Genomic DNA, 57,671 nt, shown 5'->3' with positions numbered 1-57,671 from the left:
AGTCTTCGGCATGCCGTACCACCATCACGAACAACGGAGGCAACAGATGACCATGACGAACGACGCCGGCAGCTGGGTCCGGAGCTGGGGCGCCTCGCCCCAGGCGGCCCACGACGGGCTCGGCTCGCTCGACGACCACCCGCCCCTCGCCGACGTGACCCTGCGCCAGGTGGTGCGCATCAGCGGTGGCGGGCGCCGGGTGCGCATCCGCTTCACCAACGAGTTCGGGACCGCGCCCGTCACCATCGGCGCGGCGCAGGTGGGCCTCGCGGTGCCCGGCGGCGGGGTGCGGCCGGGCAGCGAGCGCGTGCTGACCTTCTCCGGCGCGTCGGCCGTCACCGTCCCGGCGGGGGCGCCGATCCTCAGCGATCCGGTCGACCTGCCCCTGCCCGCCCTCGCCAAGCTGTCCATCAGCCTCTACCTCCCTGGGCGTGTGGAGACCTGCACCTGCCACGACCCCGCCCTGGAGACCGGCTGGACGATCCCGGGCGACACCGTCGCCGCCCCGACCCTGCCGGAGAACGCCGAGGTTCTGCCGGTGCGGGCCCTGATCTCCGCCGTCGAGCTGCTCACCGACGCCCCGGCCAAGGCCATCGTCGTGGTGGGCGACTCCCGCACCGACGGCGCCGGCTCGACCCCGGACACCAACCACAGCTGGCCGGAGCTGCTGGCCGAGCGTCTCACCGAGCGGGGCGTGGCCGCCGGCTACGTCTCCAACCAGGGAATCAGCGGCAACCGGATGCTCAACGACGGCATCGGTGTCGCCGCCCTGGCCCGCTTCGACCGTGACGTGCTGGCGACGCCCGGCCTCGGCTACGTGGTGCTCTCCGTGGGCGGCAATGACCTCGGCATCTCCTTCGCCCCACAGGACGGTCCGCTGGCGGATTTCCTGAAGATGTTCCCTGGCGCGCCGGTGACGACGGACGACGTCATCGCGGGCTACCGGCAGCTGATCGCCCGGGCGCGCGAACGCGGCGTGAGGGTCTACGCCACGACGATCCCGCCCTACGAGGGTGCGGAAGTCTACACGCCGGCGGGCGAGAGCGCACGCCAGACGGTCAACGAATGGATCCGCACCGGCGGCGCCTTCGACGCCGTGCTGGACTTCGACGCCGTCTGGCGTGACCCGGACCGCCCCAGCCGGATCAGGGCGGACTTCCACGCCGGTGACCATCTGCACGGCAACGATGCGGGCTACCGGGCCCTGGCCGACTCCATAGACCCGTCGCTGTTCAGTTGAGTCAGCCGGCCTGCCGCTGAGAACACCACCTCGCGCACTGGGTGGCAGAGGCAGATCCTGACAAGTACCAGCGGAAGCCGGCGTCGGGTCCTCCAGCGGGGGCGCGCCCCACCGTGGCGAGGGCTGGCCGGGCGGCTCCGGGAGGGCTCAAGCGGGCTCACGCCAAGGTCATGCGGCGGCTGATGCCGCCGCTGACCACCATCCGGTTCCGCGCGGTCCGAGATGTCAGATCTGCCGGCGAAGCCACTCCAGGCCCTCTTCGGCGCGGTTGACAATGGTGAAGTGGCTGTCGCCCGCGCAGAGCCGCAGCTCGGCGGTCGGGCAATGGGCCGCCAGCCATGACCCGTGAGCAGCGGGGATGATCCGGTCCGCGGTGCCGTGCAGGAGCAGGACGGGGGCGCTGATGGTGCCGGGATCACAGCCCCACGCAAGGGTGTAGGAGACGTCGTCGTCGATCTGGCCGTACGGGCCGGCGGCGAGAGCCGGTTCGCCGACCTTTCCCAGCCACCCCCACGGCCCCTCGAACAAGGCCAGATCGGCCGCGGTGAACTGGCAATCGTAGGCGAAGCCCGACGCCTGCAGCGCCGCCCTCACTTCGCGGCCCGCCGCCGCCGTCCCCAGCGCGGCCACGCCGGACGGGACCATCCCGGCGAACCAGTCCAGTCCATCCGCGCCGTACGGGGCGATGCCGGCCAGACTCAGCACCCCCTGGACGCGATCACCCAGAACCGCCGCGCATCCCAGAGCATAAGACCCGCCGCCGGAGTACCCCGCGACGGCGAACCGATCGATGCCGAGCGCGTCCGCGACGGCTGCCGCGTCAGCGGCGACCGACGCGATGGTGCGCCCCGGTGCGACGCTGGAGCCACCGTAGCCCGGCCGGTCGAAGGACACCCAGCGCAACCCCAGCCTGTCGGCCGCGGCGAAGAGCGGCTCCGGAGGCGCCCCCACGTTGGGCGTACCGTGATGCCACAAAACAGGCAGCCGCCCGCTCCCCTTCGAAGCGGTGTCGTAGACGTGCAGCGTGCGGCCCACACCTACCTGGACGTCCAGCTCGATCATCTCATCCTCCTGTCCGCGGTCAACGCTCGCCGCCCTCCCTCAGCCCTGCGGGCGGTAGTACGGAGGGTCGCCCAGGATGATCGGATTGACCATCAGGTTCGCGAGCAACAAGGTACCGGTGAGGGTGGGACCGCCGAGGATCGCGACGCGTCGAACGAGCTTGGCCAGGCCGTTCATCCGGTCGACGTTCGCACCCCTGTTACACGAGAACTCGTGCTCAGTGATCGTCGCAGCAGGCAGTTCGGGCTCCCTCGAGCTGGGCGGGGTCGTTCCACCAGTGGCTCGCCGTGCTCTGGTGGACGGGGACGCGCTCCTTGACCTTGCCGGCAGGCGCGGAGGCCGCGGGTGTCGCCTGGCCGGTGGTGGTGGAGGACGGGTAAGGCGCGAGGAGCTGCTCGACGGTGTGGTGTCTCCCGCCGACGACGACGGCGGTGACGTTGGCGGCGTCCTCGATGCGGGACAGCGGGTCGCCGTCGATGATGGCCAGGTCGGCGTACATACCCTTGGCGATCCTGCCCAGCGGGAGGCCGAGGTAGGCCCCGGACGTGCTGGTCGCGGCGGTGAGCGTTTCGCGCGGGGTCAGGCCGTACTTGACCATGGCGCGCAGGTTCATGTGCAGGCTGATCCCGAGGTGATCGATCGGTGCGTCGGTGCCGGCGGTGACCACGCCGCCGCCGCGGATCATCGCCGTGAGCTGCGCGACCTGGTTGGCGAGGTTCGTCCGGATCACCTGGACCGCCGTCGGGTCGGCGGTCTGCGCCGTGGTGACCGTCGTCCGGAGCTGCGCCATCCGCCAGTTCGGGTAGAGCCGGCGAACCCGTTCGTCGGTGACCAGCGAGGTGTCGTCCCTGTAGAGGGTCGAGGAGTTGAACAGGGTGGGGGTTCTGGCCATCTTCGAGGCGTTGAACATGGAGATGACGTCCGAGTAGGCGGAGCCGACATTCGTGACGGTGCGTGAGTAGCCGAACCGGTTGGTGGCGCCGACGTGCTCGGTCTGGTCGCCGCCCATGGCGATCGCCGGATAGTGGTAATGCGAGCTGACCGGCTTGCCCTGGCGGTGGGCCCAGTCGATGACCTCCCTGTGCCAGGCGACCGGCAGTCGCACGTAGCACTTCATCATGTCGTAGTCGAGGGCGGCGGCCCGCTGCAGTTCGAGCCGCAGTTGATCGTGGGAGTACGTCGGGCGCATGAAGTTGTAGTAGATGCGCGCCCCGTCGATGGCCTCGCCGGTGCCCAGGTAGCGCGGTGCGAGCCGGGAACCGGACTGCACCGACTCGCGCTCCTCGACCATGTGGTACGCAGGTGAGCCAGGCGAGCGCGTCGTGGTGACGCCCAGGGCGAGCCACAGCGGACCCTGCCGCGATCCGTAGGCGTAGCCCTGCATCTCACGGTGATGGTGGATGTCGATCAGGCCGGGCATGACGAACCTGTCGCGGGCGTCGATCCGGGTGCCGGGCCTTCCGTCCCGGTGCGGCTCGATCGCGGTGATGCGCTGGCCTCGTACGATGATGTCGACGTCACGGACGACGCTGTTGGAGAGGCCGTCCCACATGCGGCCGGCGTGAATGACGACCTGATCGGGGCCGGTGTCGTTGCGCCAGGTCAGCCGCATCGGAATCGACCGGGCGGGCTTGCCGTCGAGGCGCACACTCTTGAGACGTCCCTCGTTCAGGTAGAGGAGGGTGGCCGAGTCGCCTGCCCAAACGGGGGCGTCGGTGACCTCCCGGGTGACCTGACGGGCGCTGCCGGTGGGCCGTCCGGTCTTGTCGACGGGCAGGACCCACAGGAGCGATTCCATGGCGAAGGCGAGCATGGTGCCGTCAGGGGACCAGACGGGGCCGTCGTCACCACGCGTCTGCAGGGATCGGTGCGGCGCGGGGTCGATGTACGTGCCGGCACCCGTGGCCCGGTCGACGAGCAGGATTTTGGACAGTCCCTCACGGTAGCGTCGTGAGTACGGCACCACCGCGGCCAGCGCAAGGGTCCTGCCGTCGGGTGACCAGGTCGGGCGGCCTGGTTCGAAGGTGGCGTCGAAGACCTTCTGGATGTCGCCGGTGGCGACTTCCACGACCCACAGGGCGCCGTCCTGGTCCAGGTAGGCGATCTCCCTCCCGTCGGGCGACCACCGGACCGACAGGGCGGCGGAGTCGGTCAGATGGGTCACCTGCCGGTCGGCGCCGGTGTTCAGGTCGCGGACCCAGATATTGAGGGTGCCGGTACGGTCGGTGACGAACGCCAGTTGCCGCCCGTCCGGGGAGAAATCCGGGTCGGCTTTCCACCAGCGGTCACGGAAAAGCGGTTCCGGCGTGCCACCGATGCGCATCAGATAGATGTCGTTGAGCGCGCGGAAGGCGACGGCGGACCCGTCCGGGGACACGGCCGGGCTGCCGATTCCGACGACGGGGAACGACCCGGGCTCGTCGAATACGCGGACCCTCTTCTTGTACTTCGGCGTCGTCGTCGTCAGCGCGGCGGTGAAGCCGATGGTGCCGACGGACGCGGAGTTGAGGCGGCGGACCTTGATGGTGCCCGCGGAGGTGTAGTAGTAGCGTCCGTCCGGGGCGAACCGGGCACGGAACGGGAAGACTTCCTCGCCGGTGACGAGGGCGCCCGCCGTGCCGGCCAGATCATTGGCGCCCGAGTGGAAGAGGTGGTAGGCGAGGTCGGTGCCGTTCGGCAGCCAGGACGGCTGGTGGATGACCTGACCTGTGGGCACCGTGACCGCGGTGGTGCGCGTGCCGGTGGCGACCTCGATGACGTCGATCCTGGTGTCGGCCACGACGAACGCGACCTTCCTCCCGTCGGGTGACCAGGCCGGCTCGTACTCCTCGGCAGAGCTGTCGGTCAGGACGCGGCTCGCTCCGGTGGCGACGTCGAGCAGGTGGATCCCGTAGCTGCCCCCCGCATCGGAGGAGTAGGCGATGGTGCGCCCGTCCGGGCTGTAGCGGGGCTCTCGATGATCGAACGGGCCGGTGGTCAACTGCGTGATCGCGGACCCGTCGGGCCGGATCGTCCACAGGTTGAAGACACCGTCGCGATACGACTGGAACACGATGGTGGATCCGTCCGGGGACCAGTCGGGCTGGGCGACGTCGTACAGATCGCTGGTGAGCCTCCGGGCGGTGCCCCCGGAGGCGGAGCAGACCCACAGCACACCGAGCAGGTCGATGGCGAGCAGGCGGCCGTCGGGCGAGGGCGCGACGCCGAAGTCGGTGCCGGCGGCGACGGATGTCTTACCGGCGTCCCCCGCTACGCCGGCCCTCGCCGGTGAGGCCGGGGCGAGCACGGCGGCGAGGACGGCACCGCCACCCGCCAGGACGGCCCGGCGGGACGGGCGTGACATCGATCCGGAGGTGGAGGTGCTGGGGGGAACCGGTGAGTGAGACATCGGGGCTTTTCACTCCACTTTTCACACATGGTCAGATAGTCATCGAGCTGACACCCTCCTTCGGAGAAGGCGTCAGTGATCGGCTGAACGTGATGACGAGCTATTCCTGGTCCGCGGCGAAACGCGCTATCTGCCTGGCGTTCGTCCGGTTGATCATCGCCACCACCCGCCAACTCATCGAGCAGAGGCGGGCTGATGTGCTCATTGAGGGCAGTGGGACCTGCTTGACTAAAGTATGTGCATAGGAATGTACATACGTCGGTCAACAGAATTGGTCAAGAGGGGCGGGTGGGACGGGATCGCGTCGTGGGTCCGCGTCAGACCGGACAGCCGGGCGTGAACTCGATCGGGGCTGCGCACCTTGGATCGACGACCGCCACTGCTACAACCATCACGGCGGAATCGGGCGGTGGTGACGGTGCGCCCCGCCTCGTCGGCGTGCTCGATGCGCTGTCGCAGCAGCCGCATGGCGATGCGGCGGTTGAGGCTGAACTGTCGCTCGGTATCGACCACGACGACGATCCCCGTGGACCGGTGGGTCGCCCGTACGGCCGTGCCGGCCTTGTTCCGATGTTGACCGCCGGGGCCGCCGGTGCGGCAGGCGACGATGTCGACGTCCGCTTCCGCGAACGTCGTACGCGGGGTGTCGACCTGGCACGGCTCGGCGATGACGTACCAGTTCTTCCGGCCGGTGCCGGCCCGGTACGGGCTGGAGGCCTGCCAGCACAGAATTCCGGTCCACGAGGCGGCGAACGCCTCGGCGCCGTCACCTCACGGCCGCCCCCGCTTGCGGCGCCGCGATCAACGCGATCAGCAGGGACGGCCGCTACGGTTACGCGGTCAAGGGCACGAGGGCGGAGCTGTGGGACCTTCGCAGCGGCAAGAGGACGCGCAGCGGCGCTCCGGCTTCACCACGGCGTACCAGCGGGCCATGCCCGACTTCGTCGCCCAGCTCCGCTTCGACCTCGCCGGCCGGGCCGTCCGCTATTTGAGCGACCGCGGCGTCGTCTACACCGAGGACGTTGCAATGGTGTCCGACCGGCCGTGGGCGCAACTCGAACTCGTCCACGAACAGTGGCTGCCCGCTCCACTCGCTGTGGCCGAACGACAGCTCATCCAGCGACCGCAGGAATCGAGCGCCCTGGGGCGACGGCAGGGTACGGCTGTTCCAGCGGGGATAGGGGCCGCCCACGATCAGCATGGTCAAGAGGCGCTGGCAGTATTCCTCGACTCTCACGTTTTCAGGCAGATGCCCGCTCTGCACGGGTTCGCCAGCAAGTGATGACGGTTCGTGATGGTCGACCTTGCGACCAAAGATCGCTACTCCATTGAGGGAATGGGCGGCCGGTAAATGGATGGCGGACCATCACGGCCTGTCCCTACACTCGGCCTCATGTCTACGCCCCGAATTTCCTAGCCAGGACACCCGCTTCCACGCCACCCGTGTGTCCTCTAGCAAATCCGGAGTGCAGTCCTATGCTCACCCTACGTGGCGTCGACGTGCGTGCGGGCGCCCACCTCCTGCTGTCCGGCGTCACCGCCCACGTCGCCCCCGGCGACCGCGTCGGCCTGGTCGGCCGTAACGGCGCCGGCAAAACGACCCTCATGAAGACCCTTGCCGGAGCGCTCCCGCCTGCGGCCGGCGAGATCGTCCGCACCGGCCCCGTCGGCTACCTGCCGCAGGACCCGGCCGCCGCCGACCCGGCTGTCACCGTCCTCGACCGCGTCCTGTCCGTCCGCGGCCTCGACCAGGTGGTCCGCGACCTGCGGGCCGCCGGGGCCGCCCTGGCCGAGCGCGGCGACGAGCGGGCCATGGCCCGCTACGTCCGGGTTGAGGCCGAGTTCCAGGCCCGCGGCGGGTATGCGGCTGAGGGCGAGGCCGCCCACGTCGCCGCCGGGCTCGGCCTGCCCGACCGGGTGCTGAACCGGCCGGTGGGCGACCTGTCAGGCGGATGGCGCCGCCGCGTGGAGCTGGCCCGGGTGCTGTTCGCCGAGCCCGGCGTCCTGCTGCTCGACGAGCCGACGAACCATCTCGACGGCGACTCCATAGCCTGGCTGCGCTCTTTCCTGGCCGGCCATTCCGGAGGCCTGGTCCTCATCACCCATGACACCGGGCTGCTGGCCGACGTGGTCAACCGCGTCTGGCACGTTGAGCACGGCGCACTGGAGGCGCGCAACACCGGCTGGCACGCTTACCTCGCCGACCGCGAGGCCGACGACCGTCGCAGGACGCGCCTGCGGTTCGCCGCCGAGCGCAAGGCCGCAGCGCTTCACGCCCAGGCCGGCCGCATGCGCTCCAACGTGGCCACCGCGACCCGGGCCAGAGACATGGCCCGGCGCGCGGAACGCATGCTCGCCGAGACTCCCCCGCCCCGCGTCGCCGAGAAGGTCGCCCGCATCCGGCTGCCCGAGCCCGCGCCCAGCGGCCGCACGCCGCTCAGCGCGATCAGCCTGGCCAAGTCGTACGGCGGGCGGCCGGTGCTGGCAGGGGTGGACCTGGCCGTTGACCGGGGCAGCCGGCTCGTGGTTCTGGGGCTCAACGGCGCGGGCAAGACCACGCTGCTCAGGCTGCTGGCCGGGTACGAACGGCCCGACTCGGGACGGGTCGTGCACGGGCACGGGCTGCGTCTGGGCTACTTCGCCCAGGAGCACGACACGCTCGACCCGGCGCACACGGTCGGGCGGCACCTGGCCGGCGCAGCCCCGCACCTGAGCGACGGCGAGGCCCGGACGGTGCTGGGGTCGTTCTTGTTCGGCGGCGACGACGTGGACAAGCCCGTCCGGGTGCTGTCGGGCGGGGAGAAGACCCGGCTGGCGCTGGCCGGGCTGGTCAGCTCCCAGGCCAACGTGCTGCTGCTGGACGAGCCGACCAACAACCTCGACCCGGCCTCCAAGGCCGAAGTGCTGGCGGCCGTGGCCGCGTATCGGGGCGCCGTGGTGATGGTCACGCACGACCAGGAGGCCGTCGCAGCGCTTCGGCCGGACCGGGTGCTGCTGCTGCCCGACGGGGTCGAAGACCTGTGGAACGACGGCTACGCCGATCTGATCGCCCTGGCCTGATCACGCCGGCTCCTCGGTCACGGTTTCGATCGCCATCCTGGGCACCTCGGCTGTGAAGGCGCCGTCCCGCCAGTACACGATCGGGCGGGGCGGCGGTTGCCACCTTGGCAGGAGGAGTGGCCGAAGTGGCGCTCCAGGAGCACGCCAGGGGTCGCCGACGTGCTCTCGGAGTGCGACTGTACCGCTTGGCTTCTCGATCGCGGATGAGGAAGCGGAAGGAGGCGAGCCGCTCGCCGAGGTCCATGAGCAGGTTACGGGCCTGCTGGGCCGTCCAAGCGCCGGTCGGGTTCGCGGTCATGCCCAGGACGTGCGCGCGCCGCGTCGCCATCTCGATGACGAGCAGCACGTACAGGCGCTTCAAGGAGATCGTGTCGGTCGGCAGCCCTTTCGCCTGGACGCGCAAGAACGTCCGCCAGGAGGTGTGGACGCTTCGGGGAGTCGGGCAGGCCCGCTGGCGTCACCAGTCGATGAGCCCGCCCGCGAGGTTTTCCACGATCCCGTCGGGGTCGGTCAGGAGCAACTGGTCGCGTGGGTCATAGACCAGCCGCAGCCGGCGGCGTGCATGGATCTCGCACGGAAGCAAATTGCCCCTGTCGGAGGGGTGGACTAGCCTCGAACTCGTGATCTTGTCCGGTGTCCGATTCCTCCTCCTCGGCCCTCTGGAGATCATCGTCGAGGGCCGGCCCGTCCACCTGACCGGCAGGCAGCGGGCGCTGCTGTCGGCCCTGCTCCTGGACGCCGGGGGTGTGGTGTCCGTGGAACGGCTGGCCGACCGCCTCTGGGGGGAGGACCTGCCGCCCTCCGCCCCGGCACGGCTGCGCGCGCTGATCACGGAGCTCCGCCGGGCGCTCAGCCCCCACGGACGCGACGTCGTCCTCACCCGGAGCCCGGGATACATGATCCCCGCCAAAGCGGCCGCGGTGGACGCCGAGGAGTTCGCCTCGCTGGTGGAGAACGCACGGCACGCGTCCGGGGACGACCGGCACCAGGCCGCGCTGGATCTGTACGATCAGGCTCTCGCGCTGTGGCGCGGCGACCCCTTCGCCGATCTGGCCGACCCGGTCGCCCAGGCCGAGCGGCACCGGCTCGAGGAGCTCAGATGCGAGGCGGCCGAGGGCCACGCCGCCGCGCTGCTCGGGATGGGGCGAAGCCGGGCGGCCATCGCCGGCCTGACGCGGCTCCTCGCCGAACAGCCGCTCCGTGAGCGGCCCCACGCGCTGCTCATGCGGGCACTGCGCGACGACGGCCGGCTCCCCGACGCGCTCGAGGTCTACCGGGACTTCCGGACGAGGCTCGTACACGAGGTCGGGGTGGAACCGAGCGGAGAGCTGCAGCGGCTTCACCAGCGCCTGCTCGAGGAGCAGGAGCCGACGGCCGAGACGGTCACGCGGGCGCCCGTGCCGCGCCAGCTGCCGCCCGTCACCAGCCGCTTCGTGGGCCGTTCCGCGGAGCTGCGGCGCATGGACGCCGGCCGGGTGACGCTCGTGGTCGGCCCCGCCGGTGTGGGGAAGAGCGCGCTGGCGATCCGGTGGGCACACCGCGCGAGCGATCGCTTCCCCGACGGGCAGTTGTTCCTCGACCTGCGGGGCTTCGACCAGCGGGAGCCGATGCCTCTCCCCGAGGCGCTGCAGCTGCTGTTACAGGGGCTCGGCGCGGCGGTGAAGGACATACCGGTCGAGCTGGACGCTCAGATCGCGCTCTACCGCTCGCTTCTGGCGGGACGGCGGGTGCTGGTGGTCCTGGACGACGTGGCCGACCCGGAGCAGGTACGCGCGTTGCTGCCCGCGGACCCCGGATGCCGGGCCGTCATCACGAGCCGCAACCGGCTGGGCGGCCTGGTGGCCATGGACGGGATCGAGCGCCTCACACTGGACGTGCTGGACCACGAGGAGGCGCACCAACTGCTCGCCCACGGCATCGGCGAGGACCGCCTGCTGCGGGAGCCGGACGCCGCCGAAGAGCTCGTGGCGCTCTGCGGCCGGCTGCCGCTGGCGCTGTCCATAGCCGTGTCCTGGATCGGCGACCACGGGCACCGGATGATCGGCCATTACGTCCATCAGCTCGCGGACCGGGGGCGGCTGGTGAGGTTGCGCGTGGAGGGCGACGAGAGCGTGGCCGTCCAGGCGGCCCTCGACCTGTCGCACAACGCGTTGCCGCCGGCGGCGCAGCGGATGTTCCGCCTGCTCGGACTGGCGCGGGGGAGCGGTATCTCTCCTGCGGCGGCGGCCGCCCTGACGAGGACCAGCCGCGAGCGCGCGGAGGACCTGCTCGCCACGGTGGCGCGGATCCACCTGATCAAGGAAACGGGGCCGCACCGTTTCGCCGCCCATGACCTGGTGCTGGAGTACGCCGCACAGCGCAGCCGCGCCGAGGACAGCGCGAGCGAGCGGCGGGCCGCCGTCCAGCGGCTGCTCGACTACTACCTGACCACGGTCATCGGCGCCACCGCGGCGGCCGGCTTCGAAGTCGCGGAGCTCGCCTACGACGGGGCTCAGCCGGAGGTCACGCCGACGACCTTCGACGCCGCGGCCGACGCCCTCGACTGGCTCGACACCGAGTGGGACAACCTCGTGGCCGCCGTGTCGTACGCCGCCGCGCACGGGCCGCGGCCGTACGCGTGGTTGCTGGTCGAGGTCCTGACGGACATCCTGCACCACCGGCGGACCCGTGGAGAGTGGCTGCGTCTCGCGCAGATCGCGCTGGCCGCCGCCGAGGACGAGCGGAACTTCAGAGGGCAGGCGGCGATGCACCATTCGCTCGGACTCGCCCGATGGCGCATGGCCGACCTCAAGGACGCCATGGATCACTACGAGCGCGCGCTGGCACTGTCGCGCCGGGCGGGCTGGCCGCTGGGCAAGGCCAGGGCGCTCCAAGGCTGCGGCGTGGTGCTCAAACAGCAGGGTGAGCCGCACCAGGCCATCCCGCGTTATCGGCGGTCGGTGGAGATCCATCACGCGCTCGGGTCGGTGCGCGGCGAGGCGGGCGGACTGAACAACCTGGCCTCGGCCTACCTCATCCTCGCGCGGCTGGATCGCGCCGAGGAATGCCTGCGGGCTTCCCTTCCCTTGACCAGGGAGTCCGGCGACCGGCATCTCCAGACGCTGACACTGGTCAATCTGGCTCTGGTGCGCAAGAGGCAGGCCCGGTTCCCCGAGGCGCTGGAATCCCTGGAGGAAGCGCTGGCCCTGGCCGAGGCCGACGGGTTGAGGTACGCCGAGGCGGTGACGTACGAGACGTTCGGCTTGGTGCACCGCGATGCCGGCCACTACGAGCGGGCGATCGATGTCTTCGGCCGGAGCCTGGCCATCGCCGGGGAAGTCGGGAATCGGCGGTGCCAGATCGCCTCTCTGACCGGCATGGCGGGAGCGGAGCTGGAGCTCGGCAGCCCGGACAGCGCGGACAGCGCGGACAGCGCGCTCGCCCGCCTCGACGCCGCGCTGGACCTCGCCGAGCACACGGGCATCGACCTGGACGAGGTGTTGCTCGGCCGCGCGGAGTTCCATTACCGCCAGGGCAGGTACGCGACCGCATGGGACGAGGCGGACCGGTCGCTGCAGCTGGCGCTCACGTCTAATCTGCTGAACGTGCCGCGGCTGCACGGCCTGCTCGCCGCCATCCACCTGGCGGTGGGTGACGTGGAGCAGTGCGTCGAGGCGTGCGAGCAGGCCCTGCAGGAGGCGCGGCGATCCGGACAGCGGCTGGACTACGCCCGCGCCCTGATGACACTCGGCCATGCCGTGAAAGGCACGGAGCGCGAGGAGTCCCGACGCCTTTGGGGGCAGGCCCATGCCTTGTTCACGGACATCGGCGCACCGGAGCGGTCCACGTCCGCGGCACTGCTGGGTCAAGCGCCCGAGGCCCTCTGAAACAGCCTCATCGCGCCGGGCTGTCGTTCAAGAACGCTGATCTGGTGGCGCACGGCAAGGATCTCGACGTCCTTGCGTTCGTTATGGTCAGGTAGGCCAGGCGAAGGAGCACGGCCGATCATCATGCCGCACCTGCCTCCCTCTCCTGAGAGGAGGAGCTCGCGTACGCCACTCGAAGCCCTCACAGAGGCATGACCTGGACGGATGCAATTATCGGCAGGCACAAGGTCCCGTCCATCGTCGTGGAATGTCCCCCGGATCATGCTCCCGATCTGCATGTAAGCCCTTTTCGGTCCATGCAAATAACATTGCTTTGTGTCTGAAATGTCAGAAACCTGGCTCCTCTTATCGTTGGGTGGGAATTTAATTTCGACCGTTGCGCCGTAATTCGGAAGACCAGATCATCGTGATCATCATCGTTTCGGCCGCAGGGCTGGAGAGGAGACATCATGATGGGTCTCGTAGATCGTCTGCTTGCACGCGTCGCCCACAAGGTGACCGTGGAAGCCGCCTGCACCAACACCTACTACTGCAAGGACGGGGTCAAGTACCTCCGTTCTTGCTGCCTCGACCAGGGGTGCCAGACGGTCAGGGTCGGCACCTGCTGACGCGGTCGGCATAGCATCCGCGGGCGGCGGCCGGCCGCCGCCCGCGCACCGGTTGAGGCGCGCGGACCGCCTCGCTTGGCCTGCTGGTGCCCGGTGGCTCGCCCGCGCTCGACGGGACGGCCGCGGCAGCCGCCACGGGACAGATCCGGGCGAACCTGATCGCGTCCTTCGACGACATCGTCGATCTCTTCGTGAGGAACCCCTGATGCCCTACCTGACCGCCGCTGTCGTGCTCATCGGCGTGCTGTGCTTGTTGAACCTGCTGCTCACCCTGGGCCTCGTCCGCCGGATACGACAGCTGAGCGAGGGAAACGTCCAGCATGCCGGACCTCCCCTCGCGCTGGGTCCCGGCTCACCCATCGGAGAGTTCGCCGCCGTCACCGTCGACGGCGAACCGGTGTCCCACGACTCGATCGCCGGGCTGGTCGGGTTCTTCTCCGCCGGATGCGAACCCTGCCACAAGCTCCTTCCCCAGTTCGTGACGCACGCCCGCGCCCTCGGACGGCAGAACGTGCTGGCGGTGGTCGCCGGGGACGACGCCGAAATGGTGGCAGCGCTCACGCCGGTGGCCCGGGTGCTCGAGGAGGACTTCGACGGCCCGGTGGCCGGCGCGTTCCAGAACACATGGACGCCGGCGGTCTACCTTCTCGGCTCCGATCATCGCGTCGTCGCCGCAGGCGGTCGCCTGGAGGACCTCCCCGTCGCGTCGTCGGCATGAGCGGCGGCCAGATCGGGGTGCCCGGGGCGCGCAGCCCGGTCGGACTGCGGGAACTGGTCTCGGCCGCGGTGGAGGCCGTGTCTCTGACCTGGCGGTCAGCCTCAGGAGGGGTGACCGGCTATGTCTTCGTGACGTTCGCTGGGGCGGCGGCCCCGATTGTCACCGCATGGCTGACCAAATCGGTCATCGACCGGCTGGCCACCTCTGAAGGCACGGTCGCGGGGCTCGCGCTCGGGCTCGCGGCGGCGGGGCTGTCCGCCGCCGCGCTTCCGGGGATCAGCCGCTACCTGCGCGCTCAGACCGGCCGCCGCGCGGGAGCCGTCGCGACCGACCGGCTCTTCGCGGCGGCCGAGCGGCAGGTCGGTCTCCGGCGTTTCGAGGATCCGGTGTTCCTCGACCGGCTGCGCCTGGCGCAAGAGGGCGCCGGGATCACGGCCGATCTCGTCAGCGGATTGTGTGGAAGCCTGCACGGCGTCTTGTCCCTCATCGGGTTCGTGGGGTCCCTGCTGATCCTCAGCCCCGTCATGACCGCGCTGGTGCTGCTGGCCGCCATCCCGGCGCTTGTCGCCGAACTGCTCCTGTCGCGCAGGCGCGCCGCCATGCAGTGGGACACCGAGCAGATCCACCGCCGCGAGTTCTTCTACAGTCGGCTGCTCACCGGCGTGCAGGCCGCCGTGGAGATCCGGCTGTTCGGCATCGGCGCGTTCCTTCGCGCACGGATGATGACCGAGCGGCGCGAGGCCGACGCCGCCGAGAGCCGGATGGACCGCCGGGAACTGCTCACTCAGGGCGGACTGACGATACTGAGCGCGGCCGTCGCGGGCGCCGGGCTGTGGTGGGCGATCATGGCCGCCCGTCAGGGCTCGCTCAGCGTCGGCGACGTCGCCATGTTCGTCGCGGCCGTCGGTGGTGTGCAGGCCGCGCTGGACACGCTGGTCTCCTCGATCGCGTCCTTTCACCGGCAGCTCCTCACCTTCTCTCATTACGTCGCGGTGACCAGGGCCGAGCCTGATCTGCCGAGCGTGTCGGAGGGGACGGCTCCCGTGCTGCGCCGGGGCCTGGAGCTGCGAGACGTCTGGTTCCGCTACGACGACGATCATCCGTGGGTGCTGCGCGGCGTCGATCTGGCGATTCCACACGGCCGTTCGGTCGCCCTCGTCGGGTTGAACGGCGCGGGCAAGAGCACCCTCATCAAGCTTCTGTGCAGGATGTACGATCCGACGCGCGGCCAGATCCTGTGGGACGGCGTGGATCTGCGGGACATCCCGCCTCCCGCGCTCCGCGAGCGGATCAGCGCCGTGTTCCAGGACCACATGAACTTCGACATGTCCGCCGCCGAGAACATCGGGCTCGGCGACCTGTCCGCCCTGGACGAGCCGGCCCGAATCCGAGAGGCAGCCGTCCGCGCAGGAGTGCACGACACGCTCTCGGGGCTGCCGCGCGGCTACGACACGCTGCTCACGCGCATGTTCTTCTCCGAGGCGGACAAGGGCGATCCCGAAACGGGGGTGGTGCTTTCGGGCGGGCAGTGGCAGCGTCTGGCAGTGGCCAGGGCCCTTGTCCGCGATGGCAGGGATCTGATGATCCTCGACGAGCCCAGCTCCGGCCTCGACCCGGAGGCCGAGCACGAGGTCCACACCAGTATTCGGGAGTACCGGCAGGGTCGTACGAGCCTGCTGATCTCCCACCGGCTCAGCGCCGTTCGGGATGCCGACCTCATCGCCGTACTCCACGATGGGCGGATCGCCGAGTTGGGGCCGCACGAGGCACTGCTCTCCGCGGACGGCCACTACGCCCGCCTGTTCCGGCTCCAAGCCGCGGGATATCAGGAGGCGCGATGACCTGGAGCAGGCTGTTCCTTTTGGCAGGCGGCGTGCTGGCGCTGGGAGCCTCGCTGTGGTGGATCCGCCGACGCTACCTGGTCGCCACCGTCGACGGGCCGAGCATGGAACCCACCCTGCGCTCCGGGGACACGCTGCTCGTCCGCAGGACGAAGCTGGTCCACGCGGGTCAGATCGTGGTCGTCCGGATCGAGGATCCACCGCCCATCGACGGACTGCCACCGGGTCTCGAACCGGGTGGCGAGGACGAGTTGCCGGAGAAGCCGGATCATCCCGGTTGGCGGTTGCTCGTAAAACGGGCGGTCGCGGTTCCCGGAGACCCCGTACCGAGACAGGGCTTTCCGGCGTTTCGCGACGCACCCGAGACCGTCGTGCCCCGGCATGCCCTGGTCGTGCTGGGCGACAATCCGGACGCCAGCTGGGACTCCCGGGACTTCGGTTTCGTGCGAGGTGACGAGTTCGTCGGCGTGATGGTGCGCCGCCTGGCACCGCCCTGACCGCCTCGGTCACGGCACGGGAAGTGGTCAGCTTGTAGCTGCCGGTGCGATGGTCCACGGAGCCGTTATCGGGGTGACGATCGGAACGCTGGACGCGCCGCGGAAGGCCACCGATGCCTCGGCGAATCTCCAGCCCTAGGTGATTGCGAGGAATGCGGCGTTTGCAAAGGAGTCATCGAGTGATGCGATGCCATGCGTGATGGTCGATCGCGGCAGAATCCTTGATCGCCTGGACTGCCTGGTACAGATGACGAGCTTGGCCGTGCCGAGCTTCCGCTGGCCGAGGAAGTTGAACCCGTCGTCGATGTAACTGCGGTCGGCTTGGGAGGTGTGGTGTCCGTGGCGGCGGCGCCAACTATGTGCAGTGCCGCCAACGCTTGATTTATCGAAAGCAGCGCGTCGCCAATGATTTGCTGAACATGTACAGAATGCCTTGTCTCAAACTTCGGTAGGGCTCGCGCACGAATTCTGGGGACTTCGACTGCCTAAGAGGTCGCACAGATAGGCACGGTGATACCCAAGCAGCGAGGCAGGTACGGAGCCCTGACGATCATGGAGTTGCGACGCTCCGTGATCATGGATGGTGCCTTTCTTAAGTACACCCCCTTACTCGGCGGCCACCGTCGCCTGCCACGCGCCCGGGCGCATGCCTGTCGCCTTCCGGAAGAACACCGAGAAGTTGGACGCGTCGGGGAAGCCGAGCGTGTTGGCGCAGGCGGCCGCGGTGAGGCGGTCGTGTGCGAGGAGCCGTTTGGCTTCCAGGACGATCCGATCGACGATGTACGCCTTCGCGCTGCGGCCGGTGACCTGCTGCACCGCTCTTGTGAGGGTGCGGGGCGCGTATCCCAGTGTCCGGGCGTAGTAGCCGGCGTCGTGATGTTCCCGGAAGTGCGCTTCGACGCTGGACCGGAACAGTCGGAAGACCGGATTGATCGACCGTGCTTCGGCGTGGGGGGGCCGGAGCCGGGCGATGAGCGCGGAGAGCAGGATCTCGGGCAGCTGCGTCGAGATATCCCCGGGTGGGGCGGATGCTTCGAGGAGGAGATGGTTGCGCGCGGCGTCGACGTACGGCCAGTCGGCGTCGGGAATGCTCCAGTGTGCGACCAGGTCCGGGGACGCGACGAGCTCCCGGGTGGCGTGGGTGACCGGCGCGGTCGGCACGAACAGCACGACGTGCCCAGCCACGCCGGCGATGTCATCCCATCGGTGCACAGCTCCAGGAGCGACCCACACCGCGGACCGCTCCTGGAGCGGGTGTCGGAGGAAGTCCACGGTGACGGATCCGTGCCCGGCATCGACGACGGCGAGGACGTGGAAGTCGGCACGCTGTGTCCCGCCGTCGTTCAGCTCGCGAAGGCGGTCGAACGTCATGGTTTCGACAGTGGCGGCACGGCGCCCGACGGGCTGGTAGGTCATCTGCCGGATCACGGTCATCTGTCCAGTTTCCACCATCAGGCGACCAGTCATGCCGATGCCCCGGCACAGCGGAAGAGATTCGATGAACACACAGAACAACCGCCCCAGAACACTGATCGAGAGAGTCACGATGAACACGACGCAGCAGCCGCTACTGCCCGCTTATGACCACCGGCCGGGGACCGGACCGACCCTGGTGTTTTTGCACTACTGGGGTGGATCCGCCCGCACCTGGGACCTCGTCGTCGATGGCCTCGCGGGACGCGACATGCTCACTGTCGACTTCCGCGGGTGGAGCCGCTCGAGCAACCTGGCCGGCCCCTACACCCTCGGCCAACTCGCCGACGACACGCTCGCCGTGATCGCCGAGGCGGGTGTCACCGACTACGTCCTCGTCGGACATTCCATGGGTGGCAAGGTCGCGCAGCTCATAGCGGCGACCCGGCCCGCTGGCCTCCGCGGGATAGTCCTCGTTGGTTCCGCTCCGGCGAAGCCCGCCGCAGGGATCACTCCTGAGTACCGGGAAGGCCTTTCCCATGCCTACGACTCCGACGAGTCCGTCGCTGGCGCACGGGATCACATCCTCACTGCGACCGAGTTGCCCGAATCGATCAAGTCGCAGATCGCGACCGACTCGCGGGCCAGCACCGCCGCCGCCCGCACGGAGTGGCCGCTGCGCGGCATCGCGGAGGACGTCTGCGAGCACACCCGCATGATCAGCGTCCCCGTCCTCGTCGTCGCCGGAGAGAACGACCGTGTCGAGCCCGTCGACGTGCTCGTCAACAACCTGGTGCCCTACCTCTCCGGAGCCGACTTCGCGGTGATTCCGAACACTGGTCACCTGATTCCGCTGGAAGCTCCGGCCGACCTCGTTGACGCAATCACGGCCTTCGCACCCGAAGCCTGACCATCTGCACGGCCTGAAAATCGACTTCGTCCACGATCACCCGCCAGACGCCCCGCCGCGTAACAGCGCGAGGCTGAGGCCCGACCCTCCCGCGTTGATACGCACCCCGCCAGACCTGCTTGCCGCGGCCGACCGGGGCGACAAGCAGGTCGGCCTCACCGCCCGACGCCGTGCCGAGACACCTCAGCAGGTGGGGCCCTTGTTCATGGACTACCTGCAGGCCGGTGACGTCGAGGACCTGCTGTCGCTCTACGAGCCGACAGCGACGGCCCAGCCGCCTCGTGGCCAGGGGACGTCTGCGGACCAAGGGCGAGCCCGCGGCATGGCCACATGGTCTCTGACCTGATCGTCGTGGGCACCAGCCGACGGCCGGCGCGAGTTGTTCTCCTGCCCCTCACACCAGAGCCGTGACCAGCAACTTCACGATGCACACCACTCATTGGGGAGACCTGAGCCTGTGCTGCCATCATGGCGGACCGAACCGCTTTGGGACCAATTCGCGTCCCTGCTGCCCGAGCGGCCGCAGTACCACCCGGACCATCCGCTCGGCTGCCACCGCCCGCGCATCAGCGACCGGATCATCTTCGACAAAATGCTGCAACTCCTGCGCTTCGGCTGCTCCTACCAGGCGATCGCCGACACGACCTGCTCGGCCACCACGATCCGCAACCGCCGCAACGAGTGGATCCGTCTCGGCGTCTTCGCCAGGTTCAAGCAGATCGCGCTGGAGTCCTACGACCGGATCGTCGGCCTCGTCCTCGACCAGATCGCCGTCGACGGCTCCATCACCAAGGCGCCCGGAGGCGGCGAGGCGGCCGGACGCTCACCGGTCGACCGCGGCAAACAGGGCCTGAAACGCTCAGGCATGACGGACGGATACGGCATTCCACTGGGCCGTGTCCTGGCCGGAGCCAACCGCCACGACTCCCCGCTGCTCGCACCGACCCTGGACCGCTTGGACGACCTGGGGCCGTTACCCGACGACATCACCGTGCACCTGGACGCCGGCTACGACTCGGACAAGACCTGCACTCTGCTCAGCGAACGCGGCCTGCACGGACGCATCGCACACAAGGGCGAGAAGGCGCCCGTCCAAGCCGGCCGGCGTTGGCATGTCGAACGTACCCACGCCTGGCAGAACGCCTTCCACCGGCTCGCTCGCTGCTACGAACGCCGTACCACCGTCATCAGCGCCTTCTTCGATCTCGCCGACACGATCATCACCGTCCGTAGCCTGATCCGCCGAGCCTGGACCACCCACCGCTGGGACGCACGCCCACATCGCCGCCCATGAGTACACGCCTATCTGCGCGACTTCGAATCCGACGGTCGCAGGTTGGAATCCTGCAGGGCGCGCTTTGATCGTGGTCTGACCTGCGGGATCGGACGCGTTCTAGAATTTTCGTCTAGCGCTTGCGCCCTCCGTGCGTGCTCGCGCGCACCAACCCCGCACACACCATGATCAACGTCCGCGTTCTGCGGCTACCTTGGCAAAGGAACCGGCCCCGTCCCGCCGTGCAAGCGCGGCGATCACGGGGCCGGTCTCCTGATGCAGCGGGTCAGGCCCGCAGCGGGATCACCTCTCCCGGCTCCTCCTGGTCCTCCTCCTCGGCGAGTAGCAGGGATGCGGTCTTCTCCGCCGCAGTCATCGCCACTTCGGGGAGGACCGAGGCGTAGGTGTCGGTGGTGAAGGAACTGGAGGTGTGCCCCAGCGTCTCCTGCACGACCTTCATCTCTACCCGGCGGCCAGCCCCAGCGAGGCGGCGCCGTGGCAGGCGTCGCTGGGAGAAGAATCCCGACACCGGAAATATCGGCAGGTCGTCGACCGGTGGCATGTCGGCTTCACCACGTGCAGGCGGCGTCGTACAAGAAGCCGAGGGACGTGGCGTTCGTGGACGAGGCCCCCAAGCGCGGGTTCACCCCCGGCTGCGACGCGCTGGCCGCCACCCACGGTGGGGGGAACTATCCCGGCATGTGGGTGTACGGGGCCCGCGTGATGCGCGCCCCGATACCAGCCGCGCCTGGTGATGGCAGGTGCGGCTGGGCATGACGGCACCCGGTGGCGCCGTATCGAGGCCAGGCGCCGGTAAGCGGTGAGCGGTCGCGATGAGCCGGCGCCGTTTGGGCGCGGCAGGCGACCCCCGGGCGGCCGGCGCCGATGCGCACGGTGACGCGGCCGGGCGGCGGCCGGGCGGCGGGCGGCGGCGTAGCCGGACCTTCGGCGCGAAATACATCCGACCTCCGTCCCGCGTGCATGTGATTCACCACCATCCAGGGCCGCCAGATCTTGACCTACATCCGATGTTTCCTCTACGTTACCGGGCATCTCGAAGTTGCGAAAGCTTTCGCAATTCCCTTCGCTTGAGGTATGGAGTGCCGTATGCCCTCCCCCCGCCGTTCGCTCGCCACCCTCGCACTGACCACCGGTCTCATCGCCTCGACATCAGCCTGCGGAGGTTCCTCATCGGCCGCCGACGACGATCTGCTCGAGGTCTGGAACCGGGCCTCGCCCGCGTCCGCCGAGGTGACCAAGAAGGTGCTGGCCGCGTTCACCGCCAAGACCGGCGTCAAGACCAAGTACGTGCCGGTCCTCGACAACTGGGACGGCAAAGTGCAGGAGGCCGTCGCCGCGCGCAACCTGCCCGACATCATCATCAACGACTCAGGCATGCTCGGGACGAACGTCAGCCAAGGGCTGATCGGCCCGGTGGACCGTAACCAGGTCGCGGGCCAGGGCGAGCTGCACGAACGCGCGTGGGAGCAGGCCAAGGGGTACGACGGCAAGTACTACGCGGTGCCGTACACCGTGCAGACCGTCGCCACGCTCATCAGGAAGGACTGGCGGGAGAAGGTCGGCGCCGAGGTCCCGAAGACGTGGGAGGACCTGGTCGCCCTGGCCAAGGCGTTCCAGGAGAAGGACCCGGACGGAAACGGCAAGGCCGACACGTACGGGATGGTCGTCCCGGCCTCCACCGAGCGCGGGTACGCGTCCTGGTGGGCCTCCACCTACATCTGGCAGGGCGGCGGGGAGTTCCTGACCGAGTCGGGCGGCAAGTTCACCCCTGCCATCGACCAGCCGAAGTCCGTCGAAGCCGTCAAGTGGCTGCAGAACCTCTTCTGCAAGGACAAGCTCGTCATCCCCGGCGCGCTCACCCTGGTCACCAAGGACGCCCACCCGTTCTTCGAGACCGGCAAGGCCGGCATCTACCTGACCGGCCCGTACATGTTCGGCCGGTTCGACAAGAGCCTGGGCAAGGACAAGTACGAGGTGATCCCCTCGCCGGCCGGCCCGGCAGGGGCGACCTCGATGGCCGAGGGCGAGAACGTCTACCTGATGGCCGGCTCCAAGCTTCAGGACCAGCAGAAGAAGCTGGCCGAGTACCTCATTACGCCTGAGGCGCAGAAGATCGGCATGGCGGGCAACTCCGACGGCGCGATCGTCAAGCTGCCCGTGAACAAGAGCGTGGACGTGTTCACCGAACGCCAGGACGACCGTTGGACGGCCATCAAAGAGATCTACGAGAAGGACGGCAAGTACTTCCCGAACGTGCCGAACTGGCAGCCGTTCCGGCAGAAGTCGGCCGAGACGCTCAACAAGGTCTTCGCCGACTGCGGCACCGACGTGCAGGCGGCGCTGACCGAGCTGGCCGGGGGCTTCAAGACCGAGTTGGCCACACAGAAGGTCGGCTGATGACACTCACCACGGAGCGCGCCGCCATCGCCCCGGCGAGCCGGACCGGAACAGCGCGCAGGCGGAACGCGGCCCTGGTGCCGTGGCTCTTCCTGGCGCCCGCGCTGATCCTCTTCCTCTACTTCAAGTACATCCCGATGGCCGAGGGCATGTGGCTGAGCTTCTTCAAGGTGCAGCCGTTCCTCGGCAATGAGTGGCTGGGGCTGGAGAACTATCGCCGGGTCTTCGCCGAGGAGGCCTTCCGCGACGCGACCGCCCACACCCTGGTGTACGCGGTGGGCCAGACCGGCGGCTCGATCCTCCTCGGGTTCGTGCTCGCGCTGCTGCTGGAGGGCAAGGCCAGGACGTTGTGGTTCGTCCGTACGGCGGCCTTCCTGCCGGTCGTCACGGCGACCGCGGTGGTGGCGGAAGTGTGGCGGTTGCTGTACTTCCCCGGCGAGGAGGGCATGCTCAACACCCTGCTCGGCTGGTTCGGCAGCGACACCCAGAAGTTCCTGGACGACCCGAACGGCGCTCTGGGCTGGGTGATCCTGGTCGGGATCTGGAAGGGCGCGCCGTACGACATGATGATCATCCTGGCCGGGCTGGCGGGGATCGACCGGCAGCTCTACCAGGCGGCCGCGATCGACGGCGCGGGCCTGCTGCAGCGGATCAGGTACGTCACGATCCCCGCGCTCCGGCCGGTCGTGACGATCCTCATCATCCTGGCCTGCGTCCGCAGCCTGCGCGTGTTCACCGAGATCTACGTGCTCACCGGCGGCGGTCCGGCGGGCGCCACCGACGTGATCATGACGCGGATCTTCGCCACCGGCTTCCGTACGGGCGACATGGGCTTCGCCACCGCCGCCTCGGTGGTGCTGTTCGTGGCGACGCTGCTGCTCACGGCCGCGGTCACGCTCTACCGCAGGCGGAAGGAGCTCAATGTCTGAGACCACGCTCGCCCAGGTGAGGGAGCTCGATGTTTGACACCACGCTCGGCTGGGCCTGGGGGCGCAAGCACCCTCTGGCGTCCGCGGCCCGGATCCTCATCTACGCCGTCGTGCTCGTCGTCTTCTGCGGGCCGCTGCTGGCGATCTTCACTGGGGCGTTCGACCGGAGCAACGACCCCAGCCGGATGTCGTTGTTCCCGTCGAACCCCACGCTGGTGAACTTCGAGGTGGCGGCTGATCAGGGTCTGTGGCGGTTCTTCATGAACTCGCTGTTCATCACCGGTGGCGGGCTGCTGCTACAGGTGACGGTGAGCGTTTTCGCCGGGTACGCGCTGGCTCGGAAGAGGTTTCGCGGGCAGGCGTTCGTGCTGGTGGCCATCCTGGCCACGATGATGATCTCCGATGAGGTCATCGCGATCCCGCTGTCGCTGGTGCTGAACGATCTGCCGCTGCTGAGCGTCTCGCTCAGGGGGTCGCTGCTGGGCATGATCGTGCCGCTGGGTGCGTGGGGGTTCTCGATCTTCGTGATCAGCGAGTTCATGAAGGAGATCCCGGCCGAACTTGAGGAGGCCGCCCGCGTTGACGGCGCCGGTGAGCTGCGTATCTTCCTGCAGGTCATCCTGCCGTTGTGCCGTCCGGCGCTCGGCGTGATCACGATCTTCGGCTTCAACATGGTCTGGGACCAGTACCTGCTGCCGCTGATCGTGGCCGAGACCCCGGACAACTACCCGATCGGGGTGGGGTTGTCGATGTTGCGCACCAATCCGGAGATCGGGCCCGGCCCGCTGCTCGCCGGGGCGCTCGTCGCCATGTTGCCCAGCTTGATCGTCTATCTGGCCTTCCAACGTACGTTCCTGTCCGGCCTGGTGGCCGGGGCTGTGAAGGGATAGCTCATGACTCACGATCTCAGCCGCCGCACCCTGCTGGCGGCAGGCGGCGCACTCGCGCTGACCGGCATGGCCGGGGCGCCGTCCGCCTACGCCGAGGCCGGCTCCTGGCCCTCGACGCTCGTGTACCGCAGGCACGGCAGGCTCGTCTACGCCGAGGACGCCGAGCGCAACCGCGTCCCCGACTTCAGCCACGCCGGTTACCGCAACGGTGAGCGGCCGCTCCCGCGCCTGCCTGTGGTCAAGACGATCAGGCCGATCGAGGGCGACAACACCGCCCACATCCAGGCCGCGCTGGACGAGATCGCGGCGCTGCCTGAGCACCGGCGCGGGGCGCTGCTGCTCCTGCCGGGCCGCTACCCGGTGTCCGGGACGATCTACGTGCGCTCCAGCAGGACCGTGTTGCGTGGTTCGGGAGACGGCGAGGATCCGGCGGAGAACTCGGTCATCATGGCCACCGCCGCGGGAGCGGCGAACCGCACCGTGATCGTCGCGGGTGGCGAGGGGCCGGTGAACTGGTCGGCCTGGCGGGGCGAGGTGCCGGGCACCCGTACCGATATCGTCTCCGGCTTCGTCCAGGTGGGCGAGCGTTCGTTCGAGGTCGCCGACGCCCGCGGGCTGCGGCCCGGCGACAACGTCATCATCTTCCATCCCTGCTCGGAGGGGTGGCTGAAGGCCATCGATTACGGCGGGCACGACACCGGCCGGCCGTGGAACGTGGATGAGGAGCCCATCCTCTACAACCGCTACATCACCGACATCCGGGGCAATCAGGTGACCGTCGACGCGCCGGTCTACAACCACCTGGACCGGTCGTTGTCTCAGTCGTACCTCTACAAGACCGACCGGGCCGGCGTGGTCACCCAGGTAGGCGTCGAGCGGCTGCGGGTGGACGTCGAGTTCACCGGCGACCCGTTCGTGGACAAGTCGGCGGTGCAGAACGCCATCCGCGTCTTCCGCGCCGAGGACGCCTGGATCCGCGACTGCACGGCACTGCGGTTCTGGCAGGTCGGGATGGAGGCGTGGGAAGCCACCCGGGTCACGGTCGACAACTGCCGCGCGCTGGAGCCGACCGGCGCGACCTCCGCGGGCGGGAACCGCTACAACTTCTGTGCCCACCCGTTCGCCCAGCTTGTGCTCTTCAAGGACTGCCACGCCACGAAGGCCAGGCACGCGTTCATCTGCAACGGCGCCGCCTCGAACTCGGGGATCGTCTTCCTGCGGGGGACCTCCGAGGAGACCTACAACACCAGCGAGGGTCATCGGCGCTGGAACACGGGCCTGCTCTTCGACGGCCACCGCGAGGTCAACCCGCATCGCACGCTGACGCTCGGCCTGTACAACCGGGGCTGGTGGGGTACGTCGCACGGCTGGTCGGCGGCCCATTCCGTGGCCTGGGGGTGCGACATGTCCGGCACCCAGATCGTCGTGCAGAAGCCGCCCACCGCACAGAACTACGTCGTCGGCGCGAGGAACGCCGTGGTGAACGCCGACGGTCCGTTCGCGCAGCAGATCGGCCACGTCGAGGGCGTCGGCGAGGCCGACCTGCAGATCCCGTCGCTGTACGCGGCCCAACTCCACGAAAGAGGTTTCCGCCATGTCTAGGACCGACACCTTCAGGGAGCGGCGTTTCGGGTTGTTCGTCCATTGGGGGTTGTACGCGCTGGCCGCCCGGCACGAATGGGTCAAGCAGCGCGAGCGGCTCTCCGACGAGCATTACCAGCGCTATTTCGAGCACTTCGACCCCGACCTGTACGACCCGGAGGCCTGGGCGGAGGCGGCCGACCGGGCCGGGATGCGGTACACGGTGCTGACCGCCAAGCACCATGACGGGTTCTGCCTGTGGGACTCCGAGCTGACCGACTACTGCGTCAGCGGCACGCCGTACGGCGAGGATCTGATCGGGCCGTTCGTGGAGGCGTTCCGGAGGAGGGGGCTGGGCGTCGGGTTCTACTACTCGCTGCTGGACTGGCATCACCCGGACTTCCCCATCGACGGGCTGCACCCCGCGTACGTCGAGGGCGGGAACCTCCCCGAACGCGATGTCACGAAATATGCCGACTACCTGCACGGTCAGGTCGACGAACTGCTGACCCGCTACGGCCCCATCGACACGCTGTGGTTCGACTTCTCCTACAGCAAGCGGATCAGGCAGGGCAAGCCGGTGTACGGCGGCAAGGGCAAGGCCGAGTGGCGCTCGGCGGAGCTCATCGAGAAGATCCGCGGACTCCAGCCGGACATCCTGCTCAACGACCGGCTGGAACTGCCGGGCGACTTCACCACACCCGAGGCATACCAGCCGACCGGCCCCATCGGGGCGGTCTGGGAGGCGTGCCAGACCCTCAACGGGAGCTGGGGCTACTACCGGGACAACCACACCTGGAAGTCACCGGACATGCTGATCAAGATGCTGGTCGACTCGGTGTCCAAGGACGGCAACCTGCTGCTCAACGTGGGACCGAACGGCCGCGGCGAGTTCGAGCCGCGGGCGCTGGAGACGCTGCGCGAGATCGGCGACTGGATGCGGTCGCACAGCCGGTCGATCTACGGGGCGGGAGTCAGCGAGTTCGAGGCGCCCGCGGACTGCCGTTACACGCAGCGCGGCGACCGGCTGTACGTGCACGTCTTCTCGTGGCCGTTCCGGCACCTGCACCTGCCGGGGCTGGCGGGCAAGGTACGGTACGCGCAACTGCTGAACGACGGGTCCGAGATCCGCACCTGGGCGCCGGACCCGGCGTACGACAACGGGCAAGTGCACGCGATCGCGATCCCCGAGGACACGCTGACCCTGGAACTGCCCGTGGAGCCGCCGGACGTCGCCGTCCCCGTGATCGAGCTGTTCCTCTGAGGTTCCCGGCGAGCCTCCGATGAGGACTTCCGGTAGAGATGGCTGTTCTTGATGTGGACGTCGTTCCTGCTCGCCATGCCGGCGCGGCCGTAGAGCTCGCCGTGGGGTCCTGGAAGGTGGCGCGGAACCGCCGGTTGACGAGGACGTGCACGAGGCCGGGGCCGGTCTCGTGCACCACGTTCAGCCGCAGGTACGTGTTGAAGATCGGCCCGCTGGTGCACGGTGTAGCCCGGGGAGATCTCGGTCCACCCGGACCCGATCGGCGCGGCGTGCGCGGCCGGCGGCCATCCCCAGGCGGTCAGGCCGAGCGCACCGGTTCCGGCGATGAAGGTTCTTCTGCGCATTCCCGCTGTTGCGAATCATTGCGAAACAGGCGTCGGAGGTCGTCAAGGTCCGGCGGGCAGGCAGATTTCTGATCGGGAAGGCGTTCTAGTGGAGGGCTTGAAGTGGACGACGTGACCGTCCCCCGCCGTAGCACCATGGCGGACATCGCCGTCCAGGCGGGGGTCTCACCTTCGACGGTGTCGAAAGTTCTTCACGGCAGGTCCGATGTCTCCCCCAAGACCCGCGGCCGGATCCAGCGGCTGCTCGGCCAGCACGGCTACACGCTGCCCGGCCACGGCGAGCACCCCGGCGGCCTGATCGAGTTCGTCATCAACGAGCTGGACAACCCCTGGGCCATCGAGCTGATCCGCGGCGCCGAGGAGGCCGCGCAGGCCGAAGGCATGGGCCTGGTCGTGTCGGCCGTGCACCGGCGGAGCAAGCTGAGCTGGCACTGGCTCGACGCGCTCGGCAACCGGGGCTCGCTCGGCGCGATCCTGGTCGTCTCCGAGCTCTCCGCCGAGCAGGAACGCGAGCTGGGACGCATGGGCATCCCGTTCGTCGTGGTGCAGCCGTCGGAGGACGAGAGCCCGGACACCCCAGCGGTCGGCTCGACGAGCTGGCAGGGCGGCTTCTCGGCCACGCGGCACCTGATCGAGCTGGGTCACCGGCGGATCGCGATGATCACCGGCCCGGCGGGGCGGCTGACCTCGCGGGTGCGGCTGGACGGCTACCGCGCGGCACTCGATCAGGCCGGGATCGAGCCCGCCCCCGAGCTGATCCGGCACGGCGACTACTCCCACGAGCCCGCCTACCGGCTGTCCCTGGAACTGCTGAGGCTGCCCGACCGGCCGACGGCCGTGTTCGCGGGCAACGACCTTCAGGCGCTGGGCACGTACCGGGCGGCGAAGGAGTGCAGCCTGAGGGTGCCTGAGGACGTCAGCGTGGTGGGCTTCGACGACCTGCCGTTCGCCCAATGGATCGCCCCGCCGCTGACCACCGTTCGGCAGCCACTGGAGAACATGGCCGGCATGGCCGTCAGGCTGCTCGTCCAGCTCATCAACGGCGAGCAGCCGGAGACGCTGCGGGTCGAGCTGGCGACCCGGCTGATCGTCCGCGAGAGCACCGCCCGGAGGCCGGGCTCATAGAGGCAGCCCTGCCTTCAGGTTCGCCATGGCCCGGTCGAACTCGGCCACCACGTCCATGTCCTGATTCTTCGCCCAGTCCAGTGCCATGAGCACCCCGACGATCGCCCCTGCGACGTCGCGATTCTCCGGGTCGCCGGGGTCCCGACCCTCGCGGGCCGCCAGGATCTCGCGCATCGTCCCGATCATGCCGGCGCAGGGTGCCTATGGCCCGTTCGTAGATGGCGTTCATTCTCGGTGTCCGCAGCAGTGTGGCGAGGGTCCGCGACCCTTCAGCTGCGCGGTCCATGCTCCGGTCGGGTGTGCGGCTACTCCTGCCAGGTGCAGGCGTCGGGTGCCGTGCTCGATGAAGACCAGCACATGTATGGTCTCGACCGCGAGGAAGTCGCATGCGATGATCGCGTGGGCTTGGGCGGTCAGGAGCTGCCGCCAGGTCGGCCCGGTGCGGCGGGGGCGCGGGATCGATACCTGACGTGTGTAGGATCTCCCACACCGTGGAGGCCGCGATCGTGTATCCCAAGCGAGCCGACTCGCCATGAGTTCTTCTGCGTCCCCAGGTCGGGTTCTCCTGAGCCATCCGAACAACCAGCGTCTTGAGGGGCTGGCGGGTGCAGGGCAGTCGGATCAGGCCTGCGGATCGCCTTCCGATGGTGCCGCCGATGACATCGAAAACCAGATCGACTTCGCCGACGTCTTCCAGCGCGTCGTTGTCAAGGTCGACGAACTCCTGCGCGCCGAAGTCGAGCGCTTTTTGACGGTCGGCGGCGCGTCCGGTGCCGATGACGTAGGCGCCGGCCTCTCGTGCGAGTTGCGTCACCATCGACCCGACTGCGCCGGCCGCGCCGTGCACGAGGACGCTCTGCCCTGCCTGAAGGCGGCCGTGCTCGAACAGTCCCTGCCACGCGGTCAGTCCCGAGATCGGCAGGCTCGCGCCCACCGTGAAGTCGACGTCGCCGGGCAGCGGTGCGAGGTTGCGTGCCTCGACGGCCACGTATTCCGCCAGGGTGCCGTCGCGGGTCCAGTCCGTGAGGCCGAATACGCGCTGTCCCACCGATCTGCCCGTGGTGCCGTAGCCGAGAGCGGTGACCACTCCGGCCAGCTCGTGCCCGGGGATCGACGGTGTTCGGTCACGGTCGAGGCGATCGGTCCAGGTCGAGGGCCACGTCATCTCTGTCGGGACGAATCCCGACGCGTGAACCTGGACGACGACGTCGTTCAGCGCTGGCTGCGGCTCGGGCCGTTCCACCAGCGTCATCCCGGCCGTTCCCGCGGCCTTGTCCGTCACCACAATCGCCTTCATCCGGAATCCCCCTATGTGCGGTCCTCGCCTACACGTGTCCGCGTATGACGTCATCTCCCGAGCGAGGTCGTACCCGAGGGCTATGAAGAAGACCCCGTCGGTGTAGAGGCTCTACAGCCCTGCCGGGCATGGGGCGGCGTTGTTCGTTATCTTCGCTGGGATGGCCGAGTCCGAGCGCGTACATCTGCGAGAAGTCGCTGGAAGGCCAGGTGCGGCGCAGGCGGTCACGGTGTGCGGAACCCCCGGAAGGTCACGTGCTTGCGGGTTTCGAAGCCGAGCCGCTCGTAGAGGGCGATCGCGTCGGTGTTGGCCTCGGCCACGTGCAGGAAGGGACGTTCGTTGCGAGCGGCGATACGCGCGACGAGCGCAGTGATCAGGCGGGCGGCATGGCCTCGCCCGCGTGCCTCGGGAGCGGTGCAGACGGCGCTGATCTCGGTCCATCCCGGTGGTCGGAGTCGTTCGCCGGCCATCGCCACCAGCGTGCCGTTGTCGTGGATGCCGAGATAGGCGCCGAGCTCGTGGGTGCGCGGCCAGAACGGTCCCGGCTGGGCCCGCGCGACGAGGTCGAGCATCTCGGGCACGCTGTCCGCGCCCAGTTCGACCACACCGGTGACGGTCTCGCCATGTGGGTGATCGGGCCGGCTGCCGCCGGGCCAGATCATCTGACGGCCCTCGAGGACGAAGACCGGTTGCCAGTCCGACGGTGGTGTGGCCGCGCAGCTGAACATGTCGGCGAACTCGCCTCGCCCCAGCAGTTGGGCGAGGTCGGCCCACTCCTGTGGACCCGGGTCGGCGGTTACCGCGGAGAAGGTCGCCACGTCCGGCAGGTAGGTGGTAGCCCGTCCAAGCCGGCGGGCGAGGTGTGCGTGGTGACCGCGCAGTGATGCACCCACCGGGTCGTCGAGTGCGGCGGCCTGGCCGTCGCGGTTCACCATCGTGCTCTGCCTCTCGTGTCGTGCGGATTGACGGTGGCCATTGTCCTCCATGAGGAGTCGTGCGAGGCCAGCATGCCGCATGGTCATCGCCGCGTTCACCTGGGTCGCTGTCTCACCACCTCTCTCACAACTCGCCAGTTCTGCGAGATGGCTCGGCAACCGCGTGCTGGCAGCGTGTGCGGTGCCACAACGCCGATGCTGTTGCTGAGCTGGGCATTTGCAAGGCGGTCAGGCTGCTCTGGTACTCGCTGATCAGTCCAGTGACAGTCCTTCGACGGTGGATTCGGGCGGTCATGTCGAGCTCTCCGTGTATCCGCCGGTAGCCCCAGCCGGGGTTCTCCCGGACCAGGCGCAGGATGTGGGCGCGGATGGAGCGGACCGTGGGCGGACGCCCAGGCCGCTTCGTCCGGCAGGTACGGGCATGGCGCGGTTTCATCAGATCGCGATGCCAGCGCAGAACCGTGTCTGGGCGGACAAGGAGCCGCAGCTGGCGTAGGAGATTGCGCGGAAGCCATGCCAGCAGGGCGGCCAGAAAAGCCCGGTCTTCGGGCGCAAGTCTCGCTCTGCTCCCGGCGAGTTGGCGTTCAAGGACGGTGATCTGGTGGCGTAGGGCGAGGATTTCGATGTCCTTGTCCCGACCGCTCGTTGGCAGTAGCCGCAGTGTGGCGAAGGTGTTAGCGACGGTCAGGTAGGCCAGGCGAAGGAGCACGGCCGATCATGTTGCCGTATGCGTTCCATCTCCTGGTGGCCGGAGGTGGCGGCCAGTGAGGTCTGACATGGTCATGACCTGGGTGGATGTAATTATGGGCAGGCGCACTGTCAGGACCGCGAAACATCCAAGAGTCGCCGCGGTTGCCCTCAATAACGCACTCAGGCGCACGATCCGGACCTTATCTGACCAGTCCCCGCTCGTACATCCGATTCGTCCAGCTATGGCGAGCCGCGATAGAGGTAAATCCGAGCTCACCCGCCGCGGCCGGGCAGGAGCAGGAGCAGGAGCAGCGTGCCCCGCTGGCAATGTTGATGGTCGGCCACCACAGCAGGCACCGCAATAGGCAGCATGATCGCCAGAAACCTCCTGGGAGGTGGGCCATTTGGAGCGCGTACTACCTACCTCGGCAATCGAGGAGCCCGGGTCAGCGGACTGGGAGTCAAAGCGCAAAAGTTTATTGTCCTGCCGGGATGAGTGGTCCCCCTTTACTATCGGGATTATGGACGTTGGGACTCCGGCGGATGAGCTGAGAGAATGGTCCATCGGGGCGGAACTCGGGCGCGGCGGAATGGGAGTTGTCTACGCCGCCACGCGCCGGGACAGCGGGGTGACGGGTGTGATCAAACTGATGCGCCCGGAGCTCGCCGAGGCGCAGCCGACGGCCGCAGCGCTCTTCCGCCGCGAGATGGCCGCGAGCGTGGCCCTGCGACATCCCCAGATCGTCCGCACCCTTGCGGTGGGAGACTCGGCGGGTGCCCAGTTCATCGCCATGGAGCTGTGCGAGCGAGGGAGCCTCGCTGAGGTGCTGGCCAAGGATGGGCCGCTGGCGGCGGACAAGGCGGTTCCGATGTTCCTGGCGCTGCTCGACGGGCTCGAGTACGCACACGACATGGGGTTCGTCCACCGGGACATCAAGCCGCAGAACATCCTCCTGACCGCGGACGGCACCGCGAAGATCGCCGATTTTGGCCTGGCCAAGGCATTCGAGGTCGCCGGTTGGAGCGGGTTGACCCGTACCGGTACGACCATGGGCACGCCGGCCTTTATGCCCAGGGAGCAGGTGCTCAACTACAAGTACGCCAAGCCGGGTGTCGATGTCTGGGCCATGGCGGCAACGCTCTACTACGCGCTCACTGGCAGGACCTCACGGGACTTCCTCCCCGGCAAGGACCCGTGGCTGACGGTCTGCGCGACGAGGCCCGTCCCCGTGGCGGACCGCCGCGCAGACATACCTGTTGGCCTCGCCCGCGTTCTCGATCATGCCCTCGACGACAGCGGCGGTGTGCCGCACGCCGTGGTGGACGAGCTGCGGACCGGGTTGCTGCGAGCCTGGCATGGCTGACTGGGCCCCGGGAGCCGTCGTCGCAGGTGACTTCGTTGTCGAACGCGAGCTGGGCAGAGGCGGGTTCGGCCGGGTGGCGCTGGTCCACGGCCGCCGTTCCGGTGAGCGGTACGCGGTCAAACGGCTGACCAGCGCGGATCCGGCCGAGCAGGGCCGCTTGCTCGCCGAGGCGCAGCGCTGGGTCAGCCTGCCGGGGCACCCGCACATCACCGCCTGCCGCTTCGTCCGGACCATTGGCGACGAGGTGGCGGTCTTCAGCGAGTACGCGCCCGGCGGCTCTCTGGCCGACCGCGTCGCCACGGGCGATCTTAGGGCGGCGGAGATTCCAGCGATCGCCCTGCAGACTGCGTGGGGCCTGGACGCCGTCCACGCCCTGGGCATGCTGCACCTGGACGTGAAACCGGCGAACGTCCTGTTCGACGCGGACGGGACGGCCAAACTTGCGGACTTCGGCCTGGCCGCCAGGAGCGAGGTGGCGCCCGAAACGACCGCCCGGCTCGAAGCCGTGGTCGACTACCTCGCCGCAGACATGGGCGAGGTGGGCAAACACCTCGTGTGGTCGGCGCTGACGGCGAACAAGGACACTCTCGCCGCGGTGCCGAGCGGCCGCACCTCTGCCTACGCCTCCCCGGAGCAAGCCGAAGGTCGTACGGCTGGTCGCGGCGCTGACCTGTGGAGCTGGGCGGTCACCGTGCTGGAGATGTACGTCGGCGAGCGGCGTTGGCCGTCGGGCACGGTTGCGCCGTACATCCTCGACGCCGTTGAGCGTGGACAGCATGAGTGCCGGATCCCGGTCCCTGCTCATATCACCTGCATGCTCCGTTCATGCTTCGCTCTCGATCCGGCTGATCGCCCACGCTCGCTGTTGGAGGCCGCTGAAGCGCTGTTCCCGGATGCCCCGCATCTGACCCCGCCCGAGCGCCTCACCGTCCTGTCCTCGTCGGCGCCCCGCAGCCGCAAGTTGGGTGTGGGCACCGAATGGGACGATCCGCGGGGGTATCTGAATTTCGCCTACGAGAGAGCGGGCCGCGACCCGGCGGAGGCGGTCCAGTACTGGCCACGCAGGGGAGGTGGTTTCACCGCGCACACGCTGGCCGACCTGTACGGCTTCCAGCAGGCGTTCGACGTGCTGAGCACCGCCCCCACCAGTGAGGACCAGATCGAGGGCCTGGCCAGGATCCGGTGGAATCAGGCGCAGATACAGCGGGTGCTCGGCGACGGCGACAAGGCCATCCGGGATCTCGAAGCCGCCGCCACCCTCCTGGCGGACAGCGGCACGGCCCGGCATCATGCCATGCGAGCCGTGACACTCCACACGATGGCAACCGTACTCCGCGAGCAGGGCAGGCACGAGGATGCCATCGCCGCGGGCGACGAGGCGATCAGGGATACGGCGCACATAGAGGACCCTCGGGAGGCGGCCGGCCTCCGAGGTTCGGTGCTTTTGGCCCAGGCCAACGCAATGATCGTCGATGGCGGGACGGAGTCGGCCGTGATCGACTCCTTGAGGAACGCACGAAACGAACTCCGCGCCGCAGAGGATCCCGGCGGGCAGGCGCGAGTGCTCGCCCTCATGGCCGTCCTACGTGACCGCGCGGACGCACCGGAAGAGGCCGCGTCGCTCTGGGCCGAAGTGGACCGCTTGCTGGACCAGCTCGACGACGCGCGACAGGAGACCGGCTCCGATGAGCCTCAGGTGCTGCGGGCGCTCATGTTGAGGAACCGTGCCAAGCTCGCCTTCCGAATGGAGGACAAGCTCCAACACGCCAGGCAGGCCGTGGAGATCCTCAGCCCGCTCGTCGAGAAGTTCGGTCGCTACGACCTCTCGGCCGATCTCGCCTCGGCCTGTGTCGTGGCCGGATACGCCTATGAACACCTTGGTATGCCACAGGAGTCGCTCCGGTCGTACCGGCAAGGGCGGCTGCTCTACCAGGACGTGGTCCAACGGGACGGCCGCGGCAACCTCGCCGACGAGCTGAGCGAGTGTCTGGAATTCGAGTCCACACTCACGCTGAACCTGCACGGGGCCGAGCAGGCGTTGGAGCTGATCCGCTCCGCGGTCGACCTGTGGCAGCGGCTGGCCGATCTGGAGGGCATGGGCGAATGGGGCACCCAGCTCGTTCGTGCCCGGATCGGGCTGGCCATCGCATTGGAGGAGGCCGGTCTGCCTGGCGCGCTTGACGTGCTCGATCAGGGCGCGCGGGACTTGGCGGAGCTCGGGTCTCGCAGAACCCCGCATCTCATCGGCCTAGAGGCATTGATCCACCGGGAGCGTGGCGTCGTGCACCGCCGCGCCGGAGATCTGCAGGCTGCCTACGACGCGTGTGCCACCGCCCTCGCCCTGCTCAGGGAGGCGGGCGAGCAGCCGAGGAGCAAAGACATCCGGACGCTGACCCTGGAAACGATGAGTTCGGTGCTCACCGAGGCAGGCCACCTGGAGGAGGCTCTCGGAGCGCTGGCGGATGCTGCCGCGGAGACCGAGGCGCTGGTGGAAATGGGACACCACCCTCCCGCCGCGCTGGCAGGCTCCCGCCATCGGCTGGCCAACCTCCTGTTGGAGACAGGACGGCTGGAGGAATTCAGCGACGAGTCCGCGAAGGTGCTCGACCTGTACGCCGGCCTCCTCGCCGAAGGCCGGTCTGACCTGCGGTTCGAAGCTTTCCGCCTGGCCTACGCGCGTGCGTCGGCGCTGCACATGCTGGGGTGGCTCGACGCGGCGATCGACGTCTTCCGCCAGGCACGCGCGTTCGGAGCCGACCTGCCGGACGACGACGCACCGATGCGCTCGTTCCAGCGCCATCCTGAGATGGTTCGGCGCTGGCAGAGATGGGTGCCCGCGCGTGACGGCGGCGCTGCCGAGCCTCTCGACGCCACTCGGATGCTGCGCCTGTTGGACGACCAGATCGCCGACCTCGGCGCGCTGCGCACTGCCGCACCAGGCGACCTCGGCCTGCTGCTCGCCGACCTCACAACGAGGATGGAGCAGACCAGGCCTCTGGGGCAGGCGGGCAGGACGTATGAGGCGTCCCGGATCCTCGAACCGCTCCTGGGCAGTGCGCTATGGCTGAGCCGTATGCATCCTGGTGAGGAGACCGGAGCGCTTGTGGGTGAGATGGGGTTGCTCCTCGGGGTCTTTTCGCTGCATGCACACCGGAACAGAACCGCCGTACGCGGGTTCCGGACGGCCATCGACAGCTTCGGACAGCTCGCGGCGCGAGAGGCCGGGCAGAGGTACCGCGACAGGTGGTTCGAAGCGCACATCGCTTTGGCGGGGTGCCTGCAGGTGTGTGGGGATGGCGACAGCGTCCACGAAGTCGTGCGGAAGCTGGAGGGCAACGTCCGGCGCTGGGCCCCGCAACAGGCCGCGTACTGGTCTAACCGGATACGCCAGACTCTCGATCTTCTCGGCTGAGCGTCACGCCGTGGCGTTCGCCGGACTCACCGTCTCTTTGCCTGGATCGCCGTCAATGGACACCCGGCCCGCCGAGGCGAGGGCGTCCAGCACGCGGGAGAACTCGTAGAGTGGCAGGCCGGACCGCGCCTGCAGGGAACGCAGCTCGGACCTGCCGACTGCCTCCAGGGTGTCCAGCAGCACCTGTTCGGCAGGGGGAGGTTGCTCGATGATGGGCCGCAGCGATTCCACCAGCTCGCGCAGCGTCTTCTCGCCGACCAGCGTCTGAAGCGCGAGGCCCAGCAGATAGGACTTCACCTGGTCCGGCAGCGTGGATTCGCGGCCCGATCGCAGGGAGGAGATCCTGTCTTCGATCGCCTTGGTCTCGGTGGGCGTGAAATTCTGCAGCGTCGCGGCGCTGTACTGGAACAGCGCGTCCGCGCCCCGCTCGAACGGATACTTGTCCATGATCCTGCGGACCTGCTCCGAGCGGATCTTCGCCTGGCCTCGATCCACCGCTCGATCGGCGGCTGACAGGAGGACTGTGAGCACGGCACTCGGCCCGACCCCGACGACCTGGTTGCCCACCGTGACGTTGAACAGCGAACTGCGGAACAACGTACTCGAGCCGAACCCCGCAACCAGGACCTGCGTCAACTCCAAACCGGCCCCTGCGGCGCCGAATGTCAAGCCGAACTGCTTGATCATCCAAAGGCCGCTGACGGATCCCGCCAGGTTGACCACCACGTACAGTCCGGCGGGAAGCGAGACGAGCGCGCGCCACGGATCGTCCCGGTAACGGGACACCAACTCGGCCAACGCGACCAGCGCCCCGATGAGCCCAGCCACCACGAACGAGATCACCAAGGCTCAGGCCTTGTCGTACAGGGACACGGTCTCGTGCCCGGGAGGACCGTCCACCTTCAGCAGCCCTTCTTCGGTCAGCTCGGCCAGAACCGACGTGAACTGCAGGAACGGCAGCCCGGCCTGGACCTGCAACTCGGCGATGGGCAGTTGCCCGTCCGCCTCGACCAGCGCGCGGATGGTTTCGCGGGTACGGCCAGAACCGAGGGCGCGGCGGAACGCGCCCGACCTGTCGTCATCTCCGGCAGACCGCGCGTACTCGCTCGCCACGCTGTCACTCGGCTGGAGTCGGCGGGGAGGAGGCGGCATGTTCGAGGTCCCCGGAAGTTCACGTGACATGGGTGCTCTCCTGTCATCTGCGTTCACAGTGGGGTAGCGCCGAAGGCCGTGTCAATAGGCCAAGCGGGCGCGATCGTGCAGCTTGAGGCTCTGTGTCAATCCCCTGGAAACGTGGAGACAGTTCTTTGTCACAGCGGTCCTCAGCAGGGCCGATGAGGCTGTTCTCTTCTCGATCATGTGACGTTCGAATGTGATGGGCTGCCAAGCCGTAGTTGGCGCTGTGCCGCCAGGTGGTGTTGTAGAAGTCCGCGATCCAGGTTGCAATCTTCAGGCGGGCCTCGGCTCGGGTGCGGAAGCGGCTCTCCTGGTTCGGTCTCCACGTCATGAGGGGAAGCGCATCTGCCCCGGCCTCGATTCCTCCAGTTTTCTACCGGCTACTACGAAACGCTGCCGCCAGTTAAGAGCCGATGATCTACTCGCCAATGACCGAATGGCCTGCCTGGGAAACTCCCAGCGGCCATATGGCGCGATTGCGGCTCAGGGGCCAGCTTCCCCACGCGCTCACGTCAGTAGTCGGATCGACAGAGCCTCGGACATGGTCCTGATCTCCAGCACCGGTGTCGACGGAACGGTCAGGTTGTGGGACCTTGACCTCCGACGCGCCCGCGAAGACGCCTGCGCCCGCGCCCTGCCGGCCCGGAAGAGCACAACGATGGCCCACTCCTTGCTGACGAGGGACTGGGCCAGTTACGCACCCCGCGCCCACCCGATCCCGGCCACCTGCGCACAGGTCACCGTCACACGTGAAATTCCGCGCTGAAGCCCAGAACGCCGGTCGCCCTGGCCAGGTTCAGGGGGACCGTGCGGCCCGGCAGCGGACGGCGGATCTCGGTCGTGGGATGGAAACGGCGGAGCAGGTCCTCGGTGGGGTGGGAAACGAGGGTTTCCGGGGCCGCCACGGTGATGACGTGGCAGCCGCCGAGGGCGAGGCCGAGCAGGCACGCCCGGGCCGCGTCCCGGGTTTCGAGGTAGGCCCACAGGCCGGCCGCGTGCAGGCCGGGGTCCAGTTCGCACCTCCCTGCGAAGTCGAGGAGGCGCTCGTCGAAGCCGCCGACGTACGGCAGGCGCAGGGCGGTCACCGACATGCGGTGGCGTCGCGCCATCATCTGGGCGGTCAGCTCGTCGACCTGCTTGGACAGCGCGTAGGGATCCTCGGAAAGGGACAGCTGCTCCTCGTCCACCGGGGCGTATCGCGGGTGGAGGGTGCGCGCGGCGAAAGGAAGGCCCGAGATCGCCGTGCTGCTGGCCGTGCACACCTGCCTGATCCCGGCCCGGCCCGCCTGTTCCAGCACGGTGAAGGTGGCCTGGGTGTTGGTGGCGAAGACCTCCTCGGCCGGATGCCGTTCGGGGGTGGGGATCGCCGCGAGATGGATCACGGCGTCCGCCCCCTTGAGGGCCTTCCGTACGGCGTGCGAGTCCGTCGCGGATCCCGCGACGACCAGCTCGGCCTTCAGATCTCCCGGATCTTCCAGCACGAGGGCGTTGGCCGTGATCCCCTGCTGCCCGAGCAGGTCGAGGACGGCCCGGCCGATACGGCCGGCAGCGCCGGTGACCAGGACACGCTTCATGGGTCTACTCATACCGGCGAATACGCGCGAACCGCCACGACATGGGCGTACGGGGTCCCGTTGCCGGCGTCCACCACGATCCTCAGCGCGTCGGTGGTGACCGGCTCGAGGTCGTGGACGTTGCGGCGCCGCCGGTTGTCGCGCACCTCGGACACCGTTCGCCAGCCGCCGCCCTGCCGCACCTCCAACCGGTAGTCGCGGACCAGCGTGGGCATGACCTCGAACGGCGTGCGATGGTGGTGCAGGTTGATCAGGTCCTCGTTCACGTCGTCGTCGGCCAGCACGTCGACGCGGCCGATCGTCACCGGCGAGGGCCAGGACAGTTCAAGGGTGGCGGGCAGCCGGTCCGACACCCACATGTGGGGCCCCGCGTGCGGGCGTTGGAAGCCGTCGAGCGCCTTGGACGGCGCGAAGGCATCGGTCGGGCCGGTCCGATGGCAGAACGTACGGCGTAGCAGGCCCGAGTCGGACCACTCCCGCAGCAGTTGGGGTGCCTCGTCCTGGGGGCGCAGCGGAACCCGGGTCAGGCAGAGCACGCCGGGGGTGGGCCGGTCGGCGACGTGGAGGGCGAGGTCGGGGTTCGCGTGGATCAGGAGGAACGCGTTCTGCGCCCGAGCAGGCCGGAACGACAGATCCACGCGGACCCACTGGTTCTTCCCCGGTTCCACCGAAACGGTGTGCGAGGCGATCAGGTCCCGCGGCACGTAGTTCTGGCCCAGCATCGGATCGTAGAGGTCCACGATCAGCTCGGCCCCGGCCGCCGCGTCGAGCATGAGCTCCACCGAGTCCAGGGCCGGGTCGACGGGCAGGATCAGGCCGGCGTCCGCCTCCAGCGGCCAGGTCTCGGCCGAGGTCTCCACCTCCAGCCGGGACAACGTGCTCGACGCGGCGGCGGTGGCCGCGCGAGCGAGATCCGCGGGGTCCTCGTACGGCAGGCCGATGATCGAGCCGTCCTCCCGCAGGAGGGTCGTCTGCAGAGCGCGCACGTCCAGTTCCCGGGGGGAGACGCCGTCGGCGACGCACAATGCGGCCGCCGTGCCGGCCGCCTGGCCGATGGTGGCGCAGGTGGCCATGACCCTGGTCGAACCGAACGCCACGTGCGACGCCGAGATGTTCCGCCCCGCCATGAGCAGGTTGGGCACGTTCTGCGAATAGATGGACCGGTACGGGATGTGGTAGATCCCGTCGGCGTAGCGCTGCCTCGCGCCGTCCTCCTTCGCGTACATGCCCTGCGGCGGGTGCAGGTCGATCGACCATCCGCCGAAGGCGATCCGGTCCTCGAAGGGCGTCTGGCCCAGCACGTCATGCTGGGTGAGCACATGGTCGCCGAGGAAGCGGCGGTACTCCCGCTTGCCGGGCAGCGCGCCCACCCACTCCAGGGTCATGGTCTCGGCGTCGAACTTCCCCGAGTTCTTGATGTAGTCCCAGATGCCGTAGATGACCGACCACAGCTCGTCCCGGATGCGGTCGTTGTCGTGCACGGTGTCCAGCTCGCCGCCGAACTCGATCCACCAGTAGGCGCAGCCGTTGTCGCCCGCCCTGATGATCCGCCGCTCGGGGATCGAGGTTTCGGTGATGTCCTTGGCGAAGCCCGGCGGGACGTAACGGACCGGCTCGCCCGCGTCCTTGGTGTAGAAGAGCAGCGTGCTGCCGAGCGTGATGTCGTCGGGCACCTCGGGCGCCCACGGCTCGCCGTGCTCCGCGCGCCCCTCACGGCCGATCCGGTGGCGGGCGCCGGCCAGGTGGCCGACCAGCCCGTCCCCGGTGCAGTCCAGGAAGATCGGCGACTCGAAGGTGATCAGCCGTTCCGAGCCCATCATCCAGCCGGTCACGGAGTCGATCCGCCCCGCCGAGCACGACACCTCCCGTACGTCGGTGTTGAGGAAGAGCGCGATGTTCGGCTCCTGCCGCACCAGGTCGAGGACGGTCGTGTCCCAGAAGTACGGATTGCCGTGTGGGTTCCGGTACTGGTTCTCCAGGAAGAGCTCGCCCATGATGCCGCCCTCGCGGGCGTTGTGGTTCTTGCCGTGGCCGGTCGCCCCGACCACCCAGACCCGTACCTCGCTGCTGGAGTTGCCGCCGAGCACGGGCCGGTTGGTGACGAGGGCGACCGTACGGCCCAGCCGGGCCGCGGCGACGGCGGCGTTGACGCCCGCCAGGCCGCCGCCGACCACGGTCACGTCGCGGGAAAGGGTTTCCGATCTCATAGCTCCAGCCCGTAGTAGAGGCGCGGTGCGCCGTCCAGGGTGACCCGCACGCGGCGACCGGTGGCGGTGATGGTGCGTTCCTGCCCGATGCAGTCGATCTCCCGGACCGTCTGCCCGGAGGTCTTCAGCGACAGGCAGGTCTTGGTCGGCCAGTGGTCCTCCCAGGCCTCGGGATGCGGATACCACTGGTCCTCACCATGGTCCCGGTTGAGGATGTAGCCGTCCTTGCGGCTCCAGAGGACGGCCAGCTTGCCCCGCGGCGTGTCGAACAGCAGGCCCTTCAGATCCGGGTCGGCGAAGGTGAGCCAGCGCTTGAAGGTCGCGCCCTCCAGGTGGCGCGTGGCCGTGGCGAAGGCGAGCAGGGTGGGTTTGATGCTCGTGTCGCGGTTCAGCAGCCCGTGGTGGTATTCGGCGTTGTTCGGGTCCGCCTCCTGCGGGTGATGGATGGTGCTGTCGTGCGGCTGGTACCAGTTGACCCCGTCCACCCCTTCCGACAGGCAGAGGGCGAGTTGCAGGAGCGTGTTCTCCGCGGCCTGGCGGATCGTGTCGTTCCACCAGGCGTTGGGCCGGGTGCAGGCGTACGCCTCGGTCAGCCACAGCTCCTTGTCCCCGCCGTACTCGTCCAACGTCTGCCTGGCCTTGCGCAACGAGCCGAGGAAGTTCCAGTAGGAGCCGTTGGAGCCCTGCTCCCAATCCTCCGGCGGCGGGGCGTAGTCGGCGGTGAAGTTGCCGCGGCCCGGGTGGAAGGCGAACGCGTCGATCAGGTCCCAGCCGCCGGCCGCGTGGAAGTTGGCCGTCCACCGGTAGTCCATGCCGCCGAGGCCGCAGTTCATCAGCTTGATGCCGGAGTCCTTGAGCCGGTCGTGGATCGGCTTCAGACCGTCGCGCACGTATTCGGCCGCCTTCTGCCCCGACATCCAGGGCTGGTTCAGCTCGTTGGCCACCTCGAAGTAGGTCGCGCCGGACTCGCGGGCGATCCTGGCGCGGTCGTCCGCCCAGGCGGCGACCTGCTCCGCCGTGCCGTTGTAGATCACCCCACCGAGCTGGACGTTGTGCCCGATGCCCAGCGCGTCGAGTTCGGCGGGCGGGATGCCCGGCGCGCCGTCGTAGGCGATGCGCACCCACTTGACGCCGATCTTCTGCATCAACCGGCCGACCTGCTCCTTGTCCGGGACGAGCAGCCAGGTGTAGTTGGAGATGCCGAAGATGCCCTCGCTCTGGTAGGCGTGCGGCTTCATCGTGGCCAGGTTGGTGCGCGCGAACGCCTCCTCGCCGCCCGAGGCGGCCTTGACCTCGACGAACACGATGCCCTGCGAGGGCGCCGGCACGGTGAGCGCCTCGGTCCAGGCGCCGCTGGGCTCCACGGTCCTGTCGAGGCGGCCGCCGCCGAGCACGGCGCCGTTGAAGTCGCGCGCCCACCAGGTGAGGCTCACCGGCTTGGGCGCGGCGCCGCCGTTGACCACCTGGGCGTTCACGGCCAGGGCCGCGCCCGGCTCGTGGAGGCCAAAAGGCTGGTCGCTCCACACGTCCACGCCGAGCGGCGCGGCGGTCGCCACGGCGTTGGCCGCGCCCGGCCGCATGTCGCCGAGGACCAGCTCGACCTGGGTCGCCCCATCCTCGCCCGCGGGTGCGTGCATCCAGCTGGCGTTGGTGAAGGCAGGCCTTGAGCTCCACAGCCGGAAGTAGGCTCGGGTGTCCGCCCACGTTTCCTGATAGAGCGAGCCGGCGTTGACCTCGTACGGCACGCCGCCACGCGCGTCCTTGGTCCAGGCGGTGGCGGGCACGTACTTCTCGGGCGCCGTGTTGCCGATCAGGGTGCGGGAGAACATGTAGCCGGCGGGAGTCAGCGTGGCGCTGCCGCTCACCTCCCACTTCAGGCCCGCCCGGCGGGCGGCCACGGTGAACGTGCCGCGCACGGTCACCGCCGAGGCGCTCGCCGACATCTTGTAGACGACCTGGAGGGCGGGCTGCCCGTCCACGGTGGTCAGGCTCGGCGTGCCGCCGAACGTACGCTGCTGCCCGAGCACGCTGTCCTTGATCATGAAGTGGCCGATCCTGAGACGATCGGTTCCCGAACCGTCGCGGACCACGATCGAGCCGTCGGCCTCGGCGACAAGAGCGATGCCGTCGGCCGAGATCGACAGGCCGTCCGCCCGGGCGGGGGCGGCGGTGAGCGCGGAGGCCGCGCCGATCAGTGGGCCGGTCAGCGCGGCGGCCTGGAGGAGGGTACGACGGGAGACTTCAGGCACGGGGGTCTGCCTTTCGTGATTAGCCTTTGACACCGGTGAAACCGAGCCCGGCGACGACGTACTTCTGGAAGACCAGGAACAGCAGGACCGGCGGGGCCAGCGCCATCGCCATGCTGGCGATCAGCACGTCCTGCGGCGCCTGGTCGGCCAGCGTGGCCAGGGCCACACTGACGGGCTGCTTGTCCGGGTCGGTGATGGCCACGAGCGGCCAGATGAAGTCCTTCCAGCTGTGCATGATCGCGATCAGGCTGATGACGGCCAGGATCGGGCGGCTCATCGGCAGCACGATCCTGGTCAGGAGCTGCCAGGAGTTGGCGCCGTCCACCTTGGCGGCGGAGAAGAGCTCCGGCGGCAGCGCGTCGAAGAAGCGCTTGGCCAGCAGGACGTTGAAGGCGCTGGCCCCCGCGGGCAGCCAGATCGACCAGTAGGAGTCGACGAGGCCCAGGTCGATGATGGTCAGGAAGAGGCTGGTCATCGAGACCGTGTAGGGGACGAACATCGTGGCCAGGATCGCGCCGTAGATCAGCCTGCCGAGCCTGGGCTTCAGTACCGACAGGGAGTAGCCGGCGGTGATCGCCACGATGAGCTGGACGGCCCATGAGCCGCCGACGACCTGGAGCGTGTTGAGCAGGTAGTGGCCGATGCCCAGATCGTTCCAGGCGGTGCCGAAGTTCTCCGGCCGGGGATCGCCCGGCCAGAGTTCGAGCGGCTTGGCGATCAGGTCGGTGGCGGGGGAGACCGCGCCCTTGACGGTCATGTAGAGCGGGCCGATGCCGATCACCAGGAGGAGCGCGAGGATGAGCCACTGGACCGCGCGCACGGCCGCCCTGACCGCCGGGCGGCGCTCCTCGACGGGGGAGATCAGGCTCATGAGGAGCTCCAGGCGCGGGTGGCCTGCAGGTAGATCGCCGACATCAGGCCCAGGAAGATCGCCAGGAGGAAGGCGAGCGCGGCGGCCTGGCCGTAGGCGCCGTCCCGGAAGGCGTACCTGAAGATCAGCAGGAGGATCGTGAGCGTGCTGTTCTCCGGTCCGCCGTCGGTGAAGACGAAGGGCTCGGTGAACACCTGCGTGGTGCTGACCAGCTGGAGGAGGAGCAGCAGGCCGATGGTGGGGCGGAGCTGGGGCAGGGTTATGTGCCACAGCCTGCGCCCGATCGACGCGCCGTCCATCTGCGCCGCCTCGTAGAGCTCCGAGGGGATGGTCACCATGGCGGCGAGGTAGATGAGGACCGTGCTGCCCATCCAGGCCCAGGTCGACTGGATGACCAGGCTGAGCATCGCGGTCCTGGGCGACTCCAGCCAGGGGAAGGGGCCCACGCCGATCAGGCCCAGCAACTCGTTGAACAGGCCGTGCCCGGGATCGTAGAACCACTTCCACAGCAGGATCGCCACCACCGGTGGGATCACCACCGGGAGATAGACGAGGAAGCGGTAGACCCCGGCGCCCTTTCGCACCGTCGACATGACGGTGGCCAGGATCAGCGGCGCCGGGAACCCGATGAGCAGTCCCAGCCCGACGAACAGCAGGGTGTTCGCGATCGCCGTGTAGAGCAGCGGGTCCCGGACGAGCGCGGTGAAGTTGTCCAGCCCCACCCACGTGGCCGGGTCGACCAGGTTCGTCTCCTGGAAGGAGATCAGCAGCCCGCGGATCATCGGCCAGTAGGAGAACACGCCGAAGGCGACGAAGGCCGGGACGAGGAAGAGGAACGCCATGACGGAGTTGCCCCGCCTGCCGGCGCGTGGGGCGACCGTCACCGCCGGTTCGCGGCGAGCGAGGCGTGGGGCGAGCGTCACTGCCGGCTCGCGGCGAGCTTGGCGTTCACGTCGGTTTCGGCCTTGGTGAGGAGGACGTCGACGTCGGCGTCCCGGTCGGTCAGTACGGCCTGCACCACGCTGTCGAGCACGGCGTAGACGGCCTGGGCCTGCACCGGGGGTTCGGCGCGGAGCTGGAGCTTGGGGGTGCCCTCGATCCACGGCCGGAAGTGCTCGAGCTTGACGTTCACGTACGGCTTGACGGCTTCGTCGATCTTGGCCTGCTGGGCTTCGTCGAACATCGGCAGCGTCGGCACGCCCACGGCGGCGTTCGGGTCGGCCGCCAGCGCCTTGGCCCGTTCGGCGGCGGCGCCGGTGTCGTACTGCGGCTGGGCGTAGGCGAACAGCAGCCACTTGACGGCCGCGGCCGTCTTCTCGGCGGAGGCCGACTTGGGCACCATGTAGACATCACCGCCGGTCAGCGTGGCGTTCCCGCCCGCCTGCGGGAGCGGCCCGATGCCGAACGCGTCGATGTTCGGCATGCCGTAGGTCATCTTGGCCAGCCGGTACGTGCCAGGCGTGCCCAGGTACATCCCGATCTCGCCGGCGGCGTACCGCTTGATCACGTCGTTCTGGTCGTTGAGCTGGTTGTCACCCATGGAGTCGTCGGTCCAGCGCATCTCCTTGAGCAGAGCCAGCGCCCGCTTGGTCGGGTCGGCGTTGAAGGCCGCCACCCACGTGTCGCCGGCGGGCTTCTCCATCTCGCCGCCGAAGGTGTAGGTCAGCTTCGTGAGCTGCCAGCCGCCCTGGTTGTTCTTGGACTCGTGCACGAACCCGGCCTTGCCGGTCTTCTCGGCGATCCGCTTGGCCTGGGCCCGAACCTCGTCCCAGGTCGTCGGCGGCTTGTCGGGATCGAGGCCCGCCTTCGTGAACAGCTCCCGGTTGTAGACGAGTCCCATCGCGAAGGGCGATTGGGGCACGCCGTACACCTCACCGGCAGAGTCGCTCAGCGGCCGCAGGACCTGCGGGTTGAACTCCTTGTAGTGCGGCCACTTGGCCAGCTCCGCGGCCAGCGGCTTGACCTGCTTGCGGGCGATGAGCCCCTGCGGCTCGGTGAGCGGCACCTTGATCACATCCTCGACCTTGCCGCCGGCCAGTTTGGCGGAGAACGTCAGCGGGTCGTAAGCGGCCGAGGAGCCTTCAACGGCGATGCCGGGATTTTGCTTCTCGAAGTCGGCGACCATCTTCTCGAACGCGGCCAGGCTCGGCTTGTCGGTCGCCGGCGGCATGCCCTGGACCCTGAGGGTGATGGTGCCGGACTCCTGCCCGGCACCGGAGGACGATCCGCATGCGGCGACGGCCGTGGCCAGGACGGCCACGCCGAGGGAGGCGGTGATCTTCTTCATCTGAACTCCCGCGTTCAGGTCATAGCATTAAAAAGGGTGTTAAAGACGGCAGGGCGGGGCGGTGGTACGGCATGCCGTACCACCGCGGTTGTCGGTTTCGGTGAGTGGCGGACGGTACCGCGAGGTCTTCGGTCAGCTGTGGACGGGACCGGTCGAGGATCTGGGTATGAGCCGGGAGCCGATCTCCACGACGCGCCCGCCGCCCCGCCCGCCGATGGTGTCGAGCAGGAGGTCGGTGGCCCGGGTGGCGAGCTCCTCGGCCGAGATGCGGATGGTGGTCAGCGACGGGGTGGCGGTTTCGGCGAGCAGCGTGTCGTCTATGCCGATCACGCTGACGTCGCGCGGCACGTCGACGCCCAGCTTGGCGAGCTGGTGCAGCACTCCGAGCGCGACCAGGTCGTTGTGGGCGAGCACCGCGGTGGCGTCGGCGGAGGTGACCAAGGTGGCGGCGTGCAGGCCGGTCTCGAAGCGCGGCTCGTAGGGGCCGAGCTCGACGAGGGACAGGTCGTGCGCCTCGAACGCCTCCCTTATCGACTTGCCGCGGCTGTGCTCGGGCCGCGAGCCGTTGATGAAGACGCACCTGGTGTGGCCGTAGGCCTTCAGGTGCTCGGCCGCCTGGGAGATGCCGGCGGTCAGGGAGATCCGGATCTCCGGGATGCCGGGTACGTGCCGGTTCACCAGGACCACCGGCATGGTCTCCGCCAGCTCGCCCAGCCTGTCCTCCGAGAGGGTGGAGGCCCACAGGATCATGCCGTCGACCCGCTTGGAGACCGCGGCAATGGTCTCCAGCTCGTCGGACTCCCGCTCGTCGGTGTCGGCGGCCAGCACGGTGTAGCCGAGCCTGCGGGCCCGGGCCTGCATCGCCTTGAAGATCGGCGGGAAGAACGGGTTGGCGATGTCGGGGATGATCAGCCCGAGAGACTCGGTCTTCCCGCCACGCAGTGAGCGGGCCGCCGGGTTGGGCGCGTACCCCAGTTTCGCGGCCGTGTCCCGGATGCGCTGCAAGGTCTGGGGCTGTACCTGATCGGGGGCGGTGAACGCGCGAGAGACCGTCGAGACCGACACCCCGGCCGCCTGCGCCACCTGCCTGATCGTCACTGCCACGCTGTCCTCCTCGTACCGGTACGGAGGATGGTTGCAAACGTTCCCGGAAGCGTCAAGAGCGTTTCCTTGCGGTCACCAACCTGTTAAATCCGCTCTGGCCATCGCCGCAAGAAGGATGCATGATTGGATTTCTGAGAATCCCGGTAACGTTCTCATAGGAGTTCATCTGTGAAGATCACTGGTTGGGAAGTGCTCACGCTGCCCGAGCACGGCGACAGCATGATGCTGGTCGTCGTCGACACCGACGAGGGCGTGCACGGCATCGGCGAGGTGGGCATCCGCTCGCGGCAGAAGGCGGTCTCGGGGGCGATCGAGCATTTGGGCGAGCTGCTGCTGGGTGAGGATCCCACCAGGATCGAACACTTGTGGCAGGTGATGTTCCGCCGGGGCTTCTTCCCGGCCGATCGCATCCTGTCGTCCGCCATAGCCGCCATCGACGTGGCGCTGTGGGACATCCGGGGCAAGACGCTTGGGGTGCCGGTCTACGACCTGTTCGGGGGGCGGACTCGTGACCACGTCCCCGCCTACGCCCACCTGGGCGACGAGTACTACGACCTCGAGGCGTTCCTGGACCGGGCGCGGGCGCTCGTCGCGGAAGGCTGGCGGCACCTTCGCTTCGCCGTGCCCCATGACGAGGACGGCACCCTGGACCAGCGGGCCTCGATGCGGTGGGGCATCGACCTGTTCCATGCCGTACGGCAGGCCGTGGGGGACGACGTGGAGCTGATCCTCGACGTGCACACGCGGCTCGACCTGCCCGAGGCCGTGACGTTGTGCCGAGAGATCGAGGCGGCCAAGCCGTACTTCGTGGAGGACCCGCTGCGGTGCGAGAGCCTGGAGGTGTACCGGTCGTTGAGATCCCGCACGGCGGTGCCGCTGGCGGCGGGCGAGCAGTTCGGGTCGAAATGGGAGTTCCAGCGGCTCATCGAGCAGGACCTCATCGACTACGCCAGGGTGGACATCGCCGTGGCGGCCGGGCTCACCGAGGCCAGGAAGATCGCCGCCATGTGCGAGGCGCACTACGTCAAGCTGGCCACCCACAACCCGCTCGGCCCGGTGACGGCGGCCTCGTCGTTGCACCTGAACCTGGCTTCACCGTACATCGGAGTGCAGGAGCACCAAGCCCTGCCCGAGCTGCCGGACGTGTTCACCGCCCGGCCGGTGGTCCGAGGAGGTCGCTTCGAGATCCCCGACCTGCCCGGCCTCGGCGTCGACATCGACCGGGCCGAAGCCCGGAAATATCAGGCCATCGCCGCTGAACGCCCCCACCTGCGCACCCGTGACGGCGCCTTCACCAACTGGTGAGGGTTCTTGCTCGCGAACACTCCCGACCTGGCTGGCGGCTAGAGCCCGCACTCCAGTGGCTTACAGTTGGTCGGCCAGTCGCCGGGCCGCGACCTGTACGATGTCCCACGCGGTGGCGAACGGCGGCGCGTAGGACAAGTCTGACCAGGCTAAGTCATCGACGGTCGCGCCGTGCCACAACGCGGTGGCAACGGTGTCGATACGTTTGCCCGCCCCACGCCCGCCAACGATCTGCGCGCCCATCAGCCGATGATCCGACGGCGCTGCCAGCAGCTTCACCGCGACCGGCTCGGCCTCGCTCATGTAGCCGCTGGCCGTGCTGCCTTCGGTGACCAGGGACGTCACCTCGATGCCGGCGGCGGCTGCCTCACGCTCATTCAGACCGGTGCGGGCGATCTCCAAGTAGGTCGTGCCCTCAGCGAATCGGGTGATCGCAGTGCCCAGCACGCCGCCGAACCGCAGCGCGCCTGGTGTGACGAGGTTGGTGCCGACGATCCGGCCCTGTTTGTTGGCATGGGTGCCGAGCGGCATGTAGGTCCACGTGCCGGTGAGCCGATGCCGGGTCTCGCAGCAATCACCGGCGGCCCAGATCCCGTCGGCCAGGCTCCCGTCCGGCTCGGGTCGCAGACCGCCATTCGGGCCGCTCGGCAACGTGTCGAGGTCAAGGAACCCGGTGTTCGGCGTGACCCCCAGCGCCAGCACGACCAGGTCCGCCGGATAGCGCTCGCCTTCTGCGGTGTACACGCCACGCACTCGTCCGTCCGCCACGTCCAGCCGCACGACCGGTGAGCCGACCACGACCCGGACCCCCGCCTCGCGCATCCCCTTCTCGATGCGAGCGGACAGGTCCGGGTCCAAGGAACTCATCACCCGAGTCCGGGTGATCACGGTGACCTCGTAGCCACGTCTCCTGGCGGCCTCGGCCATCTCGACGCCGATGTAGCCGCCGCCGGCGACAACCACCCGGCCACTGCCCTTGGGCAGCCTCACGAGCAGGTCCAACCAGACAGCGCCGTCGGTGAGCGTTTTGACCGGCGCGACGCCGGCATACCGTTGCCCTGTGCTGGGGTGGACGGCCCAGCCCGGCACCACGGCCGACGCACCGGTCGCGATCACCAGCTCGTCGTAGCCCAACACCTGCTCACCGTCGGCATCCTGGTAGGTGACCGTGCGGGCCTGTCGGTCGATCCCGGTCGCGGTGGCGCCGAGCCGCAGGTCGATCCCGGCTGCCCGGTGCTCCTCAGCGGTGCGGGCCACCAGGGCGTTGCCACTGGACACGTCTCCGGCGACCCAGTAGGGGATGCCACAGGCGGAGTACGACGTATCGCCGGTCGCCTCCAGCGCGGTCACAGCCAGCTTGGTCCCGGCCGCCCGGATCGCCTGGTGCGCCGCGCTCATCCCTGCTGCATCGGCTCCGATGACCAGCAGACGGGTGGCGCTCACCGGGTCACGTCAATCGAGGCCATGGCTTGGAGCCTATCCAGCTCCGGACGGAGGCGGAGCCCTGGAGAGAAGCAGTGAGCTGACCTGCGGCGATGTCTACCGGGGGGCCTGTGCCGTTGGCCGTGACGATCGGCTTGCCGACCTGGAGATCAGCCTGGTGTGCTGTTCGCGCTCGCTGGCGAGTCGTGGAGCCCACACGGGTTCTCCACCCGAAACGGACGCGGGCTCCTCGCGGTAGAAGATGTCGATATCGACCTCTTCACCGCCCATGACCACTGTGTCCCACGCGTCGCTGATGACCAGGATGCGCAGAGTCTCAGCCGACAGCCGGCCGAGGTGGGCACGCAGGGCGGCGTCGTCGGGCAGGCCGGAGACGCGCTGTGACAGACGGCCCCGGACGATCCCGAGCCGGTTCATCAGTGTGTCGATGTCCGCGGCGACCTGCGCGTCGGAACTCGGAGCGGCCTGCGCGTCGGCGCTGCCTCTGGCGATGTTGTCCTTGATGGCACGGGTGACGCCATCCTCGTCGGTAGTGACCATCGCCTGCCAGGCGCGGCTCTTGTGCCGGTACTGGAGCATCGCCATGGCTGCCTCGTGGCGGATGAAGTCCGCGTCGCGGAAGGCCCGCCCGCGCCAGGCCTGGTTGAGCGACCGGGCCAGAGAGATGGCCGAGGCCAGCCCGCTGTTGAGCCCGCGACCCGGCCAGAAGTGGATGGCGTTGGCGGCGTCGCCGAGCAGGAAGCCGTAGGTGCCCGGAGTGGCGGACGTAGGGGCGTGCAGGCGCGCGGTGAAGCGCGGCCGCTGCACCATGTCGAGCCGGAAGGCGGTGACGGCGCTGAGGTTGTACTCGGCCACGCCGAACATCGCCAGCCCTTCCTGCACCCGCCGCCACAGGGCGGACCCTTTGATCAGGGCGGGCAGGAACAAGGTGCCGTGAGTGGAGCAGTGGAAGTCGCCGTCGTCGGTGCGGCCCATCATGCACGGGTTGGCGGCGACACACTCCTCGAACACGCGACGGACGGGATCGATGCCGATGACCTCCTCGGCCTCCTCGTCGGTGAGTCGCATGTTGAGGAAACCCTCGCCGCCCAGGGCGTTGAGCAGGTAGCGGTTCTGGGCCACGGTCAGCAGGACCGACATGGCGTCAGGCAGGTCGGACTTGACGCGTAAGCCCAGCACGACATCCTGCAGGTGCTTGCCGTTCAGGGAGTAGATCGAGCTGTCGGCGGTGCCGAACTTGCCGGTGAAATGCTCCCGCGTGCGCGAACGCCCACCCTCGCAGATGGCGAGCACATGATCCTGCTTCGCGCTGTCGCCATGCTCGTCGGGATCGAAGCGGGTGGGGACGAGCCGGATGCGGTCGGGCTTCTCGCCGGCCATCTCCAGGAGCGTGTCCTCGATGTAGGCGATGCGGAGGTTGCGCGGGGCTTGTCCTCGGATGGAGTCGGGGCCGGGCGGCCACATCTCGGAGTACGCCCCGGGCTTGAACAGCCGAGCCTGCACCGGGTCGGGGAGGTTCAGGTACTGGCGGCTCTGAACCGTGACGACCTGCTGGCGCCGTACATTTCCCTGATCTTGCCCCTTCCACGCGACCTGAGCACCGTCCTGGGTCCAGCGGCCGTCGTAAACAGTGACGACGACCCGTGATCCCATGAGGTGCTCCAGGAGGAGCGCGAAGCTCAGCCCGACGGGCCCACCGCCGGAGACGGTCACCCGGAGTACCGGCCCCGGATCGACCGATGGGGCGGGTCGCCTCGCCTGCGGCAGCGGGGATGCGCCGTAGACCGTGGCGACGTCGTCGGAGGGCAGGAAGCGGAACTGCTCGTCGCCGATCGTGATCAGGTCGCCCGGATGGAGCACCTGTGAGGTAACGCGCCTGCCGTTGACCAGCGTTCCGTTTCGGCTTCCCAGGTCGTGCAGGATGTAACGCCCTGCCTCGTGGCGTATCTCGGCGTGGCGGCGCGAAGCTCGTTCGCTGGAGAGCACCACGCTGCAGTCTTGCCTGCGGCCGAAGGTGGTCGGCGTGTCACCGAGCGGGAAGCGGCGGTCGGTGAGGGGGCCGTCGTGCCCGACGATGGAAGGGGGCATGATGCCTTCCTTATCGTGACAGGAGATCTAGCCATCGATGAATCCAAGTCCATCATGTGCGACCAGAAGCAGCCGCGTAAGTGCAAAGTACGCACATCGGTGAGTTACGTGGTCTGAGCTGCGGTTAAGCGGCGTGGTGGTATTCACTGATCATGCCCGCGACGACGGGTTTTCGGCGGGTGGATCGTAGGTCGTTGAGGTCGGTTACGTCGCGGGCTCGCAGATGGCGTTCATCCTCGGCGTCCGCGGCAGCGTGGTGATGATCGGCAGCCCTTCGGTTTCGAAGGCCCCTCTGAAGGCGGAGGTGAAGAGCGGATCCCGGTTGTGGATCAAGAACCGCAGTTCGGCGATGCGGTCACCCGGGTCCATGGCGAGGTTGCGGGCCTGCTGCACCGTCCATGCTCCGGTCGGGTGCGGGGTAACTCCTGCCAGGTGCAGGCGTCGGGTGCCGTGCTCGATGAAGACCAGCACATGTATGGTCTCGACCACGAGGAAGTCGCATGCGATGATCGCGTGGGCTTGAGCGGTCAGGAACTGCCGCCAGGTCGGCCCGGCCCGGCGGGGTGCGGGATCGATACCGGCGGCGTGCAGGATCTCCCACACCGTGGAGGCGGCGATCGGGTACCCAGGCGGGCCGACTCGCCTTGGATTCTCCGGTGCCCCCAGGTCGGGTTTTCCCGCGCCATCCGAACGATCAGTGTCTTGACCGACCGGCGGGTGCAGGGCCGTCCCGGGCGTCGCCTGTCGGTGAAGGTCCATTTACGCGCCACGAGGCTGCGATGCCGACGCAGGATCGTCGCTGGGGTGATCGGGAACAGCTCCGCCCACTGGCGACGGCGAACCAGCCAAGACTACGCGATGATCGCGTCCTCGAGTCCTCACGGACGAACGCGGATGACCGTCTTCCCCGTGCGTCGCTGGGTCGGGTTGAGGGCGGCGACGGCATCGTCGAGGGTCGCGACGTTGCCGATGTTCGTCCGCAGTCGTCCGTCCCGTACCCGCTGGACGATCTCACTCAGTTGGGCGCGATCGGACTCGACGACGAAGTCGATGGCCAGGCCGTCGGCGGGCCGCGCCTCGGGTGGCCCGACGACGGACACCAGTGTTCCTCCGACTCGGATCAGGCCTGCGGATCGCCTTCCGATGTCGCCGCCGATGACATCGAAAACCAGATCGACTTCGCCGACGTCTTCCAGCGCGTCGTTGTCAAGGTCGATGAACTCCTGGGCGCCGAAGTCGAGCGCTTTTTGACGGTCGGTGGCGCGTCCGGTGCCGATGACGTAGGCGCCGGCCTCTCGTGCGAGTTGCGTCACCATCGACCCGACTGCGCCGGCCGCGCCGTGCACGAGGACGCTTTGCCCTGCCTGGAGGCGGCTGTGCTCGAACAGTCCCTGCCACGCGGTCAGTCCCGAGATGGGCAGGCTCGCGCCCACCGTGAAGTCGACGTCGCCGGGCAGTGGTGCGAGGTTGCGTGCCTCGACGGCCACGTATTCCGCCAGGGTGCCGTCGCGGGTCCAGTCGGTGAGGCCGAATACGCGCTGTCCCACCGATCTGCCCGTGGTGCCGTAGCCGAGAGTGGTGACCACTCCGGCCAGCTCGTGCCCGGGGATCGACGGTGTTCGGTCACGGTCGAGGCGATCGGTCCAGGTCGAGGGCCATGCCATCTCGGTCGGGACGAATCCCGACGCGTGAACCTGAACGACGACGTCGTTCAGCGCTGGCTGCGGCTCGGGCCGTTCCACCAGCGTCATCCCGGCCGTTCCCGCGGCCTTGTCCGTCACCACAATCGCCTTCATCCGGAATCCCCCTATGTCTAGTCCTCGCCTACACGTGTCCGCGTATGACGTCATCTCCCGAGCGAGGTCGTACCCGAACACAAGTGGACCTTGACAGACGGCGCCCGGCACCCGCCGGCCGGTCAAGGCACTCATGGTGCGGATGGCTCGGGAGAACCCGGCCCGGAGGCATAGGCGGATTTAGAGCGAGTTGGCCCGGCCGGGCTATCAGATCGCGGCCTCCACGGTGTGGGAGATCTGGCGAGGCGCCGGTGTCGATCCGGCGCCTCGCCGGGCTGGGCCGACCTGGCGGCAGTTTCTGGCCGCTCAGGTACACGCGATCATCGCGTGCGACTTCCTGGTGGTCGAGACGGTATTGCTCAAACGGCTGTATGCGCTGGTCTTCATCGAGTACGGCTCTCGGCGGCTGCATCTGGGTGGGGTAACCGCGCGTCTGACCGGGGCGTGGACGGTCCAGCAGGCCCGCAACCCGGTGATGGACCTGGGGGAGCGCATCGCCGAGCTGCGATTCTTGATCCACGATCGCGATCCGCTCTTCTCCTCCGCGTTCAGAGAGGTGTTCGCGGCCGAAGGGTTTCGGATCATCGCCACCATGCCGCAGACGCCGAAGATGAACGCCATACTCAATATTCGAGCGGCACAGGATGAGTCTGGCCAGGTTCCGTACTCGTGCCATAAGGGCGACAGCACTGCGCCATCGAGCGAGAAGAAAGGCACAACGATCTCCGCGCCGAACGTGTGGAGACCGCCGGGCCCGGCCCAGCCGACCCGCTTATCCCCACCCCACCGAGCCCGCAGCTCGACGAGGCGCTTCAACGTAACACGACGTCCTCGCCGTAGCACGGGCAACGACTATCTGGACGGCATACCGATCCCCGGCGGTTTCGGTTACGCCGCGCGGGTGCCCGTCCTGGCATGGCTCAGCCAGGACGGGCAGGTGCGGCACGTGTCGTGGAACCTCACAGGTGGGAGATTTCTGGAGTACGCGGCCAACAGGTGGCGGCTTGCCATGATCCCGGAACTGGATCCGCACGCGCACGGCGCCGACCCTGCCGCACTCGTTGGCCGGCGCAAGCGACAGCCGTCATGGCGGTCATCGAGGCGCGTACCGGAGCACGCCTGCCAAGGCGCCTGATTCGACGAACCCCGTCAGGTGGCCGCGGCACGCTGGTGTAGGCATCGATCCGGTCCACCCGCCTTCCGCCCCGGCGCCGCTTCTCCGCCTGGCCGCCTGCGCAGCGGCACTCTGGGTCGGGCCGCGTCCCGCCGCGACCTCAACTGCGCGTGCGGTTCAGCATGACCAGCCCGGCGATGAACGACCCGAGCAGGACCGGTGACAGGACCGCGAGGGCGCCCCACACAACGAGGCCGAGATAGCCGAGCGCGGACGAACTGTGCGTCGGGTCGGCGTCAGCGGCCGCGAACAGCCCCAGGCCGAGGACAACGCCGGCCACCGTGAGCGCGATCGGCGTCCACAGGAGCACCCGGGTCCACACACGGTACGTCCGACTGTAGACACGCCGGGCCGCCGGCACATTCGGCCGCGGGGGATACCCGACGGATTCGCTCATGCCCCATTTGTACCAGCCGTGTAGGTCCCGCGCCGCCAGGGCCGGTCGTGGCGGTGGGGGGGATCGTTAGTGGGTCGTCATGGGGTACAGGTAGACGTTCGGCGTGCATCCGTACTCGTCCAGTTCCCCCGAGATGCGGTCGAAGTCGGTGAACCGGAAGGACGCGGCGCCGTCGGGCCGCATCGCGACGACGAGCTCAGCGCCCTCGCCGGGCCTGCACCACGTCGGCAGAGGGTGTATCTGCTCCGGTGGATGACCCCAAGCTGGTCAGGTGCGGGCCCAGACGTAACGACTTGCCGCTGGCCATCCGTTCTGAGCTTCTAACGGCTTCCGCAGTTGCCCGCGGGTGGTGGTCAGACAAGCGGCGCGGCCGCGCACCGAGCCGGATCCGATCACGGCAAACGATGGCCATGTGGGTACCCGTTGTCCAAACGATTTTGGTCCTTTCAGGTCGGCAGGCGCAGTGCTCCAGGCCGGTCGGTGAGGGCACCTTCTCCTTCCTGCGGATCCGTTCGCCGCCGCGGTATCTACCGACGGCCTGGTGCTACGGTTGGCTCTTTAATGCGCACATAAGGGGACGTATGTTCGGCATTGTCCGCCCGTGTCGGCACGTCCTGTGCAAGGGGCTCTACGCGGACTGGATGGGTCACCTGTGCGGGCTCTGCCTGGCGCTCCGCGACGAGCACGGACATCTGTCGCGCCTGGTGACCAACTACGACGGCCTGCTCGTGTCCGTCCTCACCGAGGCCCAGTCGCCCACGTCCGCGTCGCGCCGGAGGGCGGGCCCGTGTGCGCTACGCGGTTTCAAGGGCGCCGACGTAGTGGAGTCCGAGGGGGTACGGCTGGCGGCCTCGGTGTCGCTGCTCCTGGCGGCCGGCAAGGTGAGCGACCACGTAGCGGACGGGGACGGCGTGTACGCCCGCCGCCCGGTGGCCGCCGGCGCCACCCGCCTGGCGGGCCGCTGGTCCTCGGCCGGCACGGCCATGGCCGGCACGCTGGGGTTCGACCCCACCCCGCTGACGGCGGCGGCCGACCGCCAGACCCTCCTGGAACGCGCCCACGCCCAGGCGTCCCCGAGGAGCAGCGCGGCGCCCGGGTTACGAGAGTTGACAGGGCCCACCGAGGACGCCGTAGCCGCCGCGTTCGCGCACACCGCAGTGCTCGCGGGGAAGCCGCACAACCGGGAGGCCCTGGAGGCGGCCGGTCGCGGATTCGGGAAGCTGGCACACCTGATCGACGCGGTGGAGGACCTGGCCGACGACCGGGCGTCCGGGGCGTACAACCCGCTGGCCGCCACCGGCACCGGCCTGGACGAGGCGCGCCGCCACTGCGACGCCGCGCACGCCGAGCTGCGCGCCGCCGTGGACGAGCTGGACCTGCCCCGACCTGGCCTGACGCGAGCCCTGCTGGTGCGGGAGACCAGCAGTGCCGTCTCCCGAGCCTTCGCCACCGCCGCAACCCACGGCACCGGCCACACGCCCGGACACGCGCCCGGCGATCCCGGCGCGCCGCCGGGACAACGGCCGCCGAAGCGGGATCCCGGCGGGCTGCTGTCGCTGGCGTGCGCCGCACTGACCTGCTGCACGTGCGGCCTGTACCGGCCCGCCTGGGACGAGGACCGCGAGGGCTCCTTCTGCGAGCGCTTCGACTGCTCCGGCTACGACTGCTGCGGCAACTGCTGCTCCTGCTGCCCGGGCGAGGACGGCTGTTGCTGCGACGGCTGCAGCTGCGGCTGCGACTGACCGCCGCGGGAGTCAGGTCAGCAGGGTCTGGGCGATAACTTCTAATCCGACGGTCGCAGGTTCGAATCCTGCAGGGCGCGCTTCTCCACCTGGGCAAACTCAGGCCACGCCCGTGCGCTGGGACGGCATGGGG

47 protein-coding genes and 1 pseudogene are annotated in these 57,671 nt (G+C 68.7%); 24 read left to right on the top strand and 24 right to left on the bottom strand.

Features of this window, described 5'->3' with window-relative positions:
- Positions 1-46: 46 nt before the first annotated feature.
- Positions 47-1,240, top strand: coding sequence for an SGNH/GDSL hydrolase family protein (locus ACIHFD_RS58760; RefSeq protein WP_397374356.1), 1,194 nt, complete (start codon positions 47-49; stop codon positions 1,238-1,240).
- 225 nt (positions 1,241-1,465) lie between these two features.
- On the opposite strand, the gene ACIHFD_RS58755 is transcribed toward ACIHFD_RS58760, so the two are convergent.
- The 4 genes from ACIHFD_RS58755 to ACIHFD_RS58740 all read right to left on the bottom strand — a co-directional run bounded on the left by ACIHFD_RS58755 (position 1,466) and on the right by ACIHFD_RS58740 (position 6,299).
- Positions 1,466-2,302: an alpha/beta fold hydrolase gene (locus tag ACIHFD_RS58755; protein WP_397374355.1), complete on the bottom strand. Its 837-nt coding sequence runs from the start codon at positions 2,300-2,302 to the stop codon at positions 1,466-1,468.
- Positions 2,303-2,341: 39 nt separating this feature from the next.
- Positions 2,342-2,479, bottom strand: coding sequence for a hypothetical protein (locus tag ACIHFD_RS58750; protein WP_397374354.1), 138 nt, complete (start codon positions 2,477-2,479; stop codon positions 2,342-2,344).
- Between the two features lie 40 nt (positions 2,480-2,519).
- Positions 2,520-5,645 (bottom strand): amidohydrolase family protein, encoded by a 3,126-nt coding sequence (locus ACIHFD_RS58745; RefSeq protein ID WP_397374353.1) that lies wholly within the window; start codon positions 5,643-5,645, stop codon positions 2,520-2,522.
- A gap of 273 nt (positions 5,646-5,918) precedes the next feature.
- Positions 5,919-6,299 (bottom strand): peptide chain release factor family protein, encoded by a 381-nt coding sequence (locus ACIHFD_RS58740; protein WP_397374369.1) that lies wholly within the window; start codon positions 6,297-6,299, stop codon positions 5,919-5,921.
- On the opposite strand from ACIHFD_RS58740, the gene ACIHFD_RS58735 reads away from it, so the two are divergent.
- From ACIHFD_RS58735 to ACIHFD_RS58700, 8 genes are all read left to right on the top strand, one after another.
- Complete coding sequence (locus ACIHFD_RS58735) at positions 6,298-6,972, top strand: hypothetical protein (protein ID WP_397374352.1); 675 nt, start codon at positions 6,298-6,300, stop codon at positions 6,970-6,972. The two genes, ACIHFD_RS58740 and ACIHFD_RS58735, sit on opposite strands and share 2 nt — an antisense overlap.
- Positions 6,973-7,166: 194 nt before the next feature.
- A complete protein-coding gene (locus ACIHFD_RS58730) occupies positions 7,167-8,750 on the top strand; it encodes an ABC-F family ATP-binding cassette domain-containing protein (RefSeq protein WP_397374351.1) in 1,584 nt (527 codons plus the stop codon).
- 242 nt (positions 8,751-8,992) lie between these two features.
- Positions 8,993-9,289: a hypothetical protein gene (locus tag ACIHFD_RS58725; RefSeq protein ID WP_397374350.1), complete on the top strand. Its 297-nt coding sequence runs from the start codon at positions 8,993-8,995 to the stop codon at positions 9,287-9,289.
- A gap of 81 nt (positions 9,290-9,370) precedes the next feature.
- On the top strand, positions 9,371-12,616 hold the full coding sequence (locus ACIHFD_RS58720; protein WP_397374349.1) for a BTAD domain-containing putative transcriptional regulator: 3,246 nt from the start codon (positions 9,371-9,373) through the stop codon (positions 12,614-12,616).
- Between the two features lie 449 nt (positions 12,617-13,065).
- Complete coding sequence (locus ACIHFD_RS58715) at positions 13,066-13,224, top strand: hypothetical protein (RefSeq protein ID WP_185067519.1); 159 nt, start codon at positions 13,066-13,068, stop codon at positions 13,222-13,224.
- 205 nt (positions 13,225-13,429) lie between these two features.
- The gene (locus ACIHFD_RS58710; protein ID WP_397374348.1) at positions 13,430-13,942 is read left to right on the top strand and encodes a peroxiredoxin family protein; all 513 of its coding nucleotides are present in this window, start codon (positions 13,430-13,432) and stop codon (positions 13,940-13,942) included.
- Positions 13,939-15,783: an ABC transporter ATP-binding protein gene (locus ACIHFD_RS58705; RefSeq protein ID WP_397374347.1), complete on the top strand. Its 1,845-nt coding sequence runs from the start codon at positions 13,939-13,941 to the stop codon at positions 15,781-15,783. The genes ACIHFD_RS58710 and ACIHFD_RS58705 overlap by 4 nt, the downstream gene beginning before the upstream one ends.
- On the top strand, positions 15,780-16,280 hold the full coding sequence (locus ACIHFD_RS58700) for a S26 family signal peptidase (RefSeq protein WP_363971669.1): 501 nt from the start codon (positions 15,780-15,782) through the stop codon (positions 16,278-16,280). Before ACIHFD_RS58705 ends, ACIHFD_RS58700 begins: the two co-directional genes overlap by 4 nt.
- Positions 16,281-16,886: 606 nt before the next feature.
- On the opposite strand, the gene ACIHFD_RS58695 is transcribed toward ACIHFD_RS58700, so the two are convergent.
- Positions 16,887-17,714 (bottom strand): helix-turn-helix domain-containing protein, encoded by an 828-nt coding sequence (locus tag ACIHFD_RS58695; protein ID WP_397374346.1) that lies wholly within the window; start codon positions 17,712-17,714, stop codon positions 16,887-16,889.
- A 64-nt stretch (positions 17,715-17,778) separates the two neighbouring features.
- Here ACIHFD_RS58695 and ACIHFD_RS58690 point away from each other — a divergent pair, with 64 nt between their 5' ends.
- From ACIHFD_RS58690 to ACIHFD_RS58680, 3 genes are all read left to right on the top strand, one after another.
- Positions 17,779-18,603: an alpha/beta fold hydrolase gene (locus ACIHFD_RS58690; RefSeq protein ID WP_397374345.1), complete on the top strand. Its 825-nt coding sequence runs from the start codon at positions 17,779-17,781 to the stop codon at positions 18,601-18,603.
- A gap of 94 nt (positions 18,604-18,697) precedes the next feature.
- Entirely contained in the window at positions 18,698-18,949 is a 252-nt protein-coding gene (locus ACIHFD_RS58685; protein ID WP_397374344.1) for a hypothetical protein, read from the top strand.
- 93 nt (positions 18,950-19,042) lie between these two features.
- On the top strand, positions 19,043-19,897 hold the full coding sequence (locus ACIHFD_RS58680; protein WP_397374343.1) for an IS5 family transposase: 855 nt from the start codon (positions 19,043-19,045) through the stop codon (positions 19,895-19,897).
- A 265-nt stretch (positions 19,898-20,162) separates the two neighbouring features.
- Here the strand turns inward: ACIHFD_RS58680 and ACIHFD_RS58675 are convergent, their stop codons facing one another.
- Positions 20,163-20,438: a hypothetical protein gene (locus ACIHFD_RS58675; RefSeq protein WP_397374342.1), complete on the bottom strand. Its 276-nt coding sequence runs from the start codon at positions 20,436-20,438 to the stop codon at positions 20,163-20,165.
- On the opposite strand from ACIHFD_RS58675, the gene ACIHFD_RS58670 reads away from it, so the two are divergent.
- The 7 genes from ACIHFD_RS58670 to ACIHFD_RS58640 all read left to right on the top strand — a co-directional run bounded on the left by ACIHFD_RS58670 (position 20,432) and on the right by ACIHFD_RS58640 (position 28,427).
- Positions 20,432-20,653 (top strand): hypothetical protein, encoded by a 222-nt coding sequence (locus tag ACIHFD_RS58670; RefSeq protein WP_397374341.1) that lies wholly within the window; start codon positions 20,432-20,434, stop codon positions 20,651-20,653. The genes ACIHFD_RS58675 and ACIHFD_RS58670 overlap by 7 nt on opposite strands.
- A gap of 330 nt (positions 20,654-20,983) precedes the next feature.
- Positions 20,984-22,294: an ABC transporter substrate-binding protein gene (locus ACIHFD_RS58665; RefSeq protein WP_397374340.1), complete on the top strand. Its 1,311-nt coding sequence runs from the start codon at positions 20,984-20,986 to the stop codon at positions 22,292-22,294.
- Positions 22,294-23,223 (top strand): carbohydrate ABC transporter permease, encoded by a 930-nt coding sequence (locus tag ACIHFD_RS58660; RefSeq protein WP_397374339.1) that lies wholly within the window; start codon positions 22,294-22,296, stop codon positions 23,221-23,223. The genes ACIHFD_RS58665 and ACIHFD_RS58660 overlap by 1 nt, the downstream gene beginning before the upstream one ends.
- Positions 23,224-23,252: 29 nt before the next feature.
- On the top strand, positions 23,253-24,113 hold the full coding sequence (locus tag ACIHFD_RS58655) for a carbohydrate ABC transporter permease (RefSeq protein WP_397374338.1): 861 nt from the start codon (positions 23,253-23,255) through the stop codon (positions 24,111-24,113).
- A gap of 3 nt (positions 24,114-24,116) precedes the next feature.
- Positions 24,117-25,715, top strand: coding sequence for a hypothetical protein (locus tag ACIHFD_RS58650; RefSeq protein WP_397374337.1), 1,599 nt, complete (start codon positions 24,117-24,119; stop codon positions 25,713-25,715).
- Complete coding sequence (locus ACIHFD_RS58645) at positions 25,708-26,958, top strand: alpha-L-fucosidase (protein WP_397374336.1); 1,251 nt, start codon at positions 25,708-25,710, stop codon at positions 26,956-26,958. Before ACIHFD_RS58650 ends, ACIHFD_RS58645 begins: the two co-directional genes overlap by 8 nt.
- A gap of 446 nt (positions 26,959-27,404) precedes the next feature.
- Positions 27,405-28,427 carry a LacI family DNA-binding transcriptional regulator gene (locus ACIHFD_RS58640; protein WP_397374335.1) on the top strand — a complete coding sequence of 341 codons (1,023 nt, stop codon included), beginning with the start codon at positions 27,405-27,407 and terminating at the stop codon, positions 28,425-28,427.
- Here the strand turns inward: ACIHFD_RS58640 and ACIHFD_RS58635 are convergent.
- The 4 genes and pseudogenes from ACIHFD_RS58635 to ACIHFD_RS58620 form a co-directional block, all read right to left on the bottom strand.
- The gene (locus ACIHFD_RS58635; RefSeq protein WP_397374334.1) at positions 28,422-28,601 is read right to left on the bottom strand and encodes a hypothetical protein; all 180 of its coding nucleotides are present in this window, start codon (positions 28,599-28,601) and stop codon (positions 28,422-28,424) included. The two genes, ACIHFD_RS58640 and ACIHFD_RS58635, sit on opposite strands and share 6 nt — an antisense overlap.
- 532 nt (positions 28,602-29,133) lie before the next feature.
- Positions 29,134-29,592, bottom strand: a pseudogene (locus ACIHFD_RS58630) (NADP-dependent oxidoreductase); the annotation flags it as partial.
- A 356-nt stretch (positions 29,593-29,948) separates the two neighbouring features.
- On the bottom strand, positions 29,949-30,659 hold the full coding sequence (locus ACIHFD_RS58625; RefSeq protein ID WP_397374333.1) for a GNAT family N-acetyltransferase: 711 nt from the start codon (positions 30,657-30,659) through the stop codon (positions 29,949-29,951).
- Positions 30,660-30,783: 124 nt separating this feature from the next.
- Positions 30,784-31,368, bottom strand: a complete 585-nt coding sequence (locus tag ACIHFD_RS58620; RefSeq protein WP_397374332.1) for a hypothetical protein — start codon at positions 31,366-31,368, stop codon at positions 30,784-30,786.
- 502 nt (positions 31,369-31,870) lie between these two features.
- On the opposite strand from ACIHFD_RS58620, the gene ACIHFD_RS58615 reads away from it, so the two are divergent.
- Both ACIHFD_RS58615 and ACIHFD_RS58610 read left to right on the top strand, forming a co-directional pair.
- On the top strand, positions 31,871-32,713 hold the full coding sequence (locus ACIHFD_RS58615) for a serine/threonine-protein kinase (protein WP_397374331.1): 843 nt from the start codon (positions 31,871-31,873) through the stop codon (positions 32,711-32,713).
- Entirely contained in the window at positions 32,631-36,125 is a 3,495-nt protein-coding gene (locus ACIHFD_RS58610; RefSeq protein WP_397374368.1) for a protein kinase, read from the top strand. Before ACIHFD_RS58615 ends, ACIHFD_RS58610 begins: the two co-directional genes overlap by 83 nt.
- Before the next feature lie 3 nt (positions 36,126-36,128).
- Here ACIHFD_RS58610 and ACIHFD_RS58605 read toward each other — a convergent pair whose 3' ends face one another.
- The 9 genes from ACIHFD_RS58605 to ACIHFD_RS58565 all read right to left on the bottom strand — a co-directional run bounded on the left by ACIHFD_RS58605 (position 36,129) and on the right by ACIHFD_RS58565 (position 47,593).
- Positions 36,129-36,971 carry a hypothetical protein gene (locus ACIHFD_RS58605; protein WP_397374330.1) on the bottom strand — a complete coding sequence of 281 codons (843 nt, stop codon included), beginning with the start codon at positions 36,969-36,971 and terminating at the stop codon, positions 36,129-36,131.
- 3 nt (positions 36,972-36,974) lie between these two features.
- Entirely contained in the window at positions 36,975-37,307 is a 333-nt protein-coding gene (locus ACIHFD_RS58600; protein WP_397374329.1) for a hypothetical protein, read from the bottom strand.
- 737 nt (positions 37,308-38,044) lie between these two features.
- Positions 38,045-38,875: an NAD-dependent epimerase/dehydratase family protein gene (locus tag ACIHFD_RS58595; RefSeq protein ID WP_397374328.1), complete on the bottom strand. Its 831-nt coding sequence runs from the start codon at positions 38,873-38,875 to the stop codon at positions 38,045-38,047.
- Between the two features lie 8 nt (positions 38,876-38,883).
- Positions 38,884-41,082, bottom strand: coding sequence for an FAD-dependent oxidoreductase (locus ACIHFD_RS58590; protein WP_397374327.1), 2,199 nt, complete (start codon positions 41,080-41,082; stop codon positions 38,884-38,886).
- Entirely contained in the window at positions 41,079-43,331 is a 2,253-nt protein-coding gene (locus ACIHFD_RS58585) for a hypothetical protein (RefSeq protein ID WP_397374326.1), read from the bottom strand. Before ACIHFD_RS58585 ends, ACIHFD_RS58590 begins: the two co-directional genes overlap by 4 nt.
- A 19-nt stretch (positions 43,332-43,350) precedes the next feature.
- Complete coding sequence (locus ACIHFD_RS58580; protein WP_397374325.1) at positions 43,351-44,202, bottom strand: carbohydrate ABC transporter permease; 852 nt, start codon at positions 44,200-44,202, stop codon at positions 43,351-43,353.
- The gene (locus ACIHFD_RS58575) at positions 44,199-45,125 is read right to left on the bottom strand and encodes a carbohydrate ABC transporter permease (RefSeq protein ID WP_397374324.1); all 927 of its coding nucleotides are present in this window, start codon (positions 45,123-45,125) and stop codon (positions 44,199-44,201) included. Before ACIHFD_RS58575 ends, ACIHFD_RS58580 begins: the two co-directional genes overlap by 4 nt.
- Positions 45,122-46,489, bottom strand: a complete 1,368-nt coding sequence (locus tag ACIHFD_RS58570; protein WP_397374323.1) for an ABC transporter substrate-binding protein — start codon at positions 46,487-46,489, stop codon at positions 45,122-45,124. The genes ACIHFD_RS58575 and ACIHFD_RS58570 overlap by 4 nt, the downstream gene beginning before the upstream one ends.
- A 132-nt stretch (positions 46,490-46,621) precedes the next feature.
- A complete protein-coding gene (locus ACIHFD_RS58565) occupies positions 46,622-47,593 on the bottom strand; it encodes a LacI family DNA-binding transcriptional regulator (protein WP_350727282.1) in 972 nt (323 codons plus the stop codon).
- 168 nt (positions 47,594-47,761) lie between these two features.
- Here ACIHFD_RS58565 and ACIHFD_RS58560 point away from each other — a divergent pair, with 168 nt between their 5' ends.
- The gene (locus tag ACIHFD_RS58560) at positions 47,762-48,898 is read left to right on the top strand and encodes a mandelate racemase/muconate lactonizing enzyme family protein (protein ID WP_397374322.1); all 1,137 of its coding nucleotides are present in this window, start codon (positions 47,762-47,764) and stop codon (positions 48,896-48,898) included.
- Positions 48,899-48,958: 60 nt separating this feature from the next.
- Here ACIHFD_RS58560 and ACIHFD_RS58555 read toward each other — a convergent pair whose 3' ends face one another.
- The 4 genes from ACIHFD_RS58555 to ACIHFD_RS58540 form a co-directional block, all read right to left on the bottom strand.
- Positions 48,959-50,341, bottom strand: a complete 1,383-nt coding sequence (locus ACIHFD_RS58555) for an FAD-dependent oxidoreductase (protein ID WP_397374321.1) — start codon at positions 50,339-50,341, stop codon at positions 48,959-48,961.
- A gap of 96 nt (positions 50,342-50,437) precedes the next feature.
- On the bottom strand, positions 50,438-52,429 hold the full coding sequence (locus tag ACIHFD_RS58550; protein ID WP_397374320.1) for an FHA domain-containing protein: 1,992 nt from the start codon (positions 52,427-52,429) through the stop codon (positions 50,438-50,440).
- A gap of 204 nt (positions 52,430-52,633) precedes the next feature.
- Entirely contained in the window at positions 52,634-53,032 is a 399-nt protein-coding gene (locus ACIHFD_RS58545; protein WP_397374319.1) for a hypothetical protein, read from the bottom strand.
- Positions 53,033-53,307: 275 nt separating this feature from the next.
- Positions 53,308-54,225 carry an NADP-dependent oxidoreductase gene (locus tag ACIHFD_RS58540; RefSeq protein ID WP_397374318.1) on the bottom strand — a complete coding sequence of 306 codons (918 nt, stop codon included), beginning with the start codon at positions 54,223-54,225 and terminating at the stop codon, positions 53,308-53,310.
- Positions 54,226-54,415: 190 nt separating this feature from the next.
- Here ACIHFD_RS58540 and ACIHFD_RS58535 point away from each other — a divergent pair, with 190 nt between their 5' ends.
- A complete protein-coding gene (locus tag ACIHFD_RS58535) occupies positions 54,416-55,360 on the top strand; it encodes a hypothetical protein (RefSeq protein ID WP_397374317.1) in 945 nt (314 codons plus the stop codon).
- A gap of 139 nt (positions 55,361-55,499) precedes the next feature.
- Here ACIHFD_RS58535 and ACIHFD_RS58530 read toward each other — a convergent pair whose 3' ends face one another.
- On the bottom strand, positions 55,500-55,796 hold the full coding sequence (locus tag ACIHFD_RS58530) for a hypothetical protein (protein WP_397374316.1): 297 nt from the start codon (positions 55,794-55,796) through the stop codon (positions 55,500-55,502).
- 581 nt (positions 55,797-56,377) lie between these two features.
- Between ACIHFD_RS58530 and ACIHFD_RS58525 the strand changes: the two genes are divergently transcribed.
- A complete protein-coding gene (locus ACIHFD_RS58525; RefSeq protein WP_397374315.1) occupies positions 56,378-57,538 on the top strand; it encodes a DUF5685 family protein in 1,161 nt (386 codons plus the stop codon).
- The last annotated feature ends 133 nt before the right edge of the window (positions 57,539-57,671 follow it).

The organism is Nonomuraea sp. NPDC051941 (assembly GCF_044593615.1).
Note: the sequence above shows the minus strand (reverse complement) of the source record. Positions and strands in the feature narration are given on the sequence as shown.

Coding starts and splice junctions, on each gene's coding strand:
- ACIHFD_RS58760 (WP_397374356.1), top strand. CDS start 47: ATGACCATGACGAACGACGCCGGCAGCTGGGTCCGGAGCTGGGGCGCC.
- ACIHFD_RS58755 (WP_397374355.1), bottom strand. CDS start 2,302: ATGATCGAGCTGGACGTCCAGGTAGGTGTGGGCCGCACGCTGCACGTC.
- ACIHFD_RS58750 (WP_397374354.1), bottom strand. CDS start 2,479: ATGAACGGCCTGGCCAAGCTCGTTCGACGCGTCGCGATCCTCGGCGGT.
- ACIHFD_RS58745 (WP_397374353.1), bottom strand. CDS start 5,645: ATGTCACGCCCGTCCCGCCGGGCCGTCCTGGCGGGTGGCGGTGCCGTC.
- ACIHFD_RS58735 (WP_397374352.1), top strand. CDS start 6,298: ATGTCGACGTCCGCTTCCGCGAACGTCGTACGCGGGGTGTCGACCTGG.
- ACIHFD_RS58730 (WP_397374351.1), top strand. CDS start 7,167: ATGCTCACCCTACGTGGCGTCGACGTGCGTGCGGGCGCCCACCTCCTG.
- ACIHFD_RS58725 (WP_397374350.1), top strand. CDS start 8,993: ATGAGCAGGTTACGGGCCTGCTGGGCCGTCCAAGCGCCGGTCGGGTTC.
- ACIHFD_RS58715 (WP_185067519.1), top strand. CDS start 13,066: ATGATGGGTCTCGTAGATCGTCTGCTTGCACGCGTCGCCCACAAGGTG.
- ACIHFD_RS58710 (WP_397374348.1), top strand. CDS start 13,430: ATGCCCTACCTGACCGCCGCTGTCGTGCTCATCGGCGTGCTGTGCTTG.
- ACIHFD_RS58705 (WP_397374347.1), top strand. CDS start 13,939: ATGAGCGGCGGCCAGATCGGGGTGCCCGGGGCGCGCAGCCCGGTCGGA.
- ACIHFD_RS58700 (WP_363971669.1), top strand. CDS start 15,780: ATGACCTGGAGCAGGCTGTTCCTTTTGGCAGGCGGCGTGCTGGCGCTG.
- ACIHFD_RS58695 (WP_397374346.1), bottom strand. CDS start 17,714: ATGACCGTGATCCGGCAGATGACCTACCAGCCCGTCGGGCGCCGTGCC.
- ACIHFD_RS58690 (WP_397374345.1), top strand. CDS start 17,779: ATGAACACACAGAACAACCGCCCCAGAACACTGATCGAGAGAGTCACG.
- ACIHFD_RS58675 (WP_397374342.1), bottom strand. CDS start 20,438: ATGCCACCGGTCGACGACCTGCCGATATTTCCGGTGTCGGGATTCTTC.
- ACIHFD_RS58665 (WP_397374340.1), top strand. CDS start 20,984: ATGCCCTCCCCCCGCCGTTCGCTCGCCACCCTCGCACTGACCACCGGT.
- ACIHFD_RS58660 (WP_397374339.1), top strand. CDS start 22,294: ATGACACTCACCACGGAGCGCGCCGCCATCGCCCCGGCGAGCCGGACC.
- ACIHFD_RS58655 (WP_397374338.1), top strand. CDS start 23,253: ATGTTTGACACCACGCTCGGCTGGGCCTGGGGGCGCAAGCACCCTCTG.
- ACIHFD_RS58650 (WP_397374337.1), top strand. CDS start 24,117: ATGACTCACGATCTCAGCCGCCGCACCCTGCTGGCGGCAGGCGGCGCA.
- ACIHFD_RS58645 (WP_397374336.1), top strand. CDS start 25,708: ATGTCTAGGACCGACACCTTCAGGGAGCGGCGTTTCGGGTTGTTCGTC.
- ACIHFD_RS58635 (WP_397374334.1), bottom strand. CDS start 28,601: ATGCGCGAGATCCTGGCGGCCCGCGAGGGTCGGGACCCCGGCGACCCG.
- ACIHFD_RS58625 (WP_397374333.1), bottom strand. CDS start 30,659: ATGGTGAACCGCGACGGCCAGGCCGCCGCACTCGACGACCCGGTGGGT.
- ACIHFD_RS58615 (WP_397374331.1), top strand. CDS start 31,871: ATGGACGTTGGGACTCCGGCGGATGAGCTGAGAGAATGGTCCATCGGG.
- ACIHFD_RS58610 (WP_397374368.1), top strand. CDS start 32,631: ATGCCCTCGACGACAGCGGCGGTGTGCCGCACGCCGTGGTGGACGAGC.
- ACIHFD_RS58600 (WP_397374329.1), bottom strand. CDS start 37,307: ATGTCACGTGAACTTCCGGGGACCTCGAACATGCCGCCTCCTCCCCGC.
- ACIHFD_RS58595 (WP_397374328.1), bottom strand. CDS start 38,875: ATGAAGCGTGTCCTGGTCACCGGCGCTGCCGGCCGTATCGGCCGGGCC.
- ACIHFD_RS58590 (WP_397374327.1), bottom strand. CDS start 41,082: ATGAGATCGGAAACCCTTTCCCGCGACGTGACCGTGGTCGGCGGCGGC.
- ACIHFD_RS58580 (WP_397374325.1), bottom strand. CDS start 44,202: ATGAGCCTGATCTCCCCCGTCGAGGAGCGCCGCCCGGCGGTCAGGGCG.
- ACIHFD_RS58570 (WP_397374323.1), bottom strand. CDS start 46,489: ATGAAGAAGATCACCGCCTCCCTCGGCGTGGCCGTCCTGGCCACGGCC.
- ACIHFD_RS58550 (WP_397374320.1), bottom strand. CDS start 52,429: ATGCCCCCTTCCATCGTCGGGCACGACGGCCCCCTCACCGACCGCCGC.
- ACIHFD_RS58540 (WP_397374318.1), bottom strand. CDS start 54,225: ATGAAGGCGATTGTGGTGACGGACAAGGCCGCGGGAACGGCCGGGATG.
- ACIHFD_RS58530 (WP_397374316.1), bottom strand. CDS start 55,796: ATGAGCGAATCCGTCGGGTATCCCCCGCGGCCGAATGTGCCGGCGGCC.
- ACIHFD_RS58525 (WP_397374315.1), top strand. CDS start 56,378: ATGTTCGGCATTGTCCGCCCGTGTCGGCACGTCCTGTGCAAGGGGCTC.